Origin of the sequence: Shewanella indica, assembly GCF_002836975.1 — a bacterium.
GTDB lineage: Bacteria > Pseudomonadota > Gammaproteobacteria > Enterobacterales > Shewanellaceae > Shewanella > Shewanella indica.
In genome coordinates this window covers 56882-114552 of the sequence record NZ_NIJK01000029.1, presented here as the reverse complement: position 1 = coordinate 114552, position 57671 = coordinate 56882, and the positions used below count along the sequence as shown (strand labels likewise).

Below are 57671 nucleotides of genomic sequence, written 5' to 3'. Positions count from 1 at the left end.
GATGAAGCCATGACGGCAAAGGAGCGTAAACTGCAAGCCTCGGAGCAAGCCCAGTCTGCCCGCATTACCTTCAATGAGCTGATGCGGCAGAAACAGGAAGAGGAAGCATTGCAGGCGCAGGAAGAAGCCAAGGCGCAGATTATTGAACGCCTCAATGGCCGCGACTCGTAACGTTATGGCCCGGTTTGCCGCCCGGGCCTAAAACGGCTAAAATTTTTGTCGCATCAATCGATTGAATATAGGACGTTATACATGAATGGAGCGGGAGGGAGTTCCGGCGGCATTGGTCAGTTTTTTATTGGCCTTATCATGATGTGTGGTGGCGGTTATATGCTGCTCAACGCCATTCGGGTATCCAGCAACTTTGGTCTGGGCACCCGCTTGTATGGTGTCCCCGCATTTGGCAGCCAGTGGGGGATCACCGGCGGTATGATCTTGGTGCCCTTTATTCTGGGGGTTGGGATGATTTTCTATAACGGCAAGAATATTCTTGGCTGGTTATTGGCGATTGGCTCAATCACAGCGATGATCTTTGGGGTGATCTCTACCATTCACTTTAACCTGCGCAGCATGAGCAGTTTTGAACTCTTGGTGATCCTGGTATTGCTGACAGGTGGCATAGGTTTGTTGCTGCGCTCACTCAAAGGTAGCTGAAACTGTCTCAAAAAGGCGTTACTGCGTTGACCGGCAACGCCTTTTTAGTCTTAAAACAACTTATTCAGCATGCGCCTGACGACGCTCGACTCATCTTGCTTGAATGGCTCAGTGTTTTCTTTGGTGAGGAAATTATGCTTGGCGATTATTTCCAGCAGGCGTTTGCGCTCATCTGCGGTCAACAGCCCGGACATATCCGGCAGCCGCTGCTGGCTGGCCAAGTGGATAATGAAAGACTCAGGTTGCCGCCCTTCGTGCATGGCAAAATACACAGTGGCTTGTGGCGTCACACCTATCCTATCCAACCAGAGTAGCGCCCAGAATTCCTTGTCGGCTTCAAGTTGCAGGCTCACATCGACATCGCCTATGCTTGAGTGCCCAAGCGCTTCATCCTGCCAACGCTCGGCCATATTCAGATGACCTTCGGCAACCAAATGGTTGACATAAGCTTCCCTGACACTGGGACAGCCTAACCAGTGCAGCCCTCGTTTCCCAAGACCGCTGAGAAACAGTGCCAGTCGCTCTCCCATCTCGGTTGGCAACAGCCAGACAAAGTCTGCCACGCCAACCTTGCCGCGATAATCGCTGTAGGGATCCCAGCCTTGCAGAACCGGCAGCTTCAAGGCTTGTGGTGTCAGGTTTTCCAGGCTTTCGCCGCTTTGTAAATAGGCCTGTAACTTGTCATAGACAGCCTTCGCCGCTGCCGGTTTGAGTTTTTGCTCCAGGCCGCGTTGCAGGCTGAGGTTAAATAGCTCAAAGGTTTGCTGCGGCAAGGGGCGCTCCGGGAAACAGGCCTTGAGATCGGCAATAAATCCCAGCATGGCAGTTTCATCGCAATAGCCGAGGGCATCCAACAGCTTTTGCTGAGCCAGCCAATGGCTGCGGCCTATCATGCTGTTATCTTCGGGATCGCCTTCGGCAAAGCTTGCCAATCGCTCCAGGTAACGTTGCCAGAAGCGCTCATTGGCCGGCGCATAGCGCGCGATGCGCCTGTCTTGCAGCAAAGTATGGGCATCCAGCTGCGCCTCGCTGACTCCCAGTGCCAGCAGCTTTTGATGCAGGCTCTGCTCTGTCTGCGGATCATCTATGGCGGCATATCCTTCATAGTTTGCGTAAAACTGACTGATGCGGCTGATAAGCACCATAGGTGCCAGTTTCAAAAGCAGTTGCCAGTGGCGCTGGGCCAGGAGCTGCAGTTCGGTGTGAGCCTTTGGCAGTTGGCTATTTAACAGGAAAAACAGGCTGAGCAGGCCGCGCTGGAAACCATCGTCCGGGAAAAACAACCAGTAGGCCGCTTGACGCTGGCTTATCTGGCTTCCGCGTTTTCCCCCATCCTTGCCAAGTAGCGATTCGGCAACGGCGGCCATAGTGTCAGCATCCTGCTGCTCCTTGACCTCAGTGAGCCAGGCCTTGAGTATCAAATGCTGCGGATTATCGCTATTGAAGCGGCCACCATGCCGATTGAAGACACGCATATAGGCAGTGAGGAAATGCTGCTCCAGCCAGCCAAGCAGCGCCTGGGTTTCTGCCTCTGTGCACTCGGGGCGGCCGAGCCGATAGGCGGCATAGGCGACGCCTCCCAAGTGGGTCGGCAACTTGTCCAGTGCCGCCGGCAGACGCTCGGCAATGGCTACATCCAACTGTGCGAAGTCACTTTGCTTGCAGGTATGGCTAAGCAGGAAAAAAGGCAGCTCATCCAAGCTGGGTAGTGGGCAGTCGCCTTGAGTTTGCCCGGAGCTCTTGCCACTTTCCGGCTCTGCCTGGGCGCTGCCGGTATCTGTCTTATCCTGCTGCCAGGGGGCGAGTCTGTCGTCCATCAACCAGGCTTCGGCAACCTGTGCCTTGGGCTCAACGCCGAGCGCATCCTGCAGCGCCAGCGCTTCATCTTCCACCCTGAGCCCCAAGATCAATTGCTGCTTGACCTGATCCCGCCACAGCTCAGTGTCTTCAAGTTCCGCTTCTACCGGCCAGTCGTCCAGGCTGTAGAAGAATTCCAGTATTGGCTGGGTTTGTTCCAGCGTTTGTTCATCGGCATAGGCCAGTAGCGGGGTTTGCTTTAGACGTTTGAGCAGCTGCGCCTTAAACCAGGTGTAATCGTCAGCATGCTCGCTAAAGTGTTCCAGCAGGCTGGGGTTGACTGGATCACCCTCGGCGGTTTGGAAAAAACAGCGGCGGCTCTGTTCGCCATCACAGTGCAGATAGGCGTGGATCAGTTCGCGGCGCCAGCCGAACTCCTCTACCAGTTTGCCCAGCAGTTCCACGGGGGTATAGCCGCTGTCCAAATCCCAGTAAGGCACCAGAAAGGCGGCCAGATAATGACTCAGTTCGGGATATTGCCTGGCCAGCATGTAGAGGGCTTCTACCCCGAAGACGTTGTAGTCATCGAGAAAGAGATCGCTAAAGTCGTTACGACTGCGGGAGAAGGCCACCATGGCCTCGGCAGTTGCCTTGATCTCGTCCAATAGCTCGGGGAAGTTCAGCGCTGCGGCAAACAGCACGGCTTCAGTGCAATATTTAAAGGTGTGGTGTGCTCGAGCGGCGCTGAGTGCATGCACCAGCAAGTTGCGGTTGTCGCCAGCATCGTCATTGCTGAGCGGCCGCTGTTGCTCGTTGACAAACTCGATATTGAACAGCAGGGAGCCTTCAAGACGAAAGGCGCTGCCATCGTGCAGGTGTTGCCGGTATTGCTGCAGCGCCAGGGCGATGCTGGCGGGATCTTGTGGCTTGAGGCTAATGCTGAGGGTTTTGTCGAACTGGGACATATTGCTTCCTTGATATTAAATTAACGCTTTTGCCGGTCGCTGCCTGTGTGGCACTTCCTGTTAAACAACCGGCGACCGCGCCGTGAGCCAGGGCGCGGGCAGTTATCCTGTTATTAGTTGTTTATTGGGGTGTTCCCAACTGCTTTTTTATCTATGCCTTCCTTAAGAGCCTGCTATTAAGAGCCTTGCCCCAAATCTTTGGCCAGTTGCCGGACCGCGGCAGACTCGTCTTGCAGGAAGGAGCTGAAAAGCTCGGCGTCAACCCCGGCTTGCGCCAGCAACTTCAGCAGGCGTACACGTTCGTCTATGGTCAAGAGCTGCGAGGTCTCCGGCAGTCGGCCCTCATCGGCCAAATGTTTGAGGAAGGGCGCCGGGGCGCGGCCTTGGCTTACGGCGAAATAGACAGTGCTTTGCGGCGCTACGCCTATGCTGTCGAGCCAGCCAAGGGCCCAGTTTTCCTTGGCACTCTGAAAGGCTAACCCAGTGTCATAGTCGCTGTGACGCTTGTGTCCTACGCTTTGATCTTCCCAGCGCTGCGCCATTGAGAGACTACCCTCGGCAATGAGGTGGTTGACATAGGCCGTCTCCACACTCGGCCGGTGAAGCCAATACAGGCTTTGGGTTCCAAGGCCTGCGAGAAACAGGGCCAAAGCTCGCCCCTGCGCTTCAGGCAACAGCCAGACAAAGTCGCTAAGCTCCGCCGCATCGGCGGGGTCGTCCGAGCGGCAAGGCGCCCAGTCCAGCAACTCGGCCGTGGCTTGGGGCGTCAAGGGCTCAAGCCCTTCGCCCGATGCCAGATAAGTCTTGAGTTGGCGGCAGAGGTTTTGCGCCTGCTGTTCGGGAAATGATTTGCTGAAGCTTTGCCGCAGGCAAAGATCAAACAGTTCGAAAAATGCCTGCGGCAGAGGAGTCTCGGGGAAGTTGGCCTTGAGATGGCCAAAAAAGCTCAGCCTCGGCAGCTCGCGGCTTGTGTGCAGCGCTTGCAACAACTGCTGCTGTTGCTGCCAGAGGCGGCGGCCTATCATGCTGTTATCCTCTGGGTCGGCTTCGGCAAACCGGCTCAGCCTGGTGATATAACCTTGCCAGAAGCGTTTATCGGCCGGGCGATAGGCAGCCACCTGTTGTTCTGTCAGCAGGCAATGAGCATCGAGCTGCGCCTCGCTGACACCCAGCTTGAGCAGGTTTTGCCGCAATTCGGCCTCGATATGCTCATCATCAATGGCGGGATAGAAGGCGTAGTCAGCCCAGCAATAATAAATTTTTTCAATCAGTTGCAGCGGATCCAGCGTCAGCCATAGCTGCCAATGCCTTTGTGCCAGGGTTTTTAAGGCCTGCCACTGCGGCGCTTCGAACTCCGGGGCGCAGAGCAGGAAATACAGCGCCAACAAGCCGTTTTGGAATCCTTTATTGCCATTGGACCACAAGAGTGCAATACGCTTTTCGTCCTTACTGGTATAGAGTATCTCAGAGGCAATTTGAGCCATCTTGGCAACATCGCCCTCTGTGTCTATATCCGTGAGCCAGCTCTTGAGAAGACGATGTTCACGCCTTTTCTTTTGGTACTCCCCGCCCTCATAGAAGATATGGTGCTGAAACTGTAATGGCAGCTGCTGCGCCAGCCAGCGAAGCAGCGCCGCGGCCTCGTTGGCCTTGTCGGCTTCCGGGCTTAAGCTGTGGGGCGAGTTCAGGCAGCTCAGGCGATAGGCGGCATAGGCGCAGGCGCCAAGGCTCTTGGGCAGTTCGGCCAGCGCGCTCAGCATAGCCTCTCCCACTTCGGCATCCAGCTCTTCCAGCTCGCCAATCCTGAGATAGTCTTCCGGCTCTTCCAGGTCATAAAATAGCGCGGCATAGTCAGAGTCCGGCTCGTTCTCATCATGCTCCCAGTCATAGTCCTCTGCCAGAGCCTGCTCTTCCCCGGTTTGCCATAGACTATGGCGGTCGTCTTCCCGCCAGGCCTCTGCCACTATTACCAGAGGTTGGCTCTGCTCGCTCAGCTGCGCCAGCAAGGAAAGCGCTTCATCCTCTACCCGGCGACCCAAGATCAATTGCTGCTTGACCCGATCCCGCCACAGTTCAGTGTCGTCAATGTCAGCCTCTACCGGCCAGTCGCCCAGACTGTAGAAGAACTCCAGTACCGGCTGGGTTTGTTCAAGCGGTTGTTCATTGGCATAGGCCAGCAGTGGCGTTTGCTTTAGACGCTTGAGCAGCTGCGCCTTAAACCAGGGGTAATCGTCCGGATGCCCGGCAAAATGTTCCAGTAGGCTGAGGTTGACTGAAGCACCCTCAGTGGTCTGGAAAAAGCAGCGGCGATTCTGCTCGCCGTCGCAGTGCAGATAGGCGTGGATCAGTTCGCGGCGCCAGCCGAACTCCTCCACCAGTTTGCCCAGCAGTAACACAGGTTGGTAGAAGCTTTCCAAGTTCCAGTAAGGCACCAGAAAGGCGGCCAGATAATGGCTCAGCTCGGGATATTGCCTGGCCAGCATGTAGAGGGCTTCCACCCCGAAGACGTTGTAGTCATCGATAAAGAGATCGCTGGAGTCATTGCGGCGGCGGGAGAAGGCCACCATGGCCTCGGCAGTGGCCTTGAGCTCGTCCAATAGCTCGGGAAAGTTCAGCGCTGCGGCAAAGAGTACCGGTTCGGTGTAAAAGCTGAGTCTGTGATCCCGGCGGGCAGTATCGAGGGCGTGTTCCAACAAGGAGCGATTGGCACCGGCATCGTCACGGTTAAGCGGCCGCAGCTGCTGATTGACGAACTCGATATTGAACAGCAAGGAGCCATCGAGTCGAAAGGCGCTGCCGTCGTTCAGGTGTTGCCGGTATTGCTGCAGTGCCAGGGCGATGCTGGCGGGATCCTCTGGATTGAGGCTGACGCTGAGGGTCTTGTCGAACTGAGACATACTACTTCCTTGAAACTGGGGGTCCTGCCCGGGCACTGGGATGTGACGTTTTTCGCCATGAGGCCCAAGGCTTGGCTAGTCTAACGACAGTGGCTTTGAGGGTAAACGCCTTATCCGCCGCGGTGGCATTTTTGTGAGGCTCGCAGTTTGCAACCTGTTTGCTGTGGCGTAGCGCTCACTTTCCACAGTTGCGGGGGGTAGGTTGTTTGTCAGGGATTGCCCTTCACAGAGCAACTGGCTAGGGTTAAGGCCTTTTTGTACAGGAGTTGGTTTTCCCTCCGGCGGAGCCTGTCATGGCTTGGGTGAAGTCGTCTCGATGGGACAGCCCAAGTCAATCAGGCGGGATGTGGGAAAACAAATACGGCATTGGCTCAATCAAACTCCTGTCACGGAACGGTATAAATAAAAAATAAGGAAGCAGCAGTATGGCGCCAAGAGTTTGTTCCAGTGCACTGGAAGCGGTATCCCTGATAGGGAATGATGAATTTATCTGGACCCACTCTATGGGAGCCACCCCCAGAGTCTTGCTGGAGGCGCTGGCACAGCATGCCATGACGCGGCAGAACCTGACCTTGCTGCAACTGCATACCGAGGAAGCCGAGGCCTTGAGTGTGCCCGAGCTTAAGGGCCATCTGCGCCATCGCTGTTTCTTTGGCGGCGCCCCGACCCGCGCCCTGCTGGCCAGTGGCGAGGCGGATTATGTGCCTGTCTTTTTATCCGAGGTGCCCAAGCTGTTTCGCTCCGGCGAGCAACCCATAGATACGGCGCTGGTACAGGTGTCACCGCCTGACAGCCATGGCAACTGTTCGCTGGGGATCAGTGTCGAAGCCAGCCGCGCCGCTTGTGATGTGGCAGGCCGCATCATAGCCCATATCAACCCGCAAATGCCGCGCACCCATGGCGACAGCTTTGTACCCTATGACCGCTTTGCCGCCGTGTATGAACAGAGTTCGCCTCTGCCCGAACACCCCATGGCCGGAGCCGATGCCATCAGCCAGGCTATCGGCAAGCATGTGGCCTCTCTGGTTGAAGACGGCGATTGCCTGCAGATGGGCATAGGTGCCATTCCGGATGCCGTTTTGGGGCAGTTGGCAGACAGACGAAACTTAGGGATCCACACCGAACTGTTTTCCGATGGCATTCTGGCGCTTTATCGCTCCGGGGCGATTAACAACAGCCGCAAGAAGGTGCATCCGGGTAAATTGGTCACAGGTTTTGCGCTTGGCAGTCGCGCCCTCTATGACTTTGTCGATGACAACCCCGAAGTACTGTTTCTGGATATAGAGCAGGTTAATGACACCTCGGTTATCCGCCGCAACCCGCAGGTGATGGCCATCAACTCGGCGCTGCAAGTGGATATTTCCGGCCAGGTGTGCGCCGACTCCATAGGCACCCGAATCTATTCCGGGGTAGGCGGGCAGATGGACTTTATTCGCGGCGCCGGTCTTTCTCCCGGCGGGCGCTCGGTTATCGCCCTGCCGAGCACGGCCGCCAATGGGGCGGTTTCCCGTATCGCGCCTGTGCTGAGCCCAGGTGCCGGGGTGGTGACTACCCGGGCCCATGTGCACTATATTGCCACCGAATATGGTTGTGCCAATCTCAGGGGGCGCAGTATCCGCGAGCGGGCCAGAGCCTTAATCGACATAGCGCATCCGGATTTTCGTGAATCCTTGTGCCGGGAGACATTCGAGCTCTGGGGTTTGAGTATTTGAGTTAATGCTCATTAGGTAAAACTTAACACTGTTATCATGGTGTTAACTTTGTATACCGGGTAAGATGCGGTCAATCTCTTATCGCGGTAGGTTTCATGAGCGACAGCAGCTTCTTTTTGGGTAATTGGCAGGTCGATCCCGGCAGCAATAGTTTGCGGCTGGGAAAGCGCCTGCGGCAGTTGGAACCCAAAGCCATGGATGTGCTGCTGTATCTGTGTCGTCGCAGCGGCGAGGTTGTCAGCAGCGATGAGCTGCTGGATGCCTGTTGGCCCGGCAGCGACATGGGCGATAACCCGCTGCACAAGACCATCAATCAGCTGCGCCGGGCGCTGGACGACAAGGCCGGCGATCCTTCTTTCATCGAAACTATCCGCAAACGCGGCTATCGAGTTGTAGCCGATGTTCGTTTCCCCATCGGCCACGAAGCCAGTTTGCCGTCGCTGGCCTGGAGCCAGGGCTCACCATTTCCCGGGTTAAAACCCTTCAGCGCCGATTATGCCGGGGTGTTTTTCGGCCGCAGCGAACAGATCAACGCCTTACTGGAACGCATAGCCAGGCAGATTAAACATGGCCGCGGGTTTTGCTTGCTGCTTGGCCCCAGCGGCAGCGGTAAGTCATCACTGATCAACGCAGGCATTTTGCCCAATCTGGCTTCGCCTCAGGGCTTTCACGGCATAGGCCTGGCCTGCTATTCGATACTGGATCTGGCCGATGTCGCCGAAGATCAACTGCTGCTGGAATTGGCCGCCGCCATGCTCGACTGGGAGCTGGACGATGCGCCGGTATTGGCAGGCTACAGCGCCGAAACGCTGGCGCATGCACTGGAACAGGATATCGACAGCCTCTGCGCCCAACTCTGCCAGGCGCTGCCGTCCCAAAGTTGGGAGAAGCCCAGGTTCGGCCTGTTTGTCGACCGTCTGGAAGTGCTGCTGTCTTCGCCGCGCTTCTCGGCCGCCGCCCGTGAGCAGGGGCTGGCGCTGCTCGACACCCTGGCGCGTTCCGGAGCCGTATTGCTGCTCAGCGCCTGTCGCAATGAATTCTACCCTCAGGTGGTTGCCAGCCCCAGCTTGATGGCGGGCAAGGGCAATGGCGCCCATTTCGATCTCTTGCCGCCCAGCCGTCAGGAACTGTTGCAGATGATACGCTTGCCGGCCGCAGCCGCAGGCTTGAGTTGGGAATTTGACCCTGAATCGGCACTGGGCTTGGATGAGCTGCTGTGCCGTGAGGCCGCCAGTAACCCGGATACCCTGCCCATGTTGCAGTATATGCTGCAGGCCCTGTATCTGCAGCGCAGTGACGACAACCAGTTGCAACTGGCGGTTTATCACCGCCTGGGTGGGCTGGCCGGGGCTATAGGCCAGGCCGCCGAAGATGCCATCGCCTCCTTGTCGAGCTCGCAAAGGGCGGCCCTGCCGCGGGTGCTGTCGCTGCTGGTGACCCTCAGGGAAGATGAGCAGTCGGTCACCAGTCGCAGTGCCAGATATTCCGAATTGGCCACGGATGCCGAGCGCGCCTTGGTTCAGGCCTTGGTCGACAGTCGGCTGTTTGTCTCCCATCTGGAGGACAGCGAACCCGGTTTCAGCATAGCTCATGAAGCCTTGCTCAGACGCTGGTCCAGGGCCAGAGACTGGATAGATAGCCACAGGGAAGGGCTGGCGGCCAAGGCCAGGCTGTTCCATCAGGCCAGGCGCTGGCAGCAACAGCAGTGCAGCCGCGATTTTCTGCTGCCCCAGGGCAAGCCGCTGACCGAAGCGCTGGCGCTGAAAAACGATCCCCTGCTGGAGCTGGATCCTGTCAGCGAAAGCTATGTTGCCGCCTCCAGCGCCAGAGGACAGCGCCAGCGGCGCCTCAAGGGCGCGACCTTCATGCTTTTATGTCTCTTGACCCTGATCTCGGTATTCATGAGTTATCGCAGCGTTGAAGCCGAGCAGCAGGCGCAGGCCAAGCGCCTGGCGGCAGAAGACTTGCTGGGCTTTATGGTGGGTGACTTTGCCGACAAGCTGCGCAGCATAGGCCGGATGGATCTGCTCGATGGTGTCAGCAACAAGGCGCTGGATTATTTTCGCGAGGCCGACAGCAGCCTGAGTGAGGTGGCGCTGTTTCGCCATGGTCAGACACTGGAAGCCATGGGGGAGGTGGCCTATTCCCGTGGCCGGGTGGATGAAGCGGAAAAGGCGCTGCTGGCCGCCAGAGACAAACTCTTGCCGCTGCTGTCCGGCAGTACAGATCAGCTGGAGCTGTTAAAGACCCTTGGCGCCAATGCTTTCTGGCTCGGGCAACTCAAGTATGACCAGAGCGATTGGCAGGGCACCCGCCCCTGGTTCGAGGCTTATCTGCAACACAGTCTTGCCATGTACCGACTGGCACCGGACAACAGCGAAGCGTTAATGGAACTCTCCTACGCCCATAACTCTCTGGGGTCCTTATCGATGGAGCTGCAGGACTTCAGCAAGGCGCGCCAGGGCTTTGAAGAGTCGCTGCGGCTCAAGCTGATTGCATTGTCCGAGTCGCCAGATGATCCCCAGCTCTTGGCCGATGTCGCCGATACCCGCTCCTGGCTCGCCAGTGCTGCCAGCGCAGATGGGGATATTCAAGCAGCCATCGCCATTCATAGACAGATAGCCGAAGAGTTAAAGCGGCATGCTCAGGGAGAACCCTATCAACTATATAGATTATCCGGGAACCTGGAGATCTTGGCTCAGTTGTACAGTGCGGTGCAGCAAACCGAATTGGCCAGAGAGAGCGCAATGGAAGCCAGTCGGGCTATTGCTGCCGCGCTTGAGGCCGATCCGGAAAATGAGCGCTGGCGAATGCAGCAATCTTTTGTTGAGGTGTTACTGGTTAGCTTACTACCGGCATCAACAGAAAAAACGGCCATGCTAAATACTTTGAGTGGGCATCTGGCCAGTAAGCCGTCAAGCAAAACCTCGACTAAGCAGCTTAAATTGGAGGCTCGTTTTTGGTTGGTCGCTGCCAAGGCGCGGCTCGAACAAGATGATTATCAGCAAGCGCAGAAACTTGCTTTGTTGGCAGAAGCGTTTTTTACAGCATTAGGGCAGAAGACGGTTTTGGGCACTGTGGATATGGGAGCCTTGGCCGAGACAGGGCTTGTAACCGCCTATAGTGTGTCCATGTTAAATAGCGATTTAAGCTTTGCCTATACTCACTGCCAGAAAGTCAGCCAAATGCTGCAACCATGGGTCACAGTGAATCGTGATGCCCGTATACTCGCGCCTTATGCTATGGCTTTGGATTGCATTGATGACCAACAAGAACTATTGAAAATGAAGGCTAAATTTGAGCCGCTTGGTTATCGTTTTCGTCAATTTAAATACCCCCTCAAAAACTAACCTGAAACAAGGATGAAGCTATGTCTGTACCCGTAAAAAATATCATTGTCACTATTACGCTGGATGACAACCGCGTACCTCAGTTTGCCTATGAGCCGGAAGGTCCCGTGTTAGTGGATAAGCCCAACACTCATATTATCTATAAGCTGCAGGACAAGACAGATATGGATCTGGCCTTTGTCGGCGCTTCTTTCGATACCCCCTTCGACGGCATTATCGATGCGGTCAAGACCGAGGCCCCGGATATGTTGATACTGATGGATACCAACTCAGTGGTGGGTAAGACAGGCTTTAGGCTGATCCTCAGTAACAGCAGCAACACTCTGCTGGTTTCCAGCCAGGATCCTCAAGTCGTGAATACCGGCAATAACTGAGTTAGTTTTATGGCCGAGTACTTAAATCTGGCTTGATTGCATTAATCTGGGTGGCTTCTGTCCTGGAGCCACCCAATAAGTTTGTTATCTCCACATAAGGCATGTGGAGCGAATTAATATGGAGTCGTTATGCGTATTGCTTTGATGGCCAGCGCGCTGCTGGCAAGCTTTCCCCTGGCACTGAGTGCCGCTACTCAGGCCGAGATCGATCTGGCGATGGCACCGGTAAAGAGTGACGCCGAGTTGCAACTCTTGCTGGCCGAGCCCGGATCCTGAAGTCGTAAATAAGCCTGACTAAACAAGTTGTAGAAGTGAGATATTCTGCTTGTTTTTGTTTAAATGTGGGGGCTCTAATCTTAAAGCTGTCACTAAGGATATAAAGTAACTATTTTCCCCGAATCGTGCCGAACGGGGGATTCTTTCCCGCCCGAAAAGCTCCTTTGGTTGCCAATCATTGCCGTATTTCTGTGGTTGGACGCCTTTCCTGTCTACAGAAGGTTGGAATTATTAACGATATTTTTCAATAAATTACATCGTAAGCTTATCAGAAGGTTTGCCTTGTACGTACGCGCTAGAGTTATCCCTGTCGAAATTGAACAACCCGCAGGTCGGGAGGGAGAACAGCATGGCAAGCCCCTACAGCAATGAAGCTGGTTTTAGTCAGTGTGAGTGTGACAGCGAGGCTTTGGCGACCCTGATTGAGTGCATGCAGCAACCTATGGTGCTGGCCGATGGTGAGGGCAAAGTGTTGGCGGTGAACTCTCCGGCGGCCGAGCTGCTGGGCGATCAGAGCGAAACCTTTGCCGGTGAATTCTGGCATACCTGGTTGGCGGCGCCTTATCGTAGCCGCTACGCCAGCATGTTCAGCAGCCAATATGGCCGCCAGGTACCGCTGCAACATGGCCCCTGGGAAGTATTGCTCCGACGTGTCGATGGGGTGGAGCTGCCGGTGAATCTGTCGCTTTCCTTTATTCAGGGCTTGCTGCCACTGTTTGTGATTGGTTTGCATGATCTCAGCGGCCACAGGGATGAAATTAAACGCCTGTCCACCCTGGCGGCGACCGATTATTTGACCGGACTGGCCAATCGCCGCACCTTTACCGAGACACTGGAACGCCAGTGGCAGCAGTGCATCGATAAGCACAAGCCCATCAGCACCTTGATCATAGATGCCGACCATTTCAAACAGTTCAACGATCAGCATGGTCACCTGATGGGGGACGAATGCCTGAAATTGATGGCCAAGACCATAGCCGCGGCGTTGCCATCGCCCCAGTGTCTGGCGGCACGTTTTGGCGGTGAGGAGTTTGCCCTGGTGTTGCCCGGATTCAACAGCGCCATGGCCTGGGTGGTGGCCGAGCAGATAGCCGAGGCCATTCGTAGTCTGGACTTTGTCAAATTGGGGCTGAGCCGTGAGGTTTGTGTCAGTGTCAGCCAGGGGATTGCCACTGAGATCAATGGCCAGTACCGCACGGCCGAGGCCATGCTCAGCGCGGCGGACACAGCCCTGTACCGGGCCAAGAGCGATGGCCGCGACAGGATCAAGTTATCCGCCTGAGGAGGAGAGGATGAACTGGTATGTGATGACGCTGATGCCCAGCGCCCGGGAGCGGGCCGACTGGTTTGTCAATATTCAGCTGCGGCGCTACTGCCATTCGCCGAAAAAAGCCGCCCTGAGACTGTGGAAGGGCTACTGCACCGAACCTTTGGTAAGGCAACTGCTGAGCGACTTACAACAGATAGCCGCGGCCGAGGGACAACTCCCGGCGGAAGAGCAGCGCTATTTGCAGGCCTTGCTGGCCCACTTCGACTGGTTGGCGAGTCAGCAACAGATGCGTTTGAGCCTCTCCTGAGCCTCACTGTGAAAGTGATAGAGAGCATCCTGAGGCTTGTCCTGACGCCAAAGTGCCTTGTCATCCAGGCCCAGCAACAGGGCGCGCAGGATAATCCCTGTCAGGCCGTGCGACACAAGGATCACCCGCTCCGGGGTTGCCGGATCGGTCAGCCAATGTGCCAGCCGCTGTTGCACCTGGAGTAGTGTTTCTGCGCCCGGGCCCTGCAGATACCAGTCATTGCGCCCGGCAAGCTCGGGTCTGGCGGCGTGGATATCGGCGACCCGGGTCTGCTCCCATTCACCTAAACCGCATTCAATCACCCTGGGCTCGGCAATAATGGCGCCGGGATCCCGGCAAAGCACCTCTGCCACCAGAGTCGCCGTTTCCATAGCCCTTCCCAGCGGGCTGGAAACCAGCTGAAATTCTTGTTCAGGATTGCCTGCCGATTGCCGCAGCTGTTGTTGCAAGGTAACACCATAGGCCTTGGCCTGTGCCCTGCCGAGTTCGGTCAGCGGCGAGTTACAGTGTCCCTGCAGCTTACCGGCGGCATTAAATTCAGTTTGGCCGTGGCGTAGTATAAATATTTCCTTTGGCATGGCGGTCAATTCCCGATACTGCTTAAACGGTTGGCTGCGAAAGAGGGTACTCCCCGGCTGGGGAAGGAGCAAGTTGCAGCGCCTTTGGTAACTCGAATTTGTTAACCGAGGAGTGTCGGCATCGGCCGAGCGCAGGAGCGGCTGCCAGATTGGGGCGGTGAGTTGTCTTATCAAAAAATGGCTTGTTGAAGCATACAAATATTCTGTAGTAGCGGCCCATTGCTCAAATTAACCGAGGGAGATGGCTATAATTTTGAATGTGCGTCCAGGCGCACGGGGATGTGTTGAAATACTGCCAAGCCGCAGCCGCGTGAGTGCTCCGGCCCGAACGATTGCAGAGGGAATATGAAATATCTTTTAGCGAGTATCCTGGCATTGCTGGGCAGTTATCAGTGCATTGCTGCTGAGCCTGAGTGGAAGCTGGCTTTTGGGCTTCATGATTTTCAGGTGGAAAGTTCAGACACCCTGGGGGCCCATGTGGCAGTGAGCCTGGATTATCTCACCGAGTCAGAGATCGCCCTTCATGGCAACCTGAACATCTATCTCGATAACGATAAAGACAAGCTGGATCCCGATCATATTCCTATCTGGTTTCAGTCCGGCTACTTTGCCCGGGGCCAGTGGCTAACTCTGACGGATAACTTAACCCTGGATTGGCAACTGTCGCTGCGGGGAAAGCGTAATACCGTCAGTTCGGTAGAAAAACAGATTAAGCTCTATCCTTCGTTGTTACTGGATTACCATCGGCAGGCCGTTGGCATGACTGCCGAGGTGGGAATGGGGTACTACTATCTTGAGATTGACGATGATGTGCCCAAGTCCCGCGGTTATCAACGTGGCGAGTTTGGCAATGATGCTACGGCCTGGACTACTGCACTGGGGGGATTTTGGTTATTGGCCCCGAGTTGGAAGCTTGAGGGCCATCTAGCGTATTGGGCCGATGGCAATGAAACTCTGGAGACGGTTTACAAGGTGGGCCTGACTGTGAATACCCCGAAGTTGTTCAAGGCATCTGAGTTAACCTTATCTATGGAACATACCCGCTACAACTTGGACCATTACGATAAATGGCCCAAGGAGAGTGTAGAGTATCAACCTATTCTGCCCTGGGATGAAGATACTTTATATCGGCTCTATTTCACTGTCCCCTGGTGAGCCCAGGCTATCAAGTCCATCTTATTCGGCTTGACTCTAGTGGCGGTCGATTGGGTTTGAGGGCTTGCATTCAGACCTGTAAGTCGACGCAGAGCACGCATGGGACTTGTTCGCACCTTCTTTAAATTATTCGTAATGGGTTGCACCGGAAAAAGAGGCCGATAATGGTATATAAAAGTCGATATTTAGGTGACTGAAATATACCATCTCGGCCTTCTTGGCGGTGATGACTGTTACGTCTTACATGTGATATTTAACGATAAAGGAAAAGTTGTTTTGGTCTTCGCCTTTAACACCATACTTGTTGAGCCACAGAGAGTATTCTACTCCTATCATGAGTTTATTCTTTTTCCCCATTAGATAGGCTCCCAAGTCATATTTTAATTGGGGATTGAAATGGAATGTTTCCTCCTTAATGGCTTCATCGTAAGAAACTACCCAGTCAATATAGCCATCAAACACTATCTGGCTATCACCCAACGGCCAGCTGAATTTGAAACTGGGTGAGAGTTGCCAACCATCACTGATATTGTCACTATTCAGCCCCTGACGCCGATAAAAATTAACCTTGAAATAGTCTGCGGTTGGCAGATTAAAGTCGACCCCCAAACCATAAAGCAGGCTCTCTACATCGCCTTTGCCTTCTTCAAGACTCAGAGCCAAAGATAAGTCGTTGACTATGTTGTTGTCGTACTTTACGTCAAATATTTTCGCCGAACTAAAGCGGGTTGTCAGTTCGCCGTAGTTGCTTCGCTCACTGCCAAGGGAGTGATGAAAATGCGTAAAGTCCTGAAACAAAAACCAATCGCCATAACGCCAGTCTCCAGCAGATTCCAGGGTCAGGGTAAACTGTTGATCGGATGGTGCCAGTTTAAAGTCTTCGCCATAGAGGCCGGTTACGCTGAAATCATGCCAGTTTACCAAAGGGGCGGCCTGAGTTGGCAGGGTGAGCATAGCCAAGGGTAGCAGTAGTCGTTTCACTCGAACTCTCCTACTTGGCCAGCTTGAGGCAGACACCGCCCAACATGGCCATCATGACTATGCGGGTGGCATCACGCAGACCGTTCCAGTGCTGAGATTGCCAGCTGGCAAACCATTCACCACCTGCCGCCTGGAAAATAAAGCCCCATACTAATACCGCCAATCCCATGGCTATCAGGGCTAATGTCTTCTGCTGTTCAAAGGTTTGACTATCAGAGTTAAAGTGTTTGGCAAGCTTGAACAGCCCCAGGAAGCCGCAGAAGGTGAGGGTAGCTTCGATAATGATGATGGAAATAAAGCCTATCATATGGACAGAAGGTGCGGTGACGGCACGCCACATAATATCCGGGCTGTTATAGGTGGTGTCCATGGAAAATACGTGGCGCACAAATTGTAGGTTGGATTCTGAATCAGTGATATTACCCAGACAGCCGATAGCGGCGATGGTCGTTACTGTCAGAACTATCATCATTGAAAAAAAACGAAACGCATTGGTTGAATTAAACATGGGATACTCCGTTATTTTTAGTGGTCGCAACTATCTTTCACTTATTTTATTTTTTAGGGTATTCCAATGTTAATAAGTGTGGCTGGCGCGTAGTTTGATAGGGTGTTTTATGATTTTTTTTCGAAAACCATCGGCGCATTATGATCTGAAAGGAATTAAATATTAGTTGATTAGATGTTGGTTGAGCTTGCTCTTGTCAGTAAGAATAAAAATCTTGTTATCAGGGAAAGGCATAAAATCATCAAAGCTGGGATAATGCCGACTCTATTCGGGTATGAGATGTATTATCCAAAGGGTGTTGCCACCGAAGGTTATTAATGACTCCAAACAGTATGTTATACAGAGGGATTGGCTTGAGTGATGCAGGTTCCTCTTCCAGGATCAAGGTTGTCGACAGTGCCATGGCCCCCCGTTGAATGCATAGCACTGTATTGCGGCAAAGGGCGATTTGTTCATCGCTGGAAAGTAATTCCCCCTGCAATTTGGCGCGTTGCAGAAAACGTTTGGTTCCCTGACAAAAGGGGATTAACTGTTTACGTAGTTGTTCCTGGCGTTCTTCTGAGGCACTGGCCGATATTTGGGGCAGTTCAGCGAGTACAGAAATACTGGTACTGAAACGATTTGGCGAAATAAAGGGAAGTAGGTTTAATGTCAGCCAGGTTTCTGCCGGACGCAGTTTCATGCAAAGCACAGAGGTGTGCATCACCAGCAAGCGTTGGGTCTCCTTAGCCATCAGGCTAACCAGTAGGTCTTCTTTGTTGATGAAGTGGCTATAGAGGGTGCCCATACTGCAGTTGGCTCTTTTAGCCAGTTGCGAGAATCGGAAGGATATTAACCCCTCTTCTTTAATTATTTGATCTGCGGCATTGAGAAGAAGCTCCTCCCTCCTTTTAAATTTTTCGCTTTTTACCTGCATGATACTGATAGTCAATGACTTATTTCTAAACCATATCAGCCTAAGGCTTTTTTTTCATCCGCTTGTTTACGTGCTTGTTCACATAAAAGTTATAAAAAACGAAGAATTATCATAAGTATAGAAAATGTTATTTTTTCAAAGGGCTATGCGTATTATTGGTGCTCGCTGAGCCGGATGCCGGGGCATCTGTTTATATTACTTCGAGCCTCGACATCCATGTCTCTGCCACGTTATTTGTACCAACGGCTTTCGGCGGCTCCGAAGGGGGAATTGGTGCAATTCTTCCCACATAGAGTTGTTTTGAGCTGCAGACATACGCCTATTTTCCAGGCATAGGCGGGACTGTGACCTTCCGAGCCAGGGATGGCGAGGCAGAGCTTACATGGACGTACTTGAATAACGTCCCTGTTTAACGGTCAGCTCGTCATCCATGACTCGTGCTCGAAAGCATGTTGCTGCGCAACTCTCGCCGTGTCACAGGATCGCCTGTGCATAAGCCTGCGGCAGGCAATGAGCAACATCCGTTGCCGGAAGCTCGGGCAATATTAGCTTAGATACTTATAGCTGGAGCCATGATCGCCGCTGTACCAGCGTCCTAAAGTCGTGGAGCTTCGCCCCACACCCGAGGAAAGGGGGCTGTATCGACTCGCCCCCTTTCCAAACCCCCAGCGACCCGCGACGCAGCGGAAAACCCCTTGTGCTTATGATGCCAATTCGCTATCGCGCCAGACGCTCATCCCTGATTCGACTGGCGCTGCTTCGGCATCCATGCCTCGCTACGCGATTGTCATCAACGCCCTGCGGCCGCTTCGAGCGGGAGCCGGTGCAATTCTGTAATAATAGGGTTGCTTGAAATTGCTTGTATACCTACAGACATACGCCTATTTTCCAGGCATAGGCGGAACTGTGACCGTCGAAAACAGGGACGTTTTCGTCGAGGCTACACGGATGTATTCACAACAACTTCCCTGTTTAACGGCCAGCTCGCCATCCCTGGCTCTCGCTCGTAAGCATGTCGCTACGCGACTCTCGCCATGTCACAGGATCGCCTGTGCGTAAGCCTGCGGCAGGCAATGGGAGACATCCGTTGCTGGAAGTTCAATCTATGTTATTTGGCTATTTTGAGCTGAAAGCAATGCTAGCCGCTGTGCCAGCGGCGTAAAGTCGTGGAGCAAATGCATCCATGCACAAGGGCCAGTTCGCCATCCCTGGCTCTCGCTCGTAGCCAGTCGCTACGCGACACTCGCCAAACCACACCGGGCAAGGGGCTTTGCTTGTCCAAAACCCCTTGCATCCCCAAGGACACCCCGACGTAGCCGAAATCCCCGCTGGCTTATAAAGCAAATTGGCTACACTCAGGACTCGCATCCTTGCTCGACCTTCGAGCCTCGACATCCCTGTCTCGGCTACGCCAATTTGCAACAACGCCCGCGGCGGCTCCGAAGGGGGAATTGGTGCAATTCTTCCCACACAGAGTTGTTTTGAGCTGCAGACATACGCCTATTTTCCAGGCATAGGCGGGACTGTGACCGTCGAAAACAAGGATGTTTTCGACGAGGCTACATGGACGTATTAACGCCGAGTCACAGGATCGCCTGTGCGAAAGCGCACCGCAGGTGATGGGCTGCATTGAGGCCTGAAGCTATATTAGCCTCAGTGGCAGGGCTCGCTATGCAGCGGACAATCTCTTGTGTTTATAAGGCAATAGCGGTTTGGCATTAAGCCCCGCTATTGCCAAACCCTTCCTCAGTCGCGTGTCTGACCTGTGCCATTGACCAGGAATTTCTCCGTGGTCAATGACTCCAGTCCCATGGGGCCGTAGGCATGCAGCTTGGTAGTGGCGATACCGATTTCGGCACCGAGCCCCAGCTCGCTGCCGTCGCTGAAGCGCGATGAGGCGTTGACCATCACCACAGAGGCATCGACCCCTTGCTGAAACTGTTGCGCCGCTTGCTGGCTTTCGGTGCAGATCACCTCGGTATGGTGGCTGCCGAAGCGGGCGATATGCTCCATGGCATCCGCCAGTGAGTCGACCTGGCGCACGGCGATTTCCAAGCTCAGGTATTCCTGGCCGAACTCATCTTCCGTCAGCACAGTGGCCTGGTCGAAGAAGGGCGCCGCCTTTTCATCGGCATTGATCTTCACCCCCTTGTCGGCCAAGGCCTGAGCGGCGATGGGCAGCCAGACTTTGGCGATATCCTTGTGTACCAATAGGCCCTCCAGGGCATTACAGACGCCGGTGCGTTGGGTCTTACCGTTGAGCAGCAGGTTGAGCGCCTTTTCCACATCGGCATCTCTGTCGACATAGAGATGACAAACGCCTTTAAAGTGCTGGATAACCGGGATTTTAGAGTTGTCGCTGACAAAGTTGATCAGGCCTTCGCCGCCTCTTGGGATCACCAGGTCGATATAGTCGCGCTGCTGTAACAGTTCCAGCATCAGGGCGCGGTCGGGATCCGGCACCACGGATACCAGCGCGGTTGGCAGTTTGAACTCTTGCAGCACTTTGTGCAGCACTTTGGCTATCGCCAGGCTGGAGTTGAGTGCCTCTTTACCGCCGCGCAGTATTACCGCGTTGCCCGATTTGAAACACAGCGCTGCGGCATCCGCGGTCACATTGGGGCGCGCCTCATAGATCATACAGACCACCCCGAGCGGCACTCTGAGCTTGCTTATCTGAATACCGTTGGGACGGCGGCCAAGCTCGCGGCGCTGACCCACGGGATCGTCCAGCTTGACTATGGTGTCTATGCCGCTGGCCATGGCGGCGATCCGCTCTGGCGTCAGGGTCAGCCGGTCGAGCATGGCTTCGCTGAGGCCTGCACTGCGGGCAGCAAGGAGATCTTCCTTATTGGCCTTGAGAATATTGTCATTTTCAGCGAGAAGCGCTTGGGCCATCGCCTTCAGTACCTGATTTTTGGTTTGGGTATCTATGAGTGCCAGCTCTCTGGCCGCCTTGGCCGCTGAGCTTGCCAGTGTGGTTATCAGACTCATTTAGGTCCTCCTTTGTTCGTTGCGCTACTCTGGTGGCGGGCCGCTGTTATTTCTCCAGTTGCGGCGTTTTACAGAGCAGGGCGATATCTTTTTCCGAGACTATGCCGCCCAGGCTATCGGTGAAGCTGTCGGCCAGCTCGGGGTCTTCCTGCTCGGCAATAAAACTCAGCAGGCGGCTGCTGTAGTTGCTGCGAGCCTTGGCCAGACGGGTGCCGTCGTCACTGCACAGCAGTATGGTATCGCCGGCGGCAAAGTTGCCTTTTACCTCAAGTACTTCATTGCTGGAAAGCTCGGCGCAATCCTTGGCGCTATCCATCTCTTCATCGGAGGTGACTATCACTTCCCCTTGAGCCCTCACTGTGTGGGTCAGCCAATGCATCCGTTCCTGCAGCGGGGTTTCGGATGCCCGGAACAGGGTGCCGGGATTGCGGCCCGACAACAGGGCATTGAAGCTCTCCTCTTTGAAGCCGTTGACTATGTAAGTATCAATGCCGTGGGAGCTGGCCTTTTCCGCCGCTTCTATCTTGGTGCGCATGCCGCCGGTGCCGACATCGCTGTGACTGCCGCCGGCCATGGCATAGATGGTGGCATCGATTTTATTGACTTCGGGCAGCAGCTCGGCATCGCTGTGCAGATGCGGGTTCTTGTTGTAGAGACCATCAATATCCGAGCAGATCACTAAGGTATCTGCGTCGGCAGCGGCTGCCACCATGGCCGACAGGTTGTCGTTGTCACCCACCTTGAGCGCATCTGTAGTGACGGTATCGTTTTCGTTGAGGATCGGCAGTATGTCGTGATCCAGCAGGGTGAACACGGTTTCCCTAATCGACAGATAGCGCTCTCTGTCGCGCAGATCGCCATGGGTCAGCAGAATTTGCGCCGTGGGAAAGTCGAAAAACTTATCCCAGGTCGCCATCATCTCAGTCTGCCCGGCGGCGGCCATGGCTTTTTTCAGTACCACCTGGGCCTCTGGGCTATTGACTTCACTGCCAGGTTTGAGTGGAAACCTGTGGGCTCCGGCGGCAATTGAGCCGGAAGAAACCAGTATGGTTTGAATGCCTTTGGCGCGGCAGCGCACAATGAATTGGGCTATGGCCAGCAGATAGCGCGAGCTACAGCCCTGTCTGTCAGGGGCAATCAGGGCGCTGCCGACTTTTAGAACAATTCGTTGCCTTGGTTGCTTATTCATAACTTCCTTAACCTGTTTGAGGTGTTACTTCGAAGCGGAGTGGGGATTGAAACCAGACCCGGTGTCTGCCACCGGGTCTAATTGGGGAGCTGTTCTATCCAGTTATTAGTTGACCTGCAGTAGCTTTTCCCGGGTCGCATGGAAGGTCTTCTGCACTGAGTGTGAGGGATCCTGACCAAAGTGACTGACCAGCACTATCGCCGCAGAGCTCATGATAAAGCCGGGAACTATCTCGTAGATCACGCTGGAGAGTGTCTTGCCATCGGGCAATACCGGCAGCAGGATCCACAGCAGCACTGTGATGGCGCCGGTGAGAATACCGGCAACGGCGCCCGAGTGGGTCATCTTCGACCAGAACAGACTGAACAGCACCAGTGGCCCGAAGGCGGCACCGAAACCGGCCCAGGCGTTACTCACCAGTGACAGTATGCTGCTGTTGCTATCCAGGGCCAGCAAGGTGGCCACGGCGGCAACGGCAAATACCCCGAAACGGCCTATATTCACCAGCTTCTTCTCGTCTATGTCCTTGTGGAACACGGCGCGGTAAACATCCTCGGTCAGTGAACTGGATGATACCAGTAGCTGTGAAGAGATAGTGCTCATGATGGCAGCCAGAATCGCCGCCAGCAGGAAGCCACTTACCAAGGGGTGGAACAGAATTTCCGAGAACAGAATAAAGATGGTTTCCGGATCCTGCAGCCCTGGGTGGAACTTGTTGACATAGGCGACACCGATAAGACCTGTGGCCAGGGCGCCGAGTATGGTCACCAACATCCAGCTCATGCCTATGTTGCGGGCGGTCTTGATATCTTTCACCGAACGAATTGCCATAAAGCGCACTATGATGTGTGGTTGACCGAAATAGCCCAGTCCCCAGGCCATGCTGGAAACAATCGCCAGCAGGCTCATTTTCTCCACAGATTCAGACAGAGGCACTATGGTGTGATTGGCCTGCGCCATCATTTCAGTGCCATTGTTGAACTCCTGAAAAGCCACTATAGGCACCATCACCAAGGCGACAAACATGATACAGCCCTGCACAAAGTCGGTCATACTGACGGCCAGAAAGCCCCCCAATAGGGTGTAGGCCACCACCACTGAGACAGTGATCACCAGGCCAAGTTGGTAACTCAGGCCGAAGGCGGATTCAAACAGTTTGCCCCCGGCGACCAGGCCGGCAGAGGTGTAGAGAGTAAAGAAGAGTATGATCACCGCGGCAGAAATCATCCGCACCGAGCCATTTTTCTTCTCGAAGCGTTTGCTGAAAAAGTCCGGCAGTGTCAGGGCGTCATCGGCTTCCTGGGTATAAACCCTGAGCCTGGGGGCTACCAGCAGATAGTTGAACCAGGCGCCGATAAGCAGGCCCAGCGCAATCCAGATGGTGTCGAAGCCGATAACAAACATGGCGCCCGGCAGACCCATCAGCATCCAACCACTCATATCGGAAGCACCTGCCGACAGCGCCGTGACCTGAGGGCTGACCTGACGGCCGCCGAGAATGTAGCCCGAAATATCATCGGTAGAATTGCGATAGGCAAACAGGCCTATCGCCAGCATGACCACAAAGTAGATGGCCAAAGAGATATAACTCGAATAATCCATAGATTAGTGCCCGTTATTGCCACTGAAGGCTTGATTGAGTTTTTGTTTGCAGAATGGGTACAGGTAGGTTGAGAGTACGAGCCAGAAACACCCTAATTGGATCAGGTACTTGGCTTTATCTCTGAGGCTGATTTGGTAGCGTGAAAGATGACTGTCAGACTCCTGTGAGCTGTTGGCATTCATCGTGATTCTCCTTCCTTAAGTTTCAGCTAAAGTTGGACTGGCGAAAAACCACTTGAAGGCTAACCAATCAATTGATTAGTGTTCAAATGGTTTTGGTTCGAACGATATTATTCATGTTTATCAGAAAATGATCAAGTTTATATCTGAGTGAATCACTAGGCTATTACTGGGTGATTGGTGTTTTGTTTATTTAAAATCATATAGTTATTCTTTTATTTTCTTAAGCTTATCAATTTTTAATATATTGCATGCAATTATAAGACAAGTGATTAAATCTCGATTTGAGCTATAACTGTTTTGTAATCAAGCTCTGAAATAAGCCGGAAATAATTAGAGTTTAAAATTAATTTGCGATAGCGTCCGCTTCTGCCAAGCGAACCACTGCAAACCCGTGTAATCACTGGGCCAGCTCTCCAATTCCAACTCGATAAACTCCTCAAAATAGCGCTTGAACTATAGGCGTTTTTATATATGATTTAGCATATATCTGGTTATCCATATGTCTTGCCGGTTGCTGAAGGTGTTCAATTGAGTGGCAACTGAAACGGCAGATGTATGGCTGGCCGAATATTGGCCTTAAGGAGCGGCATTTATCATGGAACTACCGAATTTTTTCAAAGCCTTGGCTGATGAAACCCGGCTGCGCAGCCTGCTGTTGATCCTGCAGCAGGGAGAGCTTTGTGTCTGCGAGTTGACTGAGGCCCTGGCCTTGAGTCAACCGAAGGTTTCCCGTCATCTGGCGCAGCTGCGAACTCAGGGGCTGCTGCAGGACAGACGCCGGGGCCAATGGGTGTTTTATCGTCTCAGCCCCGAACTGGCACCCTGGTGCGAGCAGTTGCTGCGGGACACACTGACGGCCAACCCTGGCTTTATTGCTAATGAGCTGACTCGGCTGGAGGCCATGGCCTCGAGGCCGCAAGCTTGCTGTTAAAACCGGCCAAAATCTATCACTTGAGCGCCGGAAGTTAACCGCCGGGGAACCGGAGAGGGGGATGTATGGGCATTTTTGAACGTTGGCTTAGCCTGTGGGTAGGGCTGTGCATTTTAGCTGGGATAGCGCTGGGTTATCTGGCACCTGGTGTATTTGCCGCAATTGCGGCGCTGGAATACGCCCATGTCAATCTGGTGATCGCCATACTTATCTGGGTGATGATCTATCCCATGATGGTGCAAATCGATTTTTCCGCTATCAAGGATGTTGGCCGAAATCCCAAGGGATTGCTGCTGACGCTGGTGATCAACTGGTTGCTGAAGCCTTTTACCATGGCGCTGCTTGGCTGGCTCTTTTTCCGTTTTCTGTTTGCCCCTTGGGTAGAGCCGCAAACGGCGCAGGAGTATATCGCCGGGATGATCCTCCTCGGAGTCGCTCCTTGTACCGCTATGGTGTTTGTCTGGAGTCAACTGACCCGCGGCGATGCCAACTACACTCTGGTGCAGGTATCGGTCAATGATGTGATCATGATTTTTGCTTTCGCACCGCTGTCGGCGCTGCTGCTGGGGGTGAGCGATATACAGGTGCCATGGGAAACCTTGATTCTGTCTGTGGCGCTGTATGTGTTGCTGCCTTTGTTAGCCGGGGTATTGACCCGCAAACACTTCAATAGCCGACCAGGGGCGATCACGGCCTTGCTGTCCAGGCTCAAACCCTGGTCGATATTGGGACTGCTGCTGACGGTAGTGCTACTGTTTGCTCTGCAGGCCGAAACCATAGTGGCCCAGCCGCAAAATATTGTGCTGATCGCCATCCCGCTGTTACTGCAAACTTACGGTATTTTCCTGCTGGCCTGGTGGCTGGCGAAGCGTTTGCGCCTGCCCCACAACATAGCCGCTCCGGCTTGTATGATAGGCACTTCCAACTTTTTCGAACTGGCGGTTGCCGTGGCTATCTCCCTCTTTGGTATGCATTCGGGAGCGGCACTGGCCACAGTCGTTGGGGTTCTGGTGGAAGTGCCTGTGATGCTGTCTCTGGTGGCATTTGCCAATCGCCGCCGCGGTAATTGGCTTGCGGCCAACAAATAAAAGGAGAACTGAGATGACAATAAAGGTGGGAATTAACGGCTTTGGCCGTATGGGGCGGCTGGCCTTGAGGGCTGCCTGGGATTGGCCGGAACTCGAATTTGTGCAGATCAACGACCCGGCGGGTGATGCCGCCACCCTGGCGCACCTGTTGGAGTTTGACTCGGTTCATGGCCGTTGGTCGCACCCAGTCGAGCATGAGGACAACGCCATAGTCATAGCCGGGCGGCGGATAGCGACCAGTCGCAATCAGGCCATTGCAGACAGTGATTGGTCTCAATGCGATCTGGTGATCGAGGCCTCGGGCAAGATGAAAACCAAGGCGCTGTTGCAGGCCTATCTTGATCAAGGGGTGAAACGGGTGGTGGTGACAGCGCCGGTTAAAGAGGAAGGCGTCGCCAACCTGGTGATGGGGGTAAATCATCAGAGTTATGACCCGGCCAGGCATCCGATAGTGACAGCCGCATCCTGTACCACCAATTGTCTGGCGCCTGTGGTCAAGGTCATCCATGAGAACTTCGGTATTCGTCATGGCTCCATGACCACAATTCACGACATCACCAACACCCAGACTATATTGGATGCGCCCCATAAGGATCTGCGCCGTGCCCGTGCCTGTGGTCAGAGCCTGATCCCGACCACCACAGGCAGTGCCACCGCTATTACCCATATTTTCCCTGAGCTGAAAGGCCGCCTCAACGGCCATGCGGTCAGGGTGCCGCTGGCCAACGCCTCGCTGACCGACTGTGTGTTTGAACTGGAGCAAACAGTGACAGAGCAGCAGGTCAACGACTTGCTGCAACAGGCGGCCGAGACTGAGCTCAAGGGCATTCTCGGCTTCGAGTCGCGGCCGCTGGTGTCGGTGGACTACAAGACAGATCCCCGCTCCTGCATAGTGGATGGGCTGTCCACCATGGTGATCAACGGCACTCAGCTCAAACTCTACTGTTGGTATGACAACGAATGGGGCTATGCCAATCGCACCGCCGAGTTGGCGCTGATGGTGGGCCGTTTGGACCGGGATGCCTGAAGGACAACACCATGGCTGAAATGAGTCCGGCGCTGCGCCAATATCTGTTGATCACCGGCAACTACTGGGCCTTTACCCTGACAGATGGCGCGCTACGCATGCTGGTGGTGCTCTATTTCTATCAGTTGGGTTACGGTGCGCTGGCCATTGCCATGCTGTTTATCTTCTATGAGTTTTTCGGTGTGGTCACCAATCTGTTGGGCGGCTGGCTCGGCGCCCGTTTGGGGCTCAACCGCACCATGAATATCGGCCTCGGGCTGCAGATAGTGGCGCTGGCCATGCTGTTGGTGCCTCAAGCCTGGCTGACCATTCCCTGGGTGATGGCAGCCCAGGCACTGTCGGGGATAGCCAAAGATCTCAACAAGATGAGTGCCAAGAGTGCCATCAAGACCCTGGTACCCAAGGATGCGGCCCAGGCGGGACAGACTCTGTATCGCTATGTGGCGCTGTTGACCGGCTCCAAGAACGCCCTCAAAGGGATAGGTTTCTTCCTCGGCGGTGCGCTGCTGAGCCTGTTGGGGTTTGCCGGTGCCATTGCCGCCATGGCCGCTGTTTTGACCTTGGTGTGGCTGAGCTCGCTGCTGTTTCTCAAGGCAGAACTGGGCCAGGCCAAGAATAAGCCCAAGTTCAGTGAGCTGTTTTCCAAGAGCCGGGCGGTGAATATTCTCTCTGCGGCCAGGCTGTTTCTGTTTGCCGCCAGGGATGTTTGGTTTGTGGTGGCCTTGCCCGTGTATCTGGCCAGCCAATTTGGCTGGGATCACTGGCAAGTGGGGGGCTTTCTGGCCGGCTGGATTATCGCCTACGGCTTGGTGCAGGCTCTGGCGCCCAGGCTGACCGCCAGGGCCGACGGCAAGACAGTTGGCAAGCATAAAGGCTCGGCCTTGCCGGGACGGGCGGCGGCGCTCTTCTGGTGCGGCTTGCTCACTCTGGTGCCGGCGCTTATCGCCCTTGGGCTTGGCAGTCAATACTCGCATGTCTGGCTGATCGGCGGCCTGTTGCTATTCGGCGCCTTGTTTGCGGTGAACTCTTCGTTGCACAGTTTTCTGATTGTCATTTATGCCCGCGAGGATGGGGTATCCCTGGATGTGGGGTTCTACTATATGGCTAACGCCGCCGGGCGCTTGCTGGGCACAGTGCTTTCCGGTGCGCTGTTTCAGTGGTGGGGGCTGGAGGCTTGCCTCTGGGTTTCCAGCGCCATGTTACTGCTGACTCTGATTATCTCCCGCGGTCTGCCCCAAGAGCATGAGGCGTAATGATCCATTGCAAAATTAGACTATAAGGGAGTGTCACTTTTTCCCATAAGGGCATAGGCTTAGGGAAGGTGCGAACAAGTCCCATGCGTGCTCTGCGTTGGCTTACAGGCCTGTATGCAAGGCGTGGTTCGCAGCAAATGGCTAGTCCTTTACAAGAAGCACAACATAGCAGACAGGTTTGTAAGCAACGCCCTTCGGGGCTTTCACAGCAACCGGCTCTCTGCGTTATCCGACTTCGACAGGCCCCGGCATGCCTTCAGTCAGATGCCTTGAACGCCAATTGCTGTGCAAGCCAGAGTGCCACGAGGACTTATTCGCACCTTCCTTAGGAAGGTGCGGCAGAGTTTTCCCGAGATCCTGGCTTAATAGCGTTGGGAAGATTATCCGTAGCATCATTGGCCGAATCGTTTCAAAGAGGGAAGTGTTATGTCCATGAGCTTGCAGTTTTGGGGTGCCACCCAGGAAGTCACAGGTTCCTGCCATCTGTTGCGGGTCAACGATGCAAGTTTGTTGTTGGATTGTGGTCTTATTCAGGGAGGGCGGCAGGATGAACTGCGTAACCATGAAGCCTTTCCCTTTGCTCCTGAATCCCTGACTGCAGTGGTGTTGAGCCACGCCCATATCGACCATTCTGGGCGGCTGCCCCTGCTGGTGAAGCAGGGTTTTAGCGGCCCTATCTACACCCATAAAGCCACCATGGATCTGTGCGCCATCATGCTCAAGGACGCGGCCATGCTGCAGCAGCGTGATGCCGAGCGGCAGAACCGCAAACGTGCCAGGCAAGATCTCGAGCCGATAGAGCCACTGTTCACCGAAGAAGATGTCGAACTGGCACTGACCCGTTTTATTCCACTGGACTATGGCACCAAGCTGGATCCCATTCCCGGTGTGACCCTGTGTTTGAGTGATGCCGGCCATATTCTGGGGTCGGCGCTACTGGAGCTGTGGATCAATGATGGCAACACCCAGAAAAAACTGGTGTTCAGTGGCGATCTCGGCCGTGCCGGTATGCCGATCCTCAAAGATCCTACGCTGATCCAACAGGCCGATCTGGTGTTGATGGAAAGCACCTATGGCGACAGGTTACACCGTAGTTGGGAGGCGACCCTGGAAGAACTCAAGGGGATCTTCGCGACAGCCATCAGTGAGAGCCGCGGCAATATCCTGATCCCTGCTTTCTCGGTTGGCCGGGCGCAGGAGCTTTTGTATCTGTTTCACCTCTATGCCGGGGAATGGGATCTGTCACGCTGGAAAATCTGCCTCGACAGCCCCATGGCGATAGAGGCCACCAAGGTGTATATCAATAACTATCCCTTGATGGACGAGGACTTCAAGCGTTTCGTGCATCAACACCCCGGACAGCACCCACTGCTGTCTGGAATAGAGTTTATCCAAAGTACCGAAGAGTCGATGGAACTCAACGACGTACACCAGGGGCTTATCATTATTGCCGGCAGCGGCATGTGTAACGGCGGTCGTATCCGCTGTCATCTGGAACACAACCTGTGGCGGCCCGAGTGCGACATCATCATCTGTGGTTTTCAGGCACTGGGAACCCCGGGGCGGCTGTTGGTCGATGGTGCCAGTGAGCTCACCATCAACGGCAATTCGGTGAATGTCGCCGCCAGAATTCACACAGTCGGCGGGTTGTCGGCCCATGCGGATCAGGCCGAACTGCTGCGCTGGTATCGTGAGTTTGAAGGGGCGCCGCCACTCATTCTGGTTCACGGTGAGCCGGATGCCCAGCGGCAACTCCTGAGTGTGCTGGAACATGCCGATAGCGTGCAGCCCAAACCCAGACCGCAGGCCTCGGCCATAGCGACCGAAGGCGACAAGCTGGATCTCAGCCGTTTACCTGAACTGAGCTGGGTTGTGGGCTAAGTGTGTTGTCAGGCTTAACAGCTTCAGGGAATTAAACAGGGTTATTTTATCTTTGCCATTAACAAAAAATAAAAACGCCCCTTAATAAAGGAGCGTTTTTATTGTTGGCGCAAACTTGGCTTTAGCCTTGGCGCTGCCAGAGGATCTCCAGCTCATCGGCTTCGCCCATTGCGGCTTCCAATAGATTGATGAGTTCGGCATCGGCCTCTATGGCCTTAAAGGTTTCTAGTTGAGTGCGGTTCAGCCAGTAGTCCTGGTCGGCATCATGCTCTTCTACCAGGTTGTCGATCAGAAACTGCAGCTGTTGTTCGGAGATATGGCCGATAAAGGCGCCGGTTTCTTTATTGCTGAGTTGGATCATTCTCTCTCCTTGGATTGCTGTGGCCTTATTGGCCGAAAATCTTAGCTTGCACTATATCCTCTTCAGTAAGTGCGTTGAATCCCTTGTTTTGTCATAAAGGTCTCTTCATAAGCGACCCCTGCCAGGGTGGCGATAGCCAGGCCAAGCACCAGTGCCAGCAGTAGAGGCTTGCAAACCCCCATGGGCACCAGCCAGATCAGTAACAGTGCCAATACGCAAATGCCCCCGCTGATGGGGTTGAATAAGAGTTCCAGACTGATCTCGAAAACATTTAAGGTTTCAGCGTCCTGATAGCGCCGGAAATGGAGCAGGAAATAGAGGGCTCCGCAGAGCAAACTGACACTGGAAAATGCCAATAGGCCGCTGAGGCTGAAAGTTTCTTTGAAGTATAAAGTGGCCTGGTAACCCGCCACAGTCAATATTGCCAGCCAGATAATAAGCAGTGGCGCCAGGATCAGTCCCATTACAGTCCTTTGGTTAGACGTCCATGTTTACAGGTGACTGTAACCTAAAAACATTTTTACAACAAACCACCAGTGGATGATTTGTGGCCTGGCTCGCTTCTCTGCCAAGATTTGCTAGCTCTAATAGCGGTAAAACCACTTTTTTCAATATTTAACAGCTTGGTTACTTTTTAAGCTGTTTGCAGGATATACTCAGACAAGTAATTGTTGTCGGAAGAAAACTTGTTTGGAGAATCCTTATGCGTTTTATTAAGACACTGTTTATCCTGCTGGCACTGATAGTGGCTGTGCCGCTGATTGCCGCTCTGTTTGTCAAAAGCGACTATCAGGTGACCACCAATGTGGTGATAAATCGTCCGGTGGCCGAGGTCTATGACTATGTGAAGTATCTGAAGAATCAAGATAATTTCAGCGTCTGGGCTAAGATGGATCCGGCGATGAAGCGCAGTTATCGCGGCGTTGACGGCACTGTTGGCTTTGTCTCAGCTTGGGAGAGTGATAACCCAGAGGTGGGTCAAGGTGAGCAAGAGATAGTCGCCATGGAAACCAACAAACGCATAGATTATGAGCTCAGATTCCTGACTCCCTTCGAGGCCACTGAACCCGCCTACATGTTATTTGAGCCCTATGAAGGTAATAGAACCAACCTCAGTTGGGGCTTTAAGGGGCATCTGGATTATCCGATGAATCTGATGTTTCTGTTTGTCGATTTTGAAACCATGATCGCCACGGATCTATTGCGCGGGCTCAGTAATCTTAAGCTGTTACTCGAGTCTGCACCCGCGCCACAAGAACAAATTCAGAGCCCGTAAATCCAGGCGACCCATTGACGGTAAAGATTAAGCCCTATCAGCAGGTTAATCGGGAAAGTAACCCCCAGCGAGGCCAACATGGCCACGCCGATATTGGCCGATGGAATGGCCGCGCGGATCGCTGCCGGTGCCGCAATATAAGAGGCGCTGGCGCAGAGGCCGGCCAGTACCAGTGCCGAACCGGCGGGCAGCCCCAAGGCGTGACCTGTAATGATGCCCACCCAGGCAAGGACAAAAGGCGTAACGGCGGCAAATACCAACAGGCGCCAGTGACTCAAGGGCAGCGGAGCACACACCCTGGCGGTACATAAGCCCATCTCCAGCAGGAACAGCGCCAGCAAGGTCTTGAATCCCTGCATCAGCACAGGGCTCAAAGAGGCCAAGCCCTCAGCGCCGTAGCCCCATCCGATAAGCACGCCGCCCCCCAACAATATCACCCCACGACTGGTAAGCGCTTCCAGCAGAATATTGCCACTGCCTCCCGTTTTATTCCGATTCAGGCGTCGATAGAGCCACAACATGACTATGATGGATGGCAGCTCCAGCAGTACCAGATAGAGAGTGGTTTCGGGTTTGAGTGGCCAGCCCAGCTGCTCCGTCATGGCGTAGACAACGGCAAAGGTCCCGGCACTGACCGAACCGTAGTGGGCGGCAATACTGATGGCATCGCTCTGGGATAGGCGAACCACTTTTTTCAATATGGGATACAGCGCCAGCGGGATAGCCAGTCCCAGGCCTATCACCAACCCCAGCTCGGTAAAGGACAGCTGATCTGTGTGGCCGTGCAGTGCCATGCCACCCTTTAGGCCCAGGGTCAGCATTAACAGAATGGAAAGGGTTTCGTAGGTGGATTCGGGGACTCTGAGATCTGATTTGAGCAGACCGGCCAACAGGCCTAGGCCGAAAAAGGCAATAACAACATCAGGCATGGGGTTCTCCTTGTTAGACGGCTGGAGATTGTGCTCGCCCGGCGCTATATTGGAAAATAAATTATTCACTACATATATATAGATAATTATCTATGGATCTTCGTCATCTCAGCCTGCGCTTGTTGCAGGTGTATATCGAAGTGGTCCGGCGGCAGAATATTTCAGCCGCTGCCAGACACCTTTATCTGACTCAGCCGACCGTATCGCTGCAATTGAAAAAATTGGCCGAGCTGGTGGGGGAGCCATTACTGGAAAACGGCCCGGGAGGACTGCGACCGACCCAGGTCGGCCAGGAGCTGTATCGTGCCGCCGTGGATGTGATGACTCGTTTGGAAGACTTCAACGGTATGCTGGCCAAGGTGCGGGAAGGGCAGAGCGGCCACATCAATATCGGCCTGGTGACCACGGCTAAGTATGTGGTGCCGCGGATCCTCGGCGCCTTCTATCGCCATTTCCCCGGCGTCCGAGTCACACTGAACATAGGCAACCGTGCCCATGTACTGAATCGCTTTGAGCATCTGGAAGATGATCTTTATCTCTTCAGCCATCCCCCCAGGGGCGATACTGTGCAATCGGCGCGGATCATCCGTAACCCTCTGCAGTTGATTGCCCCCAGAAACCATTGGGCTGCCGGGCAGAGTGAACTCAAGTTTGAGCAGCTCAGTCGCGAGCGCTTTCTCATCCGTGAGCCTGGTTCGGCTACTCGGTTAATGTTTGAGTCCTGGCTCAGCGGTCAGGGGATGGAACTGGGCGACTGTATGCAGATCGAGAGTAATGAAGCCATTCGTCTGGGGGTTGCTTCTGGGCTGGGGTTATCTGTTATTTCGGCCCATACCCTGGAGGAAGGGCGTGAGCGCCCGGCTATTCTGAACGTGAAGGGCTTCCCGTTGGAGAGCAACTGGTATCTGGTGAGTCGTAAAGACAGGCGTATGCCTTATGCGGCGCGGCAATTGGTGCACTTTATGGCTGAGCATCTGCAGCAGTGTATAGAGGCTGAATGGGTGGCCGGTGATATAGCCCAGCTGCCGGCCAACCTGGGGTTGAGCGCCGACTGAGTTTGACCTCGGGTTTCCAATTGTTAATATTTCGTTGTAACCTGGGTATTCCTTATGCTGTTTTGCCATAACAGGTGGAAACTGCAGCGATAACAATAACTACACGAGGTTGGAATGGAAACGATAATGGAGTGGGTTAGCCAGCTTAACAGCCTGGTTTGGGGTGTGCCCATGCTGGTGATGATCCTGGGGGTAGGACTGTTTCTGTCCATAGGTTTGCGCTTTATGCAACTTCTCAAGCTGGGGAGAGGCTTCCGTTTACTCTGGTCCGGGCGGATCCCGGATAAAGACACCAATATGAAAGGGGAGATCAGCCCCTTCAATGCGCTGATGACGTCACTGTCGGCCACCATAGGAACAGGGAATATCGCCGGAGTGGCGACGGCAATTTTTCTTGGCGGCCCGGGGGCATTGTTTTGGATGTGGTGCACCGCGCTGGTGGGGATGGCTACCAAGTTTTCAGAAGCCGTGTTGGCGGTCAAGTATCGCGAGGTCGATGACAGCGGCAACCACATAGGTGGCCCCATGTACTACATCAAGAATGGCCTCGGCCAGAAATGGGCCTGGTTGGGAACGCTATTTGCTTTATTTGGTGGCTTTGCCGGTTTTGGTATCGGCAATACAGTACAGGCCAATTCGGTGGCTGACGCCTTGGACAGCAACTTTGGTGTTCCAGCCTGGGCAACTGGCCTGGTCATGATGATCCTGGTGGGTGCAGTCCTGATGGGCGGTATCAAACGGATTGCCGATGTGGCCGGTAAGTTGGTGCCCTTGATGACTGTGTTTTATATCACAGCAGGCTTGGCTGTGATTGTGGTCTATTTCGATCAGATCCCGGCGGCACTGGAGTTGGTATTCGAGAGCGCCTTTAGCCCAGTGGCGGCCCAGGGTGGTTTCGCCGGGGCGGCAGTTTGGGCTGCTATACGTTTCGGGGTCGCCCGAGGGGTATTTTCCAATGAGGCCGGTCTTGGCAGTGCACCTATTGCCCATGCGGCTGCGCAGACCAATAACCCAGTGGCTCAAGGTCTGGTAGCCATGCTGGGTACCTTTATTGATACCATAGTGGTCTGCTCCATCACAGGTTTGGCGATTATCGTTTCCGGCGCCTGGACCTCGGGGGAAACCGGCGCAGCCTTGACCTCCTATGCTTTCAGCCATGCCTTGCCCATAGGGCATTACATAGTGGCGGTGGCTTTGGCAATTTTCGCCTTTACCACTATTCTCGGCTGGAGTTTTTACAGTGAAAAGTGCGTTCAGTATCTGTTCGGCATTCGCGCCATAGTGCCGTTTCGCTTGGTCTGGACTCTGATGGTGCCGGTAGGGGCTGTTGCGTCTTTGGACTTTATCTGGCTGGTGGCCGATACCCTCAATGCCATGATGGCTATCCCCAACCTGATAGCCCTGGCGCTACTCAGTCCTGTGGTTTTCGCGCTGACTCGGGAATATTTCATCAAGCAGCGTCAGGCCGAGTTGCAAAAATAGTGATCCAATTGGTCCTGAACCCAAAACAGGGCAACTCGAGTTGCCCTGTTTCTTTATCAGTCGGCGTTGCTGTCAAACTCAGTGTCTTCCTGCAGTTCAAACATGGGTTCGGCATTGGGTAACTGCTTGAATAGATGACTGAAGTGCCGCTGAACGCCTTTGAGGTCTATCCCGGCCATCCCGGAGGCGAAACCAAACCAGGCATAGAGGCCACTGAAGTTATCAAACATGGGCGGTAGATACTTGGGGGCGGCAATAAGCCCCTCTCTATGAGCCTGATAAAGTACAGGGATATCTTCAATGGCCAGCTTACCGACAAACAACATGGGGATGATCTCCGGGATCCCGGCTGTGATGGCGGAGCGGATAAAGTTAATGTTTTCCACATAGCCGCGCACATAGGAGATATCCTTGGTGAAATAACTGCCACCTTGCACCATACCACCGCGAAATACCCGCTGAGTCACCCGGTAACTGTCTCGTTTACTGAGATTCTGGCCGCAGAAATAGTTGAATACTTCTATGAAGTCAGCACCTTGCTCGGCCATGTCGACCGCAGTGATCCTGTCGCTGATGCGTCTTGCCCGCCCTGGGTTGGAGCTCAGGGTGATGGTTTCCATCAATACCGCCAACCCTTCCTGGGCTGCGGCTACCCTGGGGGAGCCGACACTGAGCCAGGTGGCCCAGGGTTGAGCCCGGCCATTGAGGGTTGTGCCCACATGTACCCAGCCCTCATGTACCTCATAAACATCGAGATCCGATTGGCTGAATAGCGCCTTGCTGTTGAGTTTGACCGTATCGCCACCCACGGCGGCATCCGAGACTATGCCGTCACTGAGGCGTACCCGAATATCGTCGCTGTGGAAATAATCTTTCAGGCGGCGGCCGAGTATGTCCACCGCCTCCGGCGCGGCGATTTCTTTGGGGTGATGGCGATTGCTGCGCAGCGCTGCCGGCAGCGAGAAGATGTAACTCAAACGATCGCCGAGCTGTCTGAGGTTGTGTCTGTCGCCGTGGAGCTTATGGTTGGCGCTGCCGTAGAGGCGACGGCTGAACTCACCGAAGTCGGCCTTACCTCTATGTTGCAGCATGTCGATAACCTGAAGATACTGCTCGATATTAGCCACCAATATCTTGCCAAGCTTGTCGTATCTTCCCAGACGCTTGCGGGTCTGCAAACGCAGTTCGGTTAACTCTTGGCGGGTCTTATCCGGGTCAAAAGGCAGTGGCAGACGCTGGTAAAACTCGGCGTCTATGGCAGGTAATTGTCTGCCGTTATTTTCGAGAAATCGGGCTTCCACCTCCCTTGGCCATTTGATGGCATCGAGGATTTTTATCGGTTTCTGCAACCGGATAAGCTCGTCCGAGAGGCGCCGCAGATCCTCTTTATAGGTACTTGTGTCTGGCATCAATGGTCTCCTCGGAAGACACAGGTTATTGGCGGCTATCATCTTGGATAACGCGCTGTCTGGCAACAGAATTTATCCTTGCCAGATCTTGGTGCAGTTGCTTGGTTATTGAGCATAGTCGGCGCAGATGATTTAAGCTAATTAATTGATATTCATCATGTTGTAATATTGGCACTCAAGCTGCTTATTTGAGGTTGTATAGGCGAACTTTCAGGAGCCCTTATGGCAAATATGAGTTACTTGAGTGTGATTGAACGTTTTCATGAGTATCAGCCGCTAATCGATGAACTATTGCAGTCGATTTTGACCGGAATGGCCGATGCTCAGCTCTTTGATGACACAGGGCGGGCCATTAAGGTGTTTTCTGAAGTGTCGGCCTGTTATCCCTTTGTGGAATTGATGTATTTGCTGGATGAAAATGGCCAGCAGGTGAGTCCGAACCTGGCCCTTATCCAGCAAAAGATCAAACTGCTGGCGGTGGGGGAACATCCGGATCGCAGCCAGCGCCCCTATTTTCTCAATACCAGTGATAAGAGTGGGGTACAGATAACTTCGCCTTATCTTTCCAATGCGTCCGGGCAGTTATGTTTATCGGCGTCCCTGGGCGTGAGCCGTTTGGATGCCAGTCGTGGCTTTGTGGTGGTAGATATCAACCTGACCCGGCTGATTGAGTTTATGATGGGCGACAGTTTAAGACGCAAGGTGACGCCGCTGTTCAAGGCGGTTTATCTCACTCTGGTGACAGGGCTATTCATCATAGTCGGGGTATTGGTGTTGATCTCGGCCAGGGATATCTGGCATTTGTTGGCGCAGGGGCCGCAGTTGGCTCATGATTCGCTCAAGCCGTTTGGGATCATCATCTATATCACCCTGGCGTTGGCGATATTCGATCTCGGTAAGACCATACTGGAAGAAGAAGTGTTGATGCACAAAGACATCTTCCGCCACAGTTCCACCCGGCGCACCATTACCCGCTTTGTTTCCACCATATTGATCGCCATCTCCATCGAGGCCTTGCTGACCATGTTCAAGGCATCACTCGGACAGGTGGAGTATATTCAGGGAGCGATTTTGATGATGTTGGCGGTGGTTGGCTTGTTGGTGGCCTTGGGACTATACGTCTGGTTGGGTGCCAAGGCCGAAGCCCTGCTTATCCAAACCCAGTCTTTGCGGGGGCGGCAAGGATAAGGAGGATGTTGCTGACATCCTCCTATTTCTGAAGGCTAAAACATATCGTCATCATCGAGCCCCATGGCTCGTCTGAGTTCCAGGCGTTCCAGATAATCCTCCAAACGGCGTTTTATCTGGCGTTTGTGTTGCAGCGCCTTCTCGGCCTGGCGGTTTTTTGGGGTGGTCATCGCTTCAATTTCAGCATCGTTGGGCACGAGTTCAACAATATGGGCCATCACGAATTCCTCATGGTTTATCCAAGGATTTTCTAGCCAAAAAAGCATTGGCTGAAAAGCAAAAATTTTTGTCTAACAAAGCAAATGATTCTGTCCGTCCCTCTAGTCAATATTAGTTTTGGTTAAACTGAAATCTAGCATTGAGCTTCTGTTGGATGTGAGATCGAGACAACATTTTGACGATATTTTCCAAGAACCTAAATCTTGGGGATTTTGTGCTGTTTTTGACTTGTTTTTTTCATGAACCCGACCAGAATTAACCCCATGGCATTCGCTTAATTGGCTAAGGACTCGGCTGTTTATGATCCCGGACGATCGTCTCACCGCATCATCCACCTCTGTAAAACGCTTCGGCTTTTCCACTCCGGCCTCGGTTTGGGTGATTATCCTGGTTGCACTCCTTTTTACTTGCCTGGGTTGGTACCTGTTTAATCAATATGCGGAGCAGCGTGGACGTGAGCGCTTTGAGTATCAGGCCATGTTGGTCAAAGATGCCATAAGAGATCGTCTGTTGACCTATGAGCAGGTACTGCGGGGTGGCGTGGGCCTGTTTATGGCATCCGATGGTGTGACCCGTGAGGAGTGGCACGAATATGTGACCAACGCCAAGATGGAGAGCTTTTATCCCGGGATCCAGGGAATAGGCTACAGCGTTATTGTATCCCCGGAGCAGTTGATTGCTCATGAGGCAGCTATCCGCGCTGAAGGTTTTGAAGAATACCGGGTGTACCCAGTCGGTAAGCGTGATACCTACCAGGCCATTATCTATCTGGAACCCTTCGATTGGCGTAATCGGCGGGCATTTGGTTATGACATGTATTCCGAACCGACTCGCCGAGAAGCGATAGACAGAGCCATCAACACCGGGGAGGCGGCAATATCCGGCAAAATTACCCTGGTACAGGAAACTCAGCAGGATATTCAGGCCGGCTTCTTGATGTACTTAGCACTTTATGATGAAACTTCTGTCGGCCCCAAAGCCGCTACAGGTGTGGTCTATGCAGCCTTTCGAATGAATAACCTGATGCAAGGCATTTTGGCCGACAAGTTTCCCAGTCTGAATCTAGAGATCTTTGATGGCGACACCCCCTCTGACACTTCGCTGCTGTACAGCACTGAGGAGGAAGGCCAGGTTACCAAAACCTACAACCATGTGCTGCCGCTCAAAGTCGGTGGTCATCAATGGTTGCTGCAAATTGGTGCCGACAAGAGTTTTGTCACCGAAACCGAGAAACTGCAAAGCAAATTGATGCTGGGCATAGGCGTACTGTTTATCTTGGCACTGCTCTATTTTCTGCTTAGTAACGCCAGGGCCAGATACCAGGAAGGCTTGCTGGCCAATGAGATCCTGGCCAATGAAAAGCGCTTCCGCTTGGTTATCGAGGCCTCGCCATCGGCGCTGATCATGGTCGACGGTCATGGACTCATCACTCTGGTGAATGCCCATACAGAGCAACTGTTCGGTTATGCCCGGGATGAGCTGCTGGGCCGCAGCGTGAATATACTGCTGCCGGAGAGCCTGCACAAGTCGCACAATCAACACATGGGGGGCTACCTGCAGCAGCCGATTGCCAAGAATATGTCCCAGCGTGATGACCTGTTTGGTCGCGCCAAAGATGGCTCTCTGGTGGCGGTTGAAGTGGGGTTGACCCCAATTCATTTCACTAATGGCCAGTCGATTCTGGCCACTATCAATGATGTCTCGGATCGCAAACGGATTGAAGCGGAAAAAGCTCGCCACACGGAGGAGCTGGAGAAAATAAACCGTGAGCTGGACAGTTTTGCCTACATAGCTTCTCACGACCTCAAATCGCCACTGCGGGGCATAGAGCAGTTATCCGAGTGGCTAGCAGAAGATCTCAGTGACAACAGCAGCGAACAGGTACAAAAGTATTTGCGACTGATCAAGAGCCGGGTCCAGCGAATGGTACTCTTGCTGGACGGCTTGTTGACCTTCTCGCGCATAGGCAGGGTGGATACCGAGTTGACCGAGGTGGACAGCAAACAGTTACTGCAGGATACCTTCAGCCTGGTGGCACCGCCAACTGGGTTCAAGCTGGTTATCTTGTCTGAAATGCCTGTGCTGACCACGGCCAGGGTGCCGCTGGAATTGGTTTTCCGAAACCTGTTCAGCAACGCCATCAAGCATCACGATAAAGAGGAGGGGGTACTCAGCGTCAGCAGCGAGCGCCAGGGCGACTACTATTGTTTTTGTGTTATGGATGACGGCCCTGGGATAGCGGCCAAGTTCCATCATAAAATTTTCGCCATATTCCAAACACTTAAGCCAAGAGATGAGGTTGAAGGCAGTGGTCTGGGGCTCTCTTTGGTGAAAAAGTCGGTGGAAAACATGGGCGGCAAGATTTGGGTGAAATCGGAAGGGCGTGGTTGCAGCTTTTATTTCACTTGGCCGGTCAACTTCAAGGAGGAGTCATGAGTCAAACTGCCGGATATAAGGAAGTGACTATTCTGTTGGTGGATGACGATGATGTCGATTACATGGCGGTGCAGCGGGCGATGCAGCAGCTCAGATTGCTCAACCCCTTGGTCCGAGCCAAAGATGGCTTGGAGGCCTTGGAGATGCTGAATGATGGCCGGGTGCACCACCCCTATCTGATTTTGTTGGATCTCAATATGCCAAGGATGAATGGTCTGGAGTTTCTCAGTGATATTCGTAATGACCCTGCATTGTCTCTCTCAGTAGTGTTTGTGTTGACTACTTCAAGCGCCGATGAAGACAAGGTTGAAGCTTATAAGCATCATGTGGCCGGCTATATGGTCAAGCATGAAATAAGTGATGGTTTTTATAATATTTTCAATATGCTGGAAAGTTATTGGCGTATTGTCGAGTTGCCGGAAGCCTGAGGGATGGAAAGCATGAATCTGTTGTTGATCGATGACGATGAGATAGACAGAGCCGCTATCATCCGCGCCCTGGATCAATCGTCACTGGCGTTTAAGGTGATGGAGGCCAACTGTGCCCAGAGTGGCTTGGAGTTCGCCTGTCAGCAGCGTTTCGACGGCATACTGCTCGACTATATGTTGCCCGATGCCAATGGCCTGGAAGTATTGAGCCGTCTCAATGAATCTGCCGGAGAGCAGACCGCGGTAGTGATGATTTCCCGTTATGAAGACGATAAGCTGGCACAGCGCTGTATCGAACTTGGGGCGCAGGATTTTCTGCTCAAGGATGAAGTGAATACCAGCCGCTTGACCCGTGCAATCCGCAATGCCAAACAGCGGGCCTCGATGGCGTTGGCACTGCGCCAAAGCCACGAGAAGCTCAAAGAGCTGGCTGAACATGATTCCCTGACCAAGCTGGTCAATCGCTACGGTTTTGAACTCTGCCTCAATCGTACCTTGAGTCAGGTCAAGCGCCATCAGGACATGCTGGCGGTGATCCTCTTGGATCTGGATGATTTCAAAGGTATCAACGACACCTTAGGGCACCAGGTGGGGGATATCCTATTGGTGGAAGTGGCCAACCGTCTAAGCGCGGCGCTCAGGGAAGGAGATCTGATTGCCCGTCTCGGCGGCGATGAATTTGTGGTGTTGGTGACAGAGTCCGAGAATCGTTACTTTCCGATGGCGGTGGCCAATAGGCTACAGCAGGCCTTTGAAGAGCCTTTCCCGCTTGGAGAGCATGAGGTGCTGATCGGCGCCAGCATTGGCATTGCAGTGTACAGTGATTCTGTCTGTGATAGTTCTGAGCTGCTCAAGTGTGCCGATATAGCCATGTATCGCGCCAAAAAAATTGGCCGCAATCAGATCCAGTTTTATTCTGAAGAGTTGGCCAGGGAGGTGAGGTTTCGTAACCGTATCGAAATGGGGCTGAGAACTGCGCTGGAGCGGGATGAATTCAGGGTCTTTTATCAGGGGAAATTCGATGCAATTTCCGGCGAGCTTTTGGGAGTGGAGGCGCTGCTGCGCTGGCAACATCCGGAAGATGGCCTGCTGGCGCCTGACAGTTTTCTGCCTATAGCCGAAGAGATAGGCCTGGTGGATGAGATAGGTGAGTGGGTGTTGGCACAGGCCTGCGTGCAAACCGTTGAGTGGCTAATGATGTTGACTCCCGTAGGCAAGCGGCTATCAGTGGCGGTAAACCTGTCACCATCGCAGATCATTCGTGAAACCCTGTATCAGACCATAGTCAGGGTATTGCAGCAAACCGGGTTGCCGGCAACGCAGCTGGAGCTGGAACTCACCGAAAATGCCCTGATTGAAGAACCGCTGGAGCTGGCCAAGGTGTTGGAGCGGATTGCTGCCTTGGGGGTAGTGTTGTCTTTGGATGACTTTGGCACCGGCTTTTCATCTCTCGAGCACATCAAATATTTTCCTATCAATGTACTTAAAATCGACAAGAGTTTTGTGGCTTCGGTCGAGCAGGATGAACGTGGTAAACGTCTGTTGTCTGCCTTGATTAATTTTGCCAACGGTTTTAACGTGGTGTCTGTGGCTGAGGGTATAGAGACAGAGGCGCAGGCGCAGTTTTGTCGTGAACGAGGCTGCAATCTGCTGCAGGGATATCTTTACTGTCGGCCGATTCGGCCCACGGATTTTGAAGTGCAGCATATTTTACCTTTGCTGGCCGAGGGGAATGTTTGATTTTGCTTGCCTATTGGCAAAGTATGGTCAAAGATGCCTGCTCTTTTTGCTGGGCCATAACTCTCTTTACCGGGTCTTCCAAACATGAAAATCGGTATCCTCTCTCAATTTCCCGAGCTTTATTCTACCCGCAGGCTGGTGGAAGCCTGTGAGGGACGCGGTCATCAGGCCTTGGTGATCAATCCACTCAACTGTTATATGAACATCAACTCGGTGCAACCCAGTATTCATCTTGAAGGTGAAGAACTCAGCGGTTTTGATGCCATTATCCCGAGGATCCATGCCAGTGTGACTTTTTATGGCTGTGCCCTGGTGCGCCAGTTCGAGATGATGGGGGTGTACGCCGCCAATGATTCTATCTCCATAGCCCGCTCAAGGGATAAGCTGCGGGCACTGCAGTTGCTCTCTCGCAAAGGGGTAGGTATGCCGGTCACCGGCTTTGCCAGCAAGCCGGACGATATTCCGGATCTTATCGCCATGGTGGGTGGTGCGCCGCTGGTGATTAAACTTTTGGAAGGCACCCAAGGAATAGGCGTGGTGCTGGCCGAAACCAAGAAGGCCGCCGAGAGCGTTATTGAAGCCTTTCTGGGGCTTAAGGCCAACATTCTGGTACAGGAATATATCAAAGAAGCCAACGGCAGTGATATCCGCTGCTTCGTGGTGGGCGACAAGGTGGTTGCGGCCATGAAACGCCAGGGGCCGGAAGGAGATTTTCGCTCCAATCTGCATTTGGGTGGCAGCGCCGAGAAAATCAAGATTACCCCTCAGGAGCGCAAGAGCGCCATAGATGCAGTCAAGGCGATGGGGTTGGCAGTGGCCGGGGTGGATATTCTTCGCTCCGAGCGCGGCGCCTTGGTGCTTGAAGTCAATTCGGCTCCGGGTATTGAAGGCATAGAACTGACTACAGGCATCAAGGTGGCAGAGCCGATAGTGGAGCATATCGAAAAAATGGTTGCTGCCCGTAAACACAATCGAACTGTTATCGCCTGATTGCGCCTCGGGCTTTTCCCATATAGGAGTTCGCACCTTCCTTAGAATTCGAACTCATAGACATAGCTGAGCACTATCTTGGCATCGTCGTCCGGTAGATCCGTATCGGCTACCATAAAGGAGACAGAGCCTATGCCTGTGTCCTTGCTGATGGCCAAGTGGTAGTCGGCGTAGTCGGAAACCTGGAACCAGCTCTGCACCACATCGCCGTCTGAATAACCATAGTGTGCCGTCAGCGTCACGGTTTCCGTGATGGGATAGCTGAAACCCGCGTGGATATAGCTCAAATCCTTGTTATCCAGCGGCGCTTTGGCTACATCATCACCGGCATTGACCACCTTGGCATAACCCAGCTCAAACCACTTCCAACTGAGGGTCAACGCCAGTTCGCCAAAGTCGATATCACCCTTGGCATCAGGATAACCATAGTAGAGATAGCCGATGTCATAGCCAAAGTCTTCGCCTATGCTGCCGGAGTAACCGCCGTAAAAATCGAGCTCGTAACTGGTGTCATCACCAAAGTCGACATTAGAGGCCCAGGTGCCCAGGTAAAAGCCAGAGTCGTGGCTGTAGTCTATACCGCCTTGAACGGCGACAGAGTCATTTGTTTGGGTAACCCCGCGCCACAGATAGTTGGAGGCGACGCCGATATTCCCTGATACAGTCGCCTGGACTTCGCCGGCCAGCAACAACAGACCTGCAATAACTGACATTGAAAACTTGGTGTGTTTCATTCTCATCCCCTCGATGGTTGGGTTCCGGAACCGGGCAAGCTTGACCGGCGCAGACACTCGTTATTGTCTTTGTGGGATGAGCGAATCTTGTGCCAAGTTTAAATGAATATGAAATACAGAAAGTTAGCTTTTATTCTGAAACTAAGTTAACAGATTATTGCCTTTAGTTAGGGCGTTTTGCCCTTTTTCTGTGCAGTGGGATGTTGGGAACTACAGACAATAAAAAAACGCCTCAATATGAGGCGCTTTCATCCGTGAAAAGCAGTTTAGTTGACGCTGTCACGCAGAGCCTTACCGGCTTTAAACTTGGGAATAGTGGCTGCAGGGATCTGGATCTCTTTGCCGGTTTGCGGATTACGACCTGTGCGCGCCGCGCGGGTTGAGGTTTCGAAAGAACCAAAGCCTACGATGGAGATTTTAGATCCTTCTTTCATGGCATCAGTCACTGCTACTTCGAACGACTTGAGGGCGCGGGCAGCTTCTGCCTTGGACAGGTTTGCATGTTCTGCCATTTTTGCGATTAGTTCAGTTTTGTTCATCTGGAGCGTCTCTTCTTTCCGTCGATTGAATTATTATTGCCCATCTAACATGCCATAAGGTTTTTGGCTTGAAAAGGCCTTTCAGCGGGCTTCTTGGGCTTTATTCGCTATTTTTTAACCAAAATTATACAAAATTGTGAGCCGGTCGCTGATTTCCTTAAATTCAGTGCGATCTAGTCAGATTTTTCCTGTTGCAAGAAGCGTTTTGTGTTGGCGGAAAAAGCCACCCAATACTGGAATGCCAGCAAGGCCAACAACACAGCCGCCAGCGGCAGCAAGGGGATATTGCGTCCAGCCAGCTCAAGTTTGACATCTTCAGGCGTTATCTGCAGTGCCATCAATGCAGTAGTGGCCAATGCCAGTAGTCCCAGAGTCTGGATAAAGAGATAGATACGCAGTGCCCACAGCGACCAACTTGTACGTAACATTATGCCTACCAATACTGGGATGACTCCCAAGGTAAACAGATCTACTGCACCTGTGCTGATGGTGCGCCACAGTGCTACCCCGGCCAGTACCAGATAGAGGATGCAAAGCAGTACCAATGGTATTGGTCTTGAAATGGACATAAATGACTCCTGTGAGAAATGGGCCTAAGTCTATGGAAAGCCCTGGGGTGAGTCCAGCCGGATTTTAATCGCATTTTCCGGTAAAATGAGCGCCGACATTTTTGGCAGGATAACACTCAATGACAGAAGAGCAGTTCTGGGAGCTGGTCAGCCGCGACTATCCCGATCAGGAACAACAGGAACTCCAGGCGCGTTTGACCGAAAAACTGCAAAGCCTGGGCGATGATGAGCTGGCAGAGTTTGATAAACACTTTGCCAGGCTGCTCAGGTTGAGTTACAGCTGGGATCTTTGGGGCGCAGCTTACATCATTGCCGGAGTTGATTCAGATTATGGTTTCGCCGAGTTCCGGAACTTCCTGGTGACTCTGGGAAAGGAGCGTTATCAGGCGGCCTGCAATGCAGCGGATTCGCTGGGAGAGCTGGAAGTTTGGCCGCAATTGAATGGTTACGCCTATCCTTTTGTTGAGGAGATAGACCTGCTGGCCGGCCAGCTATACGAGACCCGTACCGGCAAAGAGTTACCGTTTGTGCCTTCGGGGCTGAGTCAGCCCAAGGGCAAGCGTTTCAACGATCAGCCCAAGGCACTGCGTAAACTGTACCCCAAGCTCAGCGCCCGTTTCCCCTTCTAAGCAGGCTTAGTCATTACGCATCTGCTCGCACTGAAAACCCTGGCGGCGGGAGTCAAAGCGGCAGTAGCTGCCGCACTCCCAAGGAGCCCCTTCTGCGGCCTGGGACTTCTCGATGGCGAACGCTTTACAGCTGGCATAGTCGCCAAAATCGTCCTCTTTGAGATAACGCCCCGAATCGAAACCATGGGTATAAATGAAGGCACTCCAGGTTTCCGGCCCCTTGGGTTTAGCATCCTGATTGATGGCAACGAGAACAATTCCCAGAGCGGTAAACAGTCCCAAAGTAATTAGCAAAGGCGGTGAGAGTTTCACTGGTGCTCCTGTAATGGCTCGGTTTTCGGTCTATTAGATTACTTCAGCGGGGCTGACTCAAGCCGCATTGTTTGAAAGTTTGTTGCTGCGGCTACAAATTGATACTCAAGTTAATCTTTCTGGATGATGTATTACGAAAAATATCACATTAAAATAGCTACTTATAGTACAACACTATTCGCATATTAGTTTTGCGTTAAGCCCGGATTCAGGTTAAATTTTATACTCTGAGTTTGAAGCAAAAGCATACTGACAATCGCTCCCAAAGGAGGCTGATATGAAAATCAGACATCTGTTACTTGTAAGTGCCCTGGCCTCTGGCTCGGTGCTGGCGGCCGATAAGGCCGATGAAAACCCTGTGACTGAATCGGGTAAGGTCAAAATTGAGTGGCAGTCACCCAAGGATTTTCGGGATATCAAGTCTGCCAGCGAGCTGCAATCCCGTTATGAAAAACGTCTGTTTGATACCTTGACCAAGACTCTGGATAAAGATGTTTCATCATCTCTAAAAGACAACCAAAAGCTGGAGCTGACGGTCACAGACGTGGATTTGGCCGGTGATGTGCGGCCTACCTTTGGTGCTACTGCCAACGATATACGTGTAGTCAAGAACGTTTATCCGCCCAAGATAAGCTTCAGTTATCGCTTGTTGGAAGGCGATCAGGTAGTCATTGCCGGCGATGAAAAGCTGACCGATATGCAGTTTCTCGACCATGTGGACAGAATCAACAGCGACAGCTTCCGCTATGAAGAAAGAATGCTGAAAGACTGGTTCCAGAAAACACTCAAGCCAAAACTTTAAGCTGTTTTCGGCATATCCAGCAAGCACAGCCCTTGGGGGGTGTGCTTGGCCTGCTTTTTCGCCAGCGCACACAGGCGGGATAATTCATGTTCGTTGGCATCCAGACTCAATGGCGGTGGCAGTATTCCGACGCTGAGGCGCAATAGCGGTTGAAAGCATTCCTGCTCTTGTCTGTCCTTGGCAAACAAGCGCTGTCTTTGCCAATGTTCATCACTGAAGAATTGCCTTTTACTCTGCTCAAACTCGGCCAATATCTGCTGGCAAACCCCGAGTAGTTTTGGCTCTGTGCCTATCATCACAAAATCATCGCCACCCACGTGGCCGATAAACTGCGCTTTACCATATTGTCTGAGCAGGCCGGCTACGGCCCTTATCACTTCATCACCACGACTGAAGCCATAGATGTCGTTATAAGGCTTGAAATGGCATAGATCAAAATAGGCCAGATAGAAATGCTGTCGTAGTTTCCGTAGCCGTTGCAGCTCTTCCTGAATGGGTACATTCCCGGGCAATTCAGTTAACGGGTTGGCGTGGCGCGCCATCTGTATTCTATGTTCAGTAATGCGCTGCAGCAGCTCGCGGGTGTGACCAAGACCGATAAACTCACCTTGACGCAGGATAATGAATTCCTGCGCTATTTCGGAGCCAGGCTTGGCGGTAAGTTTTTGGCTCACCAATGACAGAGGTGTGGCCGCATCGACCATAAGCACGTCTCTGTCCATGAGTTCAGTCACCGCCTGGTGTTCATGCAAGGCGCGGCCATAGGGACGGGAAAATAGCTCCATCAGCCGATGGCGATAGACCAGTCCCAAGGGACGTTTATGCTCCAGCACCACAATGCACTGAAGCTCCGGCTGGGAGAGAAAGCGTTCGCTCAACTGCTTGAGCTCAGTCTCGGAGGGGCAGGTTTGTGCCTGATGGCACAGGCTCTCCGCCGCCTCGTTGTATCTAGGTTGCTCCTGCTGACGAATGGTGAGATAGCGGGTTTGCAGTTGTCTATCCGGCTGCGCCTCGGGTCTGCCGAGTAAGAAGCCCTGACAATAAGTGATCCCGAGCTGGCGCAGTATCGTCAGCTCGGCTTCAGTCTCTATACCCTCGGCGATGACTTTACAGGTCAGGCTTTGGCAAAGCTCTATGATGGAGCGGACAAACTCCTGTTTTACCGGAAACTTGTCTATTTGGTGAATAAAGTGGCGATCAATTTTGACATAGTCGGGGGAGAGTTCTGACCATAGACGCAGGCCAGAATAACCGGCACCCAAGTCGTCGAGAGCGGTCAAAAACCCCTGATTGCGATAGTGATTAAGGCAGGCTTTGAGCTGATCTATGTCATCGGCAGGGTATTGTTCCGACAGCTCTATGACCACATTGGATGGCGCTATGCCGAACTGTTGCAAGAGCTTGAGTGTTTGCCCCTTGGGATGGGTTGGATCCAGCAGCGCCTTGGGTGAGATATTGATAAAAAGCTTGCCAGGCAGTTGTTTTTGCTGAAATTGGGCTATGGATACCCGGCGACACAAGGTTTCCAGCTCGGAGAGGCGCCCCAGGTGTTCGGCAGCACTGAACAGATGAAATGGAGAGTGAACGCTGCTGCCTATGGGGCCGCGGCTTAAGGCTTCAAAACCATGAATACTGTTGCTGTCTATGTTGATAATCGGCTGAAACAGTGCGGTGACATCCTCGTTATCCAACACACTTCCGAGTTCAGCTATTCTGTCTATGGCCATCAAACTGCAATACCTTACAAGGCCCCAAATCGGATAGAGTCTAGGTGTTGCAAGTGACACTAAGATGACAAGGCCGGGCTTGGCCCGGCTCATATTATTGATTCAACTGATTGAACTCTTGCTATTTACTCTGCTGTTTAAATTGTTGCAGCGTTTGCAACAAGACTGCCAGTTTCGGCAGTAGGGCTTCCAGCTGTTCCGGGGTGGGTGCCGTTTCGGCTTCAAGATCCGCTACCGCCTGTGCCAACTCCTGTACATAGGGGAGGAAGCGGTTACTGCATGTGGTAAAGCCTTGCTCTTGAGTGAATACGGCAGAAAACTTTCCATGACCGGCTTGTTGCAGCTGATCCAGACGATTATCGGCATCGACAGCCTGGCGGTAAGCGGTCTGCAGATTGGCTTTCAGTTGCTCAATGACCTTGGTGTATGGCATAACAGCCTCTAACTGATGAACTTTGGCTGAAATTATAAGGAACAGGGATGCGCGCAACAAGTCGACTGCTGTGGTTCTTCTTCGGATGTGGCTTACTTTTAAGTGGTTGGGCCCAAGCAAAAGATGGTGATACACCACCCTTCTACCAGTTGGAGTTTGCCGGTAAGACGGCTTTTCTCATGGGCTCAGTGCATGTCGGCAAGGCTGATTTTTATCCACTGCCAAACCAGATAGAGCAGGCCTATCACAATGCCGGTGCTCTGGTACTGGAAGCTGATATTCGCGATCCTGCGGCGCAGCAATTGCTGCAGCAGTATGGCTTGAAGGCTGCAACACCGGATGAGGAAACTCAGACGCTGCTGCAGGGATACTGTGGCGGTAAACCTTTATGTCGGCAATTGGCTATGATGTCCCCCTGGTTGCAGTCGGTACAGATCAGTATGCAACGCTTCGTGGAGCTGGGTTATCAACCCAGCCTGGGTGTTGAGCAGTATCTGTTGGATGGGGTAGGTGGCAAACCTGTGTTAGAGCTGGAAAGTACAGAAATGCAGTTGGCACTGCTGAACTCGCTGGCGCTGAAGTACCAGTGGAATATGGTTAGGGAGAGCATTCGCGGTGAAGATAGGGAGATCCAGGCGCTGATCACGGCCTGGCGCAGCGGGAATGAAAAAGCGTTGGCCGAATTGATGCTGCATCAGCTGTCCACCGAAGGAGAAAACGTATTGCTGGAAAAACTGCTGTGGCAGCGTAACCAAGGCATGGCCGAGCGTCTGTTGAGTCTAATGGGTTCCAATCAGGCGCCATTATTTGTGGCCGTCGGTGCCGGGCATCTGGCCGGCAAAAGGAGCCTACTCGAGTATTTGCATAAAGCCGGAGTCGACAGTCGTAACTGCTGGCAGCAAAGCTGTGATATACCGTCCGGCGAGGCAAACTGAGGGGCTGAGGTCTATACTTGCTGTGCTTGAACACAGGGAGTTGAGATGCAAGGCATTAGCGATGCGTACAAGGGGTTTGAAGGAACAGTTCGTCAGTGGGATCAACGTTTTGGCAAGGTGGTTGCCAGGGTCGATCCCGGCGATTTTTATATTACAGGTGCCGATGAGTACATTTTTACCCGTTTGGGTTCCTGCGTGGCGGCTTGTATCTGGGATCCCGTACTCGGCATAGGTGGCTTGAATCACTTTCTGTTACCCGAGCGCAAACTTCACGAAGATTGGCAGCAACTGACCAGTTACAGCTGTCGTTACGGCAACTGGGCCATGGAGCAGTTGGTCAACGCCATACTCTGTGTCGGCGGTCAGCGACATAGATTACAGGCCAAGATTTTTGGCGGTGCCAGAATGGGCCAAAACAGTGTGCTGAATGTCGGCCAGTCCAACATAGATTTTGTACTGCGTTATCTCAAACTTGAGCAGATCCCTGTGCAGGCGGAGGATTTGGGCGGCCCTTGGCCGCGCAAGGTGATGTTTCACCCCAACAGCGGCAAGGTCTTGCTCAAGCACATGGATCCCGAACGTCTGGCACAGCTGGTGCCGGAAGAGAACCGTTATCTGGATCAGATAGTGGATAGCAAAGATCAACCCTCGATCGAGTTATTCGGCCCGGATGCCTTGTGAGCAATGAAATGCACGTAACGGCCCAGAGACAGATAGGGTTGCTGGCGTGAGTATTTCAGCTCCATCTCAAGTAGTTGCTGGAAGTCGAAATTATCCGGCAAGCTCTTTTTAAGATAGTCATGGATGACTCTGACCCCGGATTCACACCTCAACTCCAGTTGCCACTCCTTAAACCAAGCTTGTACGTCAGCTATTTGCAGCGGATGTTTCGGGCTGAGGCGGACTTTTTTGCGGGTTTGCAGATCGGCAGACACATAGTCGAGATTACCTGACACCAGGGCGTGAAAGCGCATCGCTTCCTTATTGAAAAACATCAGTGAAAACAGGCCGTCATCTTTCAAGAGTGACAGCAAGCCCGCCAGCGTACCTTTGGCATCATGCAACCATTCGGCAACCGCATGGCAGAGAATGAGGTCGAACTGGCCCCGTTCTGTTACGTTCAGCTCCTGGATAGCGCAGTGCAGCAGTTGAATATCCAAGGGGGCGGCCGAGGCGGCTATCTGTTCCCGGGCTTGTTCCAGCATGGCCGATGAGATATCGCACAGCACCACCTCATGCCCCATAGCCGCCAGTTTCTGACTGAAAAAACCGAAACCGCCACCGGCATCCAGTACTCTGAGTTTACGGCCGGCAAAGTAGGGTAACTGTTCCTGCAGATCGCGCCAGAGCACCGCGGCTCTGATCTGTCCTTTAGGGGTTCCATAAATATTGTTGGCGAACTTTTGCGCCAGCTTGTCAAAGTTCTGATCTTGCACTTTGGAGGGTTCTGAATGACTTGAAGGCATATAGTGTCTCACAAGCCGCAGCCCTTGGCATCAGAGCCAAGCGCTTATGGCGGACAGATCGCAAAATCATAGATAGCTCCGAAAACGGCAGGGATGAGGTATAATGCTCGGCTTGGAATACTCAAGGTGGGCTTTTTGGTTATGGAATTCAGTGTCGAACTGCGAACAATGCCTTCGTTGTTTTCGCTGTATCGCAAGATTTTTTTCGGGCGAAAGCCTGGCTGGGACAACCAGCCTTTACCTCGTATCAGCGTTAATACTCCCGGCGTGGCTTTGGAGCCCGGCAAGGTGGCCGACTACGCTCAGGTGTGTGGCTTCGAGTTTGATGGCAAAACTCTGCCGCCTACCTATCTGTACGTGATGGCCTTCAGGTTGCATGCGGTGATCTTTACCCATGACGCTATCACTTTTCCTCTGCTGGGAATGATCCACCTGCGTAATCGTATCAGTCAGTTTCGCAGTGTTACTGTGGATGAGCGTTTCGATATCGACTGTCGCCTCACTGATAGCCGAGAGACAGATTCCGGGCTGGAGTTTGACCTTATCTCCAGGGTGACTGTGGCCGGAGAGCTGGTGTGGGAATCCCTATCGACTTATCTGTATCGCATAGATAAGCCGGGGCGCAGGGCAAGGCCACCCAAAGCCGGGGATATTCTGTGGGAAAACCCCAGTGTCTGGGAGTTGGGTGACGATTTGGGGCGGCGTTATGCCAGAGCCTCGGGTGACTATAACCTGATCCATCTGCATCCCCTGCTTTCCAAGCGTTTTGGTTTCGACCGGGTGCTGGCTCACGGCATGTGGTCCAAGGCCCGCTGCGTGGCTCAGTTGATGCCTGAGCTGGGCAATAAACCCTGTGTCATTGACGTGGCGTTCAAGTTGCCGCTGTTTATGCCGGCCAGTGTCTGCTTCTGCGCCGAGGCCATGGAGCAGGGCTATAAGTTTGAACTCAGGGATCAGAAGGGGCGTAGGCCACATCTTTGTGGTGAGCTCTCCCTGCTCTGAGCTGTCGGGGCCCTGGTTTTCCACCTTGGCCCCCTGTTTGGCTCTATTATTCCTGCGCTCGCTATTTTCCTTCCGTTCGGAAACTGTTTTTCGGCCAATTCCGGCCAGAGATTTCTTGACTCAGATTAAGGTATTGCTGAATAAAGAGCGCTTCGACTTTAGCTTGAAGCCGGAATGGCCTAGTATGCGGGTCCTTTGATCTATTTGCTTTGGCCCTTGTGGGAGTTTTACTGAATGTTGAAGGACATAGAGATCTCTAGAATGACGCCGAGGCGTCCCATTGAGCATATCGCTACTGAGCTGGGGTTGCGTCCCGGTGAGTTCAGCTGTTACGGCGACCACAAGGCAAAAATCCCGCTGTCGTTGCTCGAACGGGTCTATGACTATCTACCCGGTAAGCTGATTCTGGTGACTGCGATAACGCCTACGTCACACGGTGAAGGCAAGACGGTGACCAGCATAGGTTTGACCCAGGCCCTGCATGCGCTCGAGCACAAGGTCTGCGCCTGTTTGCGCCAGCCCAGCATGGGGCCGGTCTTTGGCGTCAAGGGTGGGGCTGCCGGCGGTGGTTATGCGCAGATAGTGCCGATGGAAGAACTGAATCTGCATCTTACCGGGGACATTCACGCCATTACCAGCGCCCATAACCTGGCCGCCGCTGCGCTGGATGCCAGGTTGCATCATGAGCAGCGCCTCGGGGCAGCAGAATTCAGCCGTCGCAGTGGCTTGGATGCGCTCAATATCGATCCGGAAAAGCTCTTTTGGCACAGGGTGATGGATCACAATGATCGTAGCCTACGGCAGATTCAGATAGGGCTGGGAAATAACAATGGCCCGGAGCATGAGTCTGGCTTTGATATCACCGCCGCCTCGGAGCTGATGGCGATTTTGGCCCTGAGTCGCGATCTTGCCGATATGCGCCGCCGTGTTGGTCAGGTGTTGCTGGCGCTCGACACCGCTGGACAGGCGATTACCGCCGAACAGCTCGGGGTTGCCGGTGCCATGTGCGCTATTTTGCGTCAGGCGTTGGAGCCGACACTGATGCAGACTCTCAACGGTGCCCCTTGTCTTATCCACACCGGACCCTTTGCCAATATCGCCCACGGTAACTCCTCTATTATTGCCGATGAGATGGCGCTGAAACTCAGCGATTATGTGGTCACTGAAGGCGGCTTTGGCTCGGATATGGGCTTTGAAAAGTTTTGTAATATTAAGGCACCTGTTTCCGGACGTCAGCCTGATTGCACCGTCTTGGTGGCGACCTTGAGAGCACTTAAGAGTAACGCAGGACTCAAGGGCGAGGCAGTAAGCCGGTCTAACCAGCAGGCACTGGAGCAGGGCTTTGCCAATCTGGCCTGGCACCTGGCCAATGTGCGCCGTTACGGCACACCTGTGGTGGTGGCCGTCAATCGCTTCCCCGAAGATACCGAGCAGGAGCTTGAGTGGTTGAGACAGGCCTGCCTCACCGAGGGTGCCGATGCTTGCGAACTCAGTGAGGCTTTTGCCCTCGGTGCTGATGGCGCCAAGGCTCTGGCCGAGTCGGTATTGGCAGCCATAGGCAAGGGCGATGGCTTCAAGCCTCTCTATGACCCTTCGCTTGGACTCGAGGCCAGTCTGGCAACTCTGGCCGAGCTTGGTTATGGCGCTGCCGGGGTTGAGTTGTCGGCCAAGGCCCGTGAGCAACTTGCCGAGATCCAGCGCCTTGGCGCAGACAAGTTGCCTGTGTGTATGGCTAAGACGCCTATGTCTATCAGTCACGATCCCAAACTCAAGGGGGCGCCCAGCGGTTTTACTTTGCCTATTACTGAGCTTAGGCTCAATGCCGGAGCCGGTTTTGTCACCGCTTTGGTGGGCAAGGTGATGACAATGCCTGGGCTGGGTTTGAACCCCGGCTATCTGCATATCGATATTAATGAGCAGGGTGAAGTGATAGGGCTTTAATTCGACAACAAAGGGCGCAGATGCGCCCTTTGTTGTATTGGAGACTGCCGCGCCGATTTAACCGCGATAGAAGTGTACGTCCCGCTGCGGGAATGGAATGCTGATCCCTTCCTCGTCGAAGCGCATCTTCACCGCCCGGGTAATGTCCCAGTAAACCTCCCAATAATCTTCCGGCCTGACCCAGGGGCGCACCACAAAGTCCACCGAGGATTCACCCAATAGGTGCAGTTTAACCGTGGGCTCAGGGTGTTTCAGTACCTTGGGATGCTCTTGTACCAGTTGCTCCAGCACGGCTTCGGCCTGTTCGATATTGTCGCTGTAACTGATGCCGAAGGTCATATCTACCCGTCTGTGATGCTCGGCGGTGATATTGTTAATGGTATCGCCCCAAATTTTGTTGTTGGGAACAATCAGTCGTTGGTTGTCCAGGGTCTTGATGGTCGTTGAAACCAGGCTCATATGGCTGACTCGGCCTGTGACCCCGGCGGCATGGATCAGATCTCCCACATCGAAGGGGCGATAGATGAGGATCATCATTCCTGAGGCGAAGTTGGATAGGGTATCTTGCAGCGCAAAACCGATAATCACCCCGGCAATGCCGAAACCAGCCAGTAGAGGCCCGAGTTCGAATCCCAGCTGTGACAAGGCGATCAACAAGCCCAAAGTGAAGATGACCTTGCCCGAAAGCGAGGTGAAGAAGTCTTGCAGCAGCTTGCTGAACTTGAGCTTGGAGTTACTGACCGCCTTGGCAACGATTCGCTTGGTCAGTTTGGCCAGCAAGACGGTAAGTAGCAGGATAAACAAAAAGATAAATATCTTGAACAGTATATCCGGCCCGCCTTCAACCAACTGCGCCTTGGCGATTTCAAACCATTGTCCTGCCAGGCTGGAGACAACATCGATATTGAGTACATCCTGGGTGATATCCCCGGAAATGGCAAACAGGGTCTTTTTCAGATCGCTGGTATCCACATCCAACTTATCCAGCATGCCTATCACTGCGCTCAGGCTGCTGCTGTTGTTTTCCAGTCGCTCTTTCAGCAGGGTCAAGGTCTTGCTCTGCTCGCTGCTGACATCTTTGCCCGCCAGCGCATTTTCGGCCATTTGCACGGCCAATTGCTGCTGGTTATAGCTCACCAGGCTCTCCAGCAACCCGGCTCTGACGATAAGACGTTGCTTGAGTGATTCTTTCGCCTGGCTGACATCCTGCCCCAGTTGTTCTGACCAATTGAGCAGTTCCAGCAAGCCTTTTTGAATTTCATCCTTTTCCAGGCTGCGGCGGGAGATCTCAAGCATCAGCTGTTGATCTTCCCCTTTGCCGAGCTTGCCCTGCAGCGACACTATCTCCTTGTCGAGATATTGCACCATCTGCTGCAGGAGTTGCCGCTGCGTTTGCAGGTGCGGCAGAACGTTCATCAGGGCCTGAGGGGCTGCATTCTTGTCGCCAATGGCATCTATGCTCTCTTTGAGTTTATTTCGCTGTGCCAGAGTCAGTGCCTTGATCCTAAACTCAGTCACTGCCTTGAGTTCGCCCTTGGCAGTGCGAAGCTGTTGGATATTTTGTCTTATAGTTTGCTGTATCAAAGTGAACTGCTCGGTGGCGAGCGGTTCAGGTTCAGATGCAAAGGATTGCCAGGAAAGAGTTAAACACAACAGGAGCAAGAGAGATCTAACCATGTTTTTAGTCCGATTTTTATCTGTTTTTCTGAGGTGTTGGAGTTAATAAATATGACACGAAAATTTCCATGGTGCCTAAAAAGCGCATGGATTTGTGGTTTTTCGCACATGGGAGATATAAGGCGGACGCCAGCTTTGCTAGAATAGCGCCCCTTTGTTGAATTCGCCGGAGAACGCCCGAGTGTTATGCTCCAATTGCAATAAAACCTTTAATGTTTCTCAGATAGCCCAGCAGCGGGGCAGCGGCTTTTCTGCGCAGATCCAGTGTCCTCATTGCGAGGCCTGGCTTGGAAAGACACCTTGGTTATTGAAATTGAAACTGGCGGGGTTTTATCTGGGGGTGGCTGCGACTATTTGTGCCTGGTTGATACCAGAGACCAGACACTTCGGGATACCTGTCGCAATCCTTGGGCTGATCGTCTTGCTGATCAGCCACCTGATGGATCATCTGCACACGGTTGAAGCGCCGGTTAAAGTTGAAGAGGATGATTCGGCGCAGCGGCAGAAGTATCGCTGAAGGCTCAGTCTACCACTTGTACCTGATTGGCCAGGGAGGTTTCTACGTAATAGATGCCACCTAAAATTGCGCCACAAAACAGAATGGCAAACAGGATGATTCCCAGGTTATTTTTGAGAAATGCCAACATAGCTTTTCCTTTGGTTAGGCTGCTCCCATGGGCGGGCCCGTGCGAGCACAAAGAGTATAGGGTAAACCTTAACCGGCAGAGCTTAAGCAGAACTTAATCTCCGCCCGGCCTGTGATTTGCGCCGAAACCTCTGCGCCGTTACATATCTTGTAACTTTTAGTTTCAGCTTCGCCCTGTTAACCTTGTTGCAACCTCGGGGCAGGCTGGCTTACACTAGCGCCGGATCTATCTGGGGGATGTTAGGTTTGGATATCGCTGTTCGCACAAGAAGCACTATTGCCATATGGCTTGCCGCCATATTGGTGCTCTTGTCTGTGGCTGCATCGGCCCACAGCATCTCCCATCTCCAAGAGGGTCATAAGACCCACTGTACTCTCTGTTTTCATCAGCATCAGCTGAATAAGGTCATGCCCGGCACTGGGCTGCATCTGGATGCTGTCAAACAATCCTATATCAGAGTCAATCTTACGGCTCCTTCCTGGCAGGCGCCCCACGTTCGCCTGTTCAACAGTCGTGCTCCCCCTGTCACAGCCTGAATTTAAAGAAACCTCTATTTAAATTTTGCTATCGACCGCATGGGATTGCGGTGCGATGACTGCTGTATTTCAGGAGCTAAAATGACTGTTTTTTCAACTCGTATTTCGCCTTTGGCCTTGGCCTGTGGCTTGGTTTCCACCTGTGCAATGGCCCAGGATCCTACGCTGACCAATCCGGCGATCAGTGCGGTTTTGGATGGCTATTATCAAACGGCGGATCGTCCCTTGGCCGAGCGTCAGGAAGGTTTTGGTCTGGGGGAAACCGAACTGGCGCTCAGCGCCAATATTGACGATATGTTCTATGGAAAAGTCACCACCATC

General features: G+C 53.3%; 54 protein-coding genes (2 of these 54 running past the window's edge). 31 read left to right on the top strand and 23 right to left on the bottom strand.

Features of this window, described 5'->3' with window-relative positions; genetic code table 11:
• Both CX650_RS09520 and CX650_RS09515 read left to right on the top strand, forming a co-directional pair.
• On the top strand, positions 1-171 hold the 3' portion of the coding sequence (locus CX650_RS09520) for a BCCT family transporter (RefSeq protein WP_101095666.1). Its footprint begins 1785 nt before the window's first position; only the last 171 of its 1956 coding nucleotides appear in the window; the start codon falls outside the window, past its left edge; the stop codon is at positions 169-171.
• Positions 172-252: 81 nt separating this feature from the next.
• Entirely contained in the window at positions 253-654 is a 402-nt protein-coding gene (locus tag CX650_RS09515) for a hypothetical protein (RefSeq protein WP_101095665.1), read from the top strand.
• Between the two features lie 50 nt (positions 655-704).
• Here the strand turns inward: CX650_RS09515 and CX650_RS09510 are convergent, their stop codons facing one another.
• Complete coding sequence (locus tag CX650_RS09510) at positions 705-3416, bottom strand: hypothetical protein (RefSeq protein WP_101095664.1); 2712 nt, start codon at positions 3414-3416, stop codon at positions 705-707.
• Between the two features lie 176 nt (positions 3417-3592).
• Positions 3593-6313 (bottom strand): hypothetical protein, encoded by a 2721-nt coding sequence (locus CX650_RS09505; protein ID WP_101095663.1) that lies wholly within the window; start codon positions 6311-6313, stop codon positions 3593-3595.
• Positions 6314-6738: 425 nt separating this feature from the next.
• Here CX650_RS09505 and CX650_RS09500 point away from each other — a divergent pair, with 425 nt between their 5' ends.
• From CX650_RS09500 to CX650_RS09480, 6 genes are all read left to right on the top strand, one after another.
• Positions 6739-8025, top strand: a complete 1287-nt coding sequence (locus CX650_RS09500) for an acetyl-CoA hydrolase/transferase family protein (RefSeq protein WP_039034996.1) — start codon at positions 6739-6741, stop codon at positions 8023-8025.
• Positions 8026-8120: 95 nt separating this feature from the next.
• Complete coding sequence (locus CX650_RS09495) at positions 8121-11375, top strand: nSTAND1 domain-containing NTPase (protein WP_101095662.1); 3255 nt, start codon at positions 8121-8123, stop codon at positions 11373-11375.
• A 20-nt stretch (positions 11376-11395) separates the two neighbouring features.
• On the top strand, positions 11396-11749 hold the full coding sequence (locus CX650_RS09490) for a DP-EP family protein (RefSeq protein WP_101095661.1): 354 nt from the start codon (positions 11396-11398) through the stop codon (positions 11747-11749).
• Between the two features lie 129 nt (positions 11750-11878).
• A complete protein-coding gene (locus tag CX650_RS20025) occupies positions 11879-12025 on the top strand; it encodes a hypothetical protein (protein ID WP_157823012.1) in 147 nt (48 codons plus the stop codon).
• A 349-nt stretch (positions 12026-12374) separates the two neighbouring features.
• A complete protein-coding gene (locus tag CX650_RS09485) occupies positions 12375-13307 on the top strand; it encodes a sensor domain-containing diguanylate cyclase (RefSeq protein WP_083390217.1) in 933 nt (310 codons plus the stop codon).
• A 10-nt stretch (positions 13308-13317) separates the two neighbouring features.
• Positions 13318-13602 carry a hypothetical protein gene (locus CX650_RS09480; RefSeq protein WP_101095660.1) on the top strand — a complete coding sequence of 95 codons (285 nt, stop codon included), beginning with the start codon at positions 13318-13320 and terminating at the stop codon, positions 13600-13602.
• Here the strand turns inward: CX650_RS09480 and CX650_RS09475 are convergent.
• A complete protein-coding gene (locus tag CX650_RS09475; RefSeq protein ID WP_101095766.1) occupies positions 13572-14180 on the bottom strand; it encodes a histidine phosphatase family protein in 609 nt (202 codons plus the stop codon). The two genes, CX650_RS09480 and CX650_RS09475, sit on opposite strands and share 31 nt — an antisense overlap.
• A 345-nt stretch (positions 14181-14525) precedes the next feature.
• On the opposite strand from CX650_RS09475, the gene CX650_RS09470 reads away from it, so the two are divergent.
• Positions 14526-15335 (top strand): hypothetical protein, encoded by an 810-nt coding sequence (locus CX650_RS09470; RefSeq protein ID WP_101095659.1) that lies wholly within the window; start codon positions 14526-14528, stop codon positions 15333-15335.
• 240 nt (positions 15336-15575) lie between these two features.
• Here the strand turns inward: CX650_RS09470 and CX650_RS09465 are convergent, their stop codons facing one another.
• The 6 genes from CX650_RS09465 to putP all read right to left on the bottom strand — a co-directional run bounded on the left by CX650_RS09465 (position 15576) and on the right by putP (position 23525).
• Positions 15576-16316 carry an ion channel protein Tsx gene (locus tag CX650_RS09465; protein ID WP_101095658.1) on the bottom strand — a complete coding sequence of 247 codons (741 nt, stop codon included), beginning with the start codon at positions 16314-16316 and terminating at the stop codon, positions 15576-15578.
• Positions 16317-16326: 10 nt separating this feature from the next.
• Complete coding sequence (locus tag CX650_RS09460) at positions 16327-16824, bottom strand: DUF2165 domain-containing protein (protein WP_071237391.1); 498 nt, start codon at positions 16822-16824, stop codon at positions 16327-16329.
• 241 nt (positions 16825-17065) lie between these two features.
• Entirely contained in the window at positions 17066-17755 is a 690-nt protein-coding gene (locus tag CX650_RS09455) for a TetR/AcrR family transcriptional regulator (RefSeq protein ID WP_157823011.1), read from the bottom strand.
• 1731 nt (positions 17756-19486) lie between these two features.
• On the bottom strand, positions 19487-20734 hold the full coding sequence (locus CX650_RS09450; protein ID WP_101095656.1) for a glutamate-5-semialdehyde dehydrogenase: 1248 nt from the start codon (positions 20732-20734) through the stop codon (positions 19487-19489).
• Positions 20735-20780: 46 nt separating this feature from the next.
• Positions 20781-21923, bottom strand: coding sequence for a glutamate 5-kinase (proB, locus tag CX650_RS09445; protein ID WP_101095655.1), 1143 nt, complete (start codon positions 21921-21923; stop codon positions 20781-20783).
• 105 nt (positions 21924-22028) lie between these two features.
• Positions 22029-23525 carry a sodium/proline symporter PutP gene (putP, locus tag CX650_RS09440; protein ID WP_071476858.1) on the bottom strand — a complete coding sequence of 499 codons (1497 nt, stop codon included), beginning with the start codon at positions 23523-23525 and terminating at the stop codon, positions 22029-22031.
• A gap of 778 nt (positions 23526-24303) precedes the next feature.
• Here putP and CX650_RS09430 point away from each other — a divergent pair.
• The 5 genes from CX650_RS09430 to CX650_RS09410 all read left to right on the top strand — a co-directional run bounded on the left by CX650_RS09430 (position 24304) and on the right by CX650_RS09410 (position 29888).
• Entirely contained in the window at positions 24304-24639 is a 336-nt protein-coding gene (locus tag CX650_RS09430; RefSeq protein ID WP_101095654.1) for an ArsR/SmtB family transcription factor, read from the top strand.
• Between the two features lie 65 nt (positions 24640-24704).
• Positions 24705-25727, top strand: a complete 1023-nt coding sequence (arsB, locus tag CX650_RS09425) for an ACR3 family arsenite efflux transporter (protein WP_039034431.1) — start codon at positions 24705-24707, stop codon at positions 25725-25727.
• Between the two features lie 13 nt (positions 25728-25740).
• Positions 25741-26754, top strand: a complete 1014-nt coding sequence (locus CX650_RS09420) for an ArsJ-associated glyceraldehyde-3-phosphate dehydrogenase (RefSeq protein WP_039034432.1) — start codon at positions 25741-25743, stop codon at positions 26752-26754.
• 11 nt (positions 26755-26765) lie between these two features.
• Entirely contained in the window at positions 26766-28007 is a 1242-nt protein-coding gene (gene arsJ, locus CX650_RS09415) for an organoarsenical effux MFS transporter ArsJ (protein WP_101095653.1), read from the top strand.
• A gap of 426 nt (positions 28008-28433) precedes the next feature.
• Positions 28434-29888: an MBL fold metallo-hydrolase RNA specificity domain-containing protein gene (locus CX650_RS09410; RefSeq protein WP_101095652.1), complete on the top strand. Its 1455-nt coding sequence runs from the start codon at positions 28434-28436 to the stop codon at positions 29886-29888.
• Positions 29889-30009: 121 nt separating this feature from the next.
• Here the strand turns inward: CX650_RS09410 and CX650_RS09405 are convergent, their stop codons facing one another.
• Complete coding sequence (locus CX650_RS09405; protein WP_039034436.1) at positions 30010-30249, bottom strand: hypothetical protein; 240 nt, start codon at positions 30247-30249, stop codon at positions 30010-30012.
• Positions 30250-30311: 62 nt separating this feature from the next.
• Positions 30312-30713 carry a hypothetical protein gene (locus CX650_RS09400; protein ID WP_039034437.1) on the bottom strand — a complete coding sequence of 134 codons (402 nt, stop codon included), beginning with the start codon at positions 30711-30713 and terminating at the stop codon, positions 30312-30314.
• A gap of 239 nt (positions 30714-30952) precedes the next feature.
• Between CX650_RS09400 and CX650_RS09395 the strand changes: the two genes are divergently transcribed.
• The gene (locus CX650_RS09395) at positions 30953-31525 is read left to right on the top strand and encodes an SRPBCC family protein (protein ID WP_071476856.1); all 573 of its coding nucleotides are present in this window, start codon (positions 30953-30955) and stop codon (positions 31523-31525) included.
• Here the strand turns inward: CX650_RS09395 and CX650_RS09390 are convergent.
• Positions 31513-32454 carry a sodium-dependent bicarbonate transport family permease gene (locus CX650_RS09390; RefSeq protein WP_101095651.1) on the bottom strand — a complete coding sequence of 314 codons (942 nt, stop codon included), beginning with the start codon at positions 32452-32454 and terminating at the stop codon, positions 31513-31515. The genes CX650_RS09395 and CX650_RS09390 overlap by 13 nt on opposite strands.
• 92 nt (positions 32455-32546) lie before the next feature.
• Here CX650_RS09390 and CX650_RS09385 point away from each other — a divergent pair, with 92 nt between their 5' ends.
• The gene (locus tag CX650_RS09385; protein ID WP_071476855.1) at positions 32547-33509 is read left to right on the top strand and encodes a LysR family transcriptional regulator; all 963 of its coding nucleotides are present in this window, start codon (positions 32547-32549) and stop codon (positions 33507-33509) included.
• Positions 33510-33623: 114 nt separating this feature from the next.
• Positions 33624-34991, top strand: coding sequence for an alanine/glycine:cation symporter family protein (locus CX650_RS09380; RefSeq protein WP_039034440.1), 1368 nt, complete (start codon positions 33624-33626; stop codon positions 34989-34991).
• A 56-nt stretch (positions 34992-35047) separates the two neighbouring features.
• On the opposite strand, the gene CX650_RS09375 is transcribed toward CX650_RS09380, so the two are convergent.
• On the bottom strand, positions 35048-36400 hold the full coding sequence (locus tag CX650_RS09375; RefSeq protein WP_071476854.1) for a flavohemoglobin expression-modulating QEGLA motif protein: 1353 nt from the start codon (positions 36398-36400) through the stop codon (positions 35048-35050).
• Positions 36401-36622: 222 nt separating this feature from the next.
• Between CX650_RS09375 and CX650_RS09370 the strand changes: the two genes are divergently transcribed.
• Entirely contained in the window at positions 36623-37588 is a 966-nt protein-coding gene (locus CX650_RS09370) for a PDC sensor domain-containing protein (protein ID WP_071239136.1), read from the top strand.
• A gap of 35 nt (positions 37589-37623) precedes the next feature.
• On the opposite strand, the gene CX650_RS09365 is transcribed toward CX650_RS09370, so the two are convergent.
• Positions 37624-37806 (bottom strand): PA3496 family putative envelope integrity protein, encoded by a 183-nt coding sequence (locus tag CX650_RS09365; protein ID WP_039034443.1) that lies wholly within the window; start codon positions 37804-37806, stop codon positions 37624-37626.
• A gap of 304 nt (positions 37807-38110) precedes the next feature.
• Here CX650_RS09365 and CX650_RS09360 point away from each other — a divergent pair, with 304 nt between their 5' ends.
• The 4 genes from CX650_RS09360 to rimK all read left to right on the top strand — a co-directional run bounded on the left by CX650_RS09360 (position 38111) and on the right by rimK (position 43401).
• Entirely contained in the window at positions 38111-40243 is a 2133-nt protein-coding gene (locus tag CX650_RS09360; RefSeq protein ID WP_373297492.1) for a CHASE domain-containing sensor histidine kinase, read from the top strand.
• Positions 40240-40671, top strand: a complete 432-nt coding sequence (locus tag CX650_RS09355) for a response regulator (RefSeq protein ID WP_101095649.1) — start codon at positions 40240-40242, stop codon at positions 40669-40671. Before CX650_RS09360 ends, CX650_RS09355 begins: the two co-directional genes overlap by 4 nt.
• Positions 40672-40683: 12 nt before the next feature.
• The gene (locus tag CX650_RS09350; protein WP_101095765.1) at positions 40684-42411 is read left to right on the top strand and encodes a putative bifunctional diguanylate cyclase/phosphodiesterase; all 1728 of its coding nucleotides are present in this window, start codon (positions 40684-40686) and stop codon (positions 42409-42411) included.
• A gap of 84 nt (positions 42412-42495) precedes the next feature.
• Positions 42496-43401, top strand: coding sequence for a 30S ribosomal protein S6--L-glutamate ligase (gene rimK / locus CX650_RS09345; protein WP_039034445.1), 906 nt, complete (start codon positions 42496-42498; stop codon positions 43399-43401).
• Between the two features lie 41 nt (positions 43402-43442).
• Here rimK and CX650_RS09340 read toward each other — a convergent pair whose 3' ends face one another.
• The 3 genes from CX650_RS09340 to CX650_RS09330 all read right to left on the bottom strand — a co-directional run bounded on the left by CX650_RS09340 (position 43443) and on the right by CX650_RS09330 (position 45243).
• On the bottom strand, positions 43443-44135 hold the full coding sequence (locus CX650_RS09340; protein ID WP_039034446.1) for a TorF family putative porin: 693 nt from the start codon (positions 44133-44135) through the stop codon (positions 43443-43445).
• Positions 44136-44401: 266 nt separating this feature from the next.
• On the bottom strand, positions 44402-44674 hold the full coding sequence (locus CX650_RS09335; RefSeq protein ID WP_039034447.1) for an HU family DNA-binding protein: 273 nt from the start codon (positions 44672-44674) through the stop codon (positions 44402-44404).
• 173 nt (positions 44675-44847) lie between these two features.
• Positions 44848-45243 (bottom strand): hypothetical protein, encoded by a 396-nt coding sequence (locus CX650_RS09330; RefSeq protein WP_101095648.1) that lies wholly within the window; start codon positions 45241-45243, stop codon positions 44848-44850.
• 119 nt (positions 45244-45362) lie between these two features.
• Between CX650_RS09330 and CX650_RS09325 the strand changes: the two genes are divergently transcribed.
• Positions 45363-45872, top strand: a complete 510-nt coding sequence (locus tag CX650_RS09325; protein ID WP_101095647.1) for a DUF4240 domain-containing protein — start codon at positions 45363-45365, stop codon at positions 45870-45872.
• A 6-nt stretch (positions 45873-45878) separates the two neighbouring features.
• On the opposite strand, the gene CX650_RS09320 is transcribed toward CX650_RS09325, so the two are convergent.
• Positions 45879-46184: a hypothetical protein gene (locus CX650_RS09320; RefSeq protein WP_101095646.1), complete on the bottom strand. Its 306-nt coding sequence runs from the start codon at positions 46182-46184 to the stop codon at positions 45879-45881.
• A 277-nt stretch (positions 46185-46461) separates the two neighbouring features.
• On the opposite strand from CX650_RS09320, the gene CX650_RS09315 reads away from it, so the two are divergent.
• Complete coding sequence (locus tag CX650_RS09315) at positions 46462-46986, top strand: DUF3016 domain-containing protein (protein WP_101095645.1); 525 nt, start codon at positions 46462-46464, stop codon at positions 46984-46986.
• Here the strand turns inward: CX650_RS09315 and CX650_RS09310 are convergent.
• Positions 46983-48716: a GGDEF domain-containing protein gene (locus CX650_RS09310; RefSeq protein ID WP_373297483.1), complete on the bottom strand. Its 1734-nt coding sequence runs from the start codon at positions 48714-48716 to the stop codon at positions 46983-46985. The genes CX650_RS09315 and CX650_RS09310 overlap by 4 nt on opposite strands.
• Positions 48717-48834: 118 nt before the next feature.
• Positions 48835-49146, bottom strand: a complete 312-nt coding sequence (locus CX650_RS09305) for a hypothetical protein (protein WP_039034453.1) — start codon at positions 49144-49146, stop codon at positions 48835-48837.
• 47 nt (positions 49147-49193) lie between these two features.
• Here CX650_RS09305 and CX650_RS09300 point away from each other — a divergent pair, with 47 nt between their 5' ends.
• Together CX650_RS09300 and CX650_RS09295 are read left to right on the top strand one after the other, a co-directional pair.
• Positions 49194-50081, top strand: coding sequence for a TraB/GumN family protein (locus CX650_RS09300; protein ID WP_101095643.1), 888 nt, complete (start codon positions 49194-49196; stop codon positions 50079-50081).
• A gap of 45 nt (positions 50082-50126) precedes the next feature.
• Positions 50127-50762 carry a chemotaxis protein CheD gene (locus CX650_RS09295; RefSeq protein ID WP_101095642.1) on the top strand — a complete coding sequence of 212 codons (636 nt, stop codon included), beginning with the start codon at positions 50127-50129 and terminating at the stop codon, positions 50760-50762.
• On the opposite strand, the gene CX650_RS09290 is transcribed toward CX650_RS09295, so the two are convergent.
• Entirely contained in the window at positions 50723-51517 is a 795-nt protein-coding gene (locus tag CX650_RS09290; protein ID WP_101095764.1) for a methyltransferase domain-containing protein, read from the bottom strand. The genes CX650_RS09295 and CX650_RS09290 overlap by 40 nt on opposite strands.
• A gap of 198 nt (positions 51518-51715) precedes the next feature.
• On the opposite strand from CX650_RS09290, the gene CX650_RS09285 reads away from it, so the two are divergent.
• Both CX650_RS09285 and CX650_RS09280 read left to right on the top strand, forming a co-directional pair.
• Positions 51716-52549, top strand: a complete 834-nt coding sequence (locus tag CX650_RS09285; RefSeq protein WP_071476860.1) for a MaoC/PaaZ C-terminal domain-containing protein — start codon at positions 51716-51718, stop codon at positions 52547-52549.
• Positions 52550-52783: 234 nt separating this feature from the next.
• Entirely contained in the window at positions 52784-54490 is a 1707-nt protein-coding gene (locus CX650_RS09280) for a formate--tetrahydrofolate ligase (RefSeq protein WP_101095641.1), read from the top strand.
• 57 nt (positions 54491-54547) lie between these two features.
• Here CX650_RS09280 and CX650_RS09275 read toward each other — a convergent pair whose 3' ends face one another.
• Positions 54548-56167 carry a mechanosensitive ion channel family protein gene (locus tag CX650_RS09275; RefSeq protein ID WP_101095640.1) on the bottom strand — a complete coding sequence of 540 codons (1620 nt, stop codon included), beginning with the start codon at positions 56165-56167 and terminating at the stop codon, positions 54548-54550.
• Between the two features lie 181 nt (positions 56168-56348).
• Between CX650_RS09275 and CX650_RS09270 the strand changes: the two genes are divergently transcribed.
• On the top strand, positions 56349-56684 hold the full coding sequence (locus CX650_RS09270) for a hypothetical protein (RefSeq protein WP_071476847.1): 336 nt from the start codon (positions 56349-56351) through the stop codon (positions 56682-56684).
• A gap of 4 nt (positions 56685-56688) precedes the next feature.
• Here CX650_RS09270 and CX650_RS20545 read toward each other — a convergent pair whose 3' ends face one another.
• A complete protein-coding gene (locus CX650_RS20545; RefSeq protein ID WP_037436329.1) occupies positions 56689-56814 on the bottom strand; it encodes a hypothetical protein in 126 nt (41 codons plus the stop codon).
• A 245-nt stretch (positions 56815-57059) separates the two neighbouring features.
• Between CX650_RS20545 and CX650_RS09265 the strand changes: the two genes are divergently transcribed.
• Together CX650_RS09265 and CX650_RS09260 are read left to right on the top strand one after the other, a co-directional pair.
• Positions 57060-57350, top strand: coding sequence for a DUF2946 domain-containing protein (locus tag CX650_RS09265; protein ID WP_226684205.1), 291 nt, complete (start codon positions 57060-57062; stop codon positions 57348-57350).
• 81 nt (positions 57351-57431) lie between these two features.
• Positions 57432-57671, top strand: the start of a protein-coding gene (locus CX650_RS09260) for a hypothetical protein (protein WP_101095639.1). 960 nt of this gene lie beyond the right edge of the window; only the first 240 of its 1200 coding nucleotides appear in the window; the start codon lies at positions 57432-57434; the stop codon falls past the right edge of the window.

Coding starts and splice junctions, on each gene's coding strand:
- CX650_RS09515 (WP_101095665.1), top strand. CDS start 253: ATGAATGGAGCGGGAGGGAGTTCCGGCGGCATTGGTCAGTTTTTTATT.
- CX650_RS09510 (WP_101095664.1), bottom strand. CDS start 3,416: ATGTCCCAGTTCGACAAAACCCTCAGCATTAGCCTCAAGCCACAAGAT.
- CX650_RS09505 (WP_101095663.1), bottom strand. CDS start 6,313: ATGTCTCAGTTCGACAAGACCCTCAGCGTCAGCCTCAATCCAGAGGAT.
- CX650_RS09500 (WP_039034996.1), top strand. CDS start 6,739: ATGGCGCCAAGAGTTTGTTCCAGTGCACTGGAAGCGGTATCCCTGATA.
- CX650_RS09495 (WP_101095662.1), top strand. CDS start 8,121: ATGAGCGACAGCAGCTTCTTTTTGGGTAATTGGCAGGTCGATCCCGGC.
- CX650_RS09490 (WP_101095661.1), top strand. CDS start 11,396: ATGTCTGTACCCGTAAAAAATATCATTGTCACTATTACGCTGGATGAC.
- CX650_RS20025 (WP_157823012.1), top strand. CDS start 11,879: ATGCGTATTGCTTTGATGGCCAGCGCGCTGCTGGCAAGCTTTCCCCTG.
- CX650_RS09485 (WP_083390217.1), top strand. CDS start 12,375: ATGGCAAGCCCCTACAGCAATGAAGCTGGTTTTAGTCAGTGTGAGTGT.
- CX650_RS09480 (WP_101095660.1), top strand. CDS start 13,318: ATGAACTGGTATGTGATGACGCTGATGCCCAGCGCCCGGGAGCGGGCC.
- CX650_RS09475 (WP_101095766.1), bottom strand. CDS start 14,180: ATGCCAAAGGAAATATTTATACTACGCCACGGCCAAACTGAATTTAAT.
- CX650_RS09470 (WP_101095659.1), top strand. CDS start 14,526: ATGAAATATCTTTTAGCGAGTATCCTGGCATTGCTGGGCAGTTATCAG.
- CX650_RS09460 (WP_071237391.1), bottom strand. CDS start 16,824: ATGTTTAATTCAACCAATGCGTTTCGTTTTTTTTCAATGATGATAGTT.
- CX650_RS09450 (WP_101095656.1), bottom strand. CDS start 20,734: ATGAGTCTGATAACCACACTGGCAAGCTCAGCGGCCAAGGCGGCCAGA.
- proB (WP_101095655.1), bottom strand. CDS start 21,923: ATGAATAAGCAACCAAGGCAACGAATTGTTCTAAAAGTCGGCAGCGCC.
- putP (WP_071476858.1), bottom strand. CDS start 23,525: ATGGATTATTCGAGTTATATCTCTTTGGCCATCTACTTTGTGGTCATG.
- CX650_RS09430 (WP_101095654.1), top strand. CDS start 24,304: ATGGAACTACCGAATTTTTTCAAAGCCTTGGCTGATGAAACCCGGCTG.
- arsB (WP_039034431.1), top strand. CDS start 24,705: ATGGGCATTTTTGAACGTTGGCTTAGCCTGTGGGTAGGGCTGTGCATT.
- CX650_RS09420 (WP_039034432.1), top strand. CDS start 25,741: ATGACAATAAAGGTGGGAATTAACGGCTTTGGCCGTATGGGGCGGCTG.
- arsJ (WP_101095653.1), top strand. CDS start 26,766: ATGGCTGAAATGAGTCCGGCGCTGCGCCAATATCTGTTGATCACCGGC.
- CX650_RS09410 (WP_101095652.1), top strand. CDS start 28,434: ATGTCCATGAGCTTGCAGTTTTGGGGTGCCACCCAGGAAGTCACAGGT.
- CX650_RS09405 (WP_039034436.1), bottom strand. CDS start 30,249: ATGATCCAACTCAGCAATAAAGAAACCGGCGCCTTTATCGGCCATATC.
- CX650_RS09400 (WP_039034437.1), bottom strand. CDS start 30,713: ATGGGACTGATCCTGGCGCCACTGCTTATTATCTGGCTGGCAATATTG.
- CX650_RS09395 (WP_071476856.1), top strand. CDS start 30,953: ATGCGTTTTATTAAGACACTGTTTATCCTGCTGGCACTGATAGTGGCT.
- CX650_RS09390 (WP_101095651.1), bottom strand. CDS start 32,454: ATGCCTGATGTTGTTATTGCCTTTTTCGGCCTAGGCCTGTTGGCCGGT.
- CX650_RS09385 (WP_071476855.1), top strand. CDS start 32,547: ATGGATCTTCGTCATCTCAGCCTGCGCTTGTTGCAGGTGTATATCGAA.
- CX650_RS09380 (WP_039034440.1), top strand. CDS start 33,624: ATGGAAACGATAATGGAGTGGGTTAGCCAGCTTAACAGCCTGGTTTGG.
- CX650_RS09375 (WP_071476854.1), bottom strand. CDS start 36,400: ATGCCAGACACAAGTACCTATAAAGAGGATCTGCGGCGCCTCTCGGAC.
- CX650_RS09370 (WP_071239136.1), top strand. CDS start 36,623: ATGGCAAATATGAGTTACTTGAGTGTGATTGAACGTTTTCATGAGTAT.
- CX650_RS09365 (WP_039034443.1), bottom strand. CDS start 37,806: ATGGCCCATATTGTTGAACTCGTGCCCAACGATGCTGAAATTGAAGCG.
- CX650_RS09355 (WP_101095649.1), top strand. CDS start 40,240: ATGAGTCAAACTGCCGGATATAAGGAAGTGACTATTCTGTTGGTGGAT.
- CX650_RS09350 (WP_101095765.1), top strand. CDS start 40,684: ATGAATCTGTTGTTGATCGATGACGATGAGATAGACAGAGCCGCTATC.
- rimK (WP_039034445.1), top strand. CDS start 42,496: ATGAAAATCGGTATCCTCTCTCAATTTCCCGAGCTTTATTCTACCCGC.
- CX650_RS09340 (WP_039034446.1), bottom strand. CDS start 44,135: ATGAAACACACCAAGTTTTCAATGTCAGTTATTGCAGGTCTGTTGTTG.
- CX650_RS09335 (WP_039034447.1), bottom strand. CDS start 44,674: ATGAACAAAACTGAACTAATCGCAAAAATGGCAGAACATGCAAACCTG.
- CX650_RS09330 (WP_101095648.1), bottom strand. CDS start 45,243: ATGTCCATTTCAAGACCAATACCATTGGTACTGCTTTGCATCCTCTAT.
- CX650_RS09325 (WP_101095647.1), top strand. CDS start 45,363: ATGACAGAAGAGCAGTTCTGGGAGCTGGTCAGCCGCGACTATCCCGAT.
- CX650_RS09315 (WP_101095645.1), top strand. CDS start 46,462: ATGAAAATCAGACATCTGTTACTTGTAAGTGCCCTGGCCTCTGGCTCG.
- CX650_RS09305 (WP_039034453.1), bottom strand. CDS start 49,146: ATGCCATACACCAAGGTCATTGAGCAACTGAAAGCCAATCTGCAGACC.
- CX650_RS09300 (WP_101095643.1), top strand. CDS start 49,194: ATGCGCGCAACAAGTCGACTGCTGTGGTTCTTCTTCGGATGTGGCTTA.
- CX650_RS09295 (WP_101095642.1), top strand. CDS start 50,127: ATGCAAGGCATTAGCGATGCGTACAAGGGGTTTGAAGGAACAGTTCGT.
- CX650_RS09285 (WP_071476860.1), top strand. CDS start 51,716: ATGCCTTCGTTGTTTTCGCTGTATCGCAAGATTTTTTTCGGGCGAAAG.
- CX650_RS09280 (WP_101095641.1), top strand. CDS start 52,784: ATGTTGAAGGACATAGAGATCTCTAGAATGACGCCGAGGCGTCCCATT.
- CX650_RS09275 (WP_101095640.1), bottom strand. CDS start 56,167: ATGGTTAGATCTCTCTTGCTCCTGTTGTGTTTAACTCTTTCCTGGCAA.
- CX650_RS20545 (WP_037436329.1), bottom strand. CDS start 56,814: ATGTTGGCATTTCTCAAAAATAACCTGGGAATCATCCTGTTTGCCATT.